Source organism: Micromonospora sp. S4605, assembly GCF_003176715.1.
Lineage (GTDB): Bacteria > Actinomycetota > Actinomycetes > Mycobacteriales > Micromonosporaceae > Micromonospora > Micromonospora echinaurantiaca.
The window spans coordinates 1-56743 of sequence record NZ_QGSW01000311.1; the positions used below are offsets into that span (position 1 = coordinate 1).

At 73.5% G+C, this 56743-nt stretch carries 54 protein-coding genes and 1 tRNA gene (1 of these 55 cut by a window edge); 31 read left to right on the top strand and 24 right to left on the bottom strand.

Annotated elements, in window-relative coordinates; all coding sequences use genetic code 11:
- On the bottom strand, positions 1–768 hold a 768-nt coding region (locus DLJ47_RS27705), incomplete at its 3' end, for a GH12 family glycosyl hydrolase domain-containing protein (RefSeq protein ID WP_109904261.1).
- A gap of 308 nt (positions 769–1076) precedes the next feature.
- Between DLJ47_RS27705 and DLJ47_RS27710 the strand changes: the two genes are divergently transcribed.
- Together DLJ47_RS27710 and ctaD are read left to right on the top strand one after the other, a co-directional pair.
- Positions 1077–2183, top strand: a complete 1107-nt coding sequence (locus DLJ47_RS27710) for an FAD-dependent monooxygenase (protein WP_109904263.1) — start codon at positions 1077–1079, stop codon at positions 2181–2183.
- 177 nt (positions 2184–2360) lie between these two features.
- On the top strand, positions 2361–4118 hold the full coding sequence (gene ctaD / locus DLJ47_RS27715) for an aa3-type cytochrome oxidase subunit I (RefSeq protein ID WP_109904265.1): 1758 nt from the start codon (positions 2361–2363) through the stop codon (positions 4116–4118).
- Positions 4119–4594: 476 nt separating this feature from the next.
- Here the strand turns inward: ctaD and DLJ47_RS27720 are convergent, their stop codons facing one another.
- From DLJ47_RS27720 to DLJ47_RS27735, 4 genes are all read right to left on the bottom strand, one after another.
- Complete coding sequence (locus DLJ47_RS27720; protein ID WP_109904267.1) at positions 4595–5827, bottom strand: MFS transporter; 1233 nt, start codon at positions 5825–5827, stop codon at positions 4595–4597.
- A gap of 65 nt (positions 5828–5892) precedes the next feature.
- A complete protein-coding gene (locus DLJ47_RS27725; RefSeq protein ID WP_109904269.1) occupies positions 5893–6474 on the bottom strand; it encodes an isochorismatase family protein in 582 nt (193 codons plus the stop codon).
- 28 nt (positions 6475–6502) lie between these two features.
- Positions 6503–7804 (bottom strand): nicotinate phosphoribosyltransferase, encoded by a 1302-nt coding sequence (locus tag DLJ47_RS27730; protein WP_109904271.1) that lies wholly within the window; start codon positions 7802–7804, stop codon positions 6503–6505.
- Positions 7805–7820: 16 nt separating this feature from the next.
- Positions 7821–10499, bottom strand: a complete 2679-nt coding sequence (locus DLJ47_RS27735) for a helix-turn-helix transcriptional regulator (protein ID WP_109904273.1) — start codon at positions 10497–10499, stop codon at positions 7821–7823.
- 201 nt (positions 10500–10700) lie between these two features.
- Here DLJ47_RS27735 and DLJ47_RS27740 point away from each other — a divergent pair, with 201 nt between their 5' ends.
- From DLJ47_RS27740 to rdgB, 9 genes are all read left to right on the top strand, one after another.
- Positions 10701–12269 (top strand): hypothetical protein, encoded by a 1569-nt coding sequence (locus DLJ47_RS27740; RefSeq protein WP_109904275.1) that lies wholly within the window; start codon positions 10701–10703, stop codon positions 12267–12269.
- 148 nt (positions 12270–12417) lie between these two features.
- Positions 12418–12708 (top strand): ATP-dependent Clp protease adapter ClpS, encoded by a 291-nt coding sequence (gene clpS, locus DLJ47_RS27745; RefSeq protein ID WP_088995710.1) that lies wholly within the window; start codon positions 12418–12420, stop codon positions 12706–12708.
- Positions 12709–12769: 61 nt separating this feature from the next.
- Positions 12770–13264, top strand: a complete 495-nt coding sequence (locus DLJ47_RS27750; protein ID WP_172899546.1) for a DUF2017 domain-containing protein — start codon at positions 12770–12772, stop codon at positions 13262–13264.
- Positions 13265–13317: 53 nt separating this feature from the next.
- The gene (locus DLJ47_RS27755; protein WP_088995708.1) at positions 13318–13806 is read left to right on the top strand and encodes a Mov34/MPN/PAD-1 family protein; all 489 of its coding nucleotides are present in this window, start codon (positions 13318–13320) and stop codon (positions 13804–13806) included.
- 71 nt (positions 13807–13877) lie between these two features.
- Positions 13878–14234: a MoaD family protein gene (locus tag DLJ47_RS27760; RefSeq protein WP_109904277.1), complete on the top strand. Its 357-nt coding sequence runs from the start codon at positions 13878–13880 to the stop codon at positions 14232–14234.
- A 10-nt stretch (positions 14235–14244) separates the two neighbouring features.
- Positions 14245–15210 carry a PLP-dependent cysteine synthase family protein gene (locus DLJ47_RS27765; RefSeq protein ID WP_109904279.1) on the top strand — a complete coding sequence of 322 codons (966 nt, stop codon included), beginning with the start codon at positions 14245–14247 and terminating at the stop codon, positions 15208–15210.
- Between the two features lie 225 nt (positions 15211–15435).
- Entirely contained in the window at positions 15436–16182 is a 747-nt protein-coding gene (locus DLJ47_RS27770) for an MBL fold metallo-hydrolase (protein ID WP_109904281.1), read from the top strand.
- A 77-nt stretch (positions 16183–16259) separates the two neighbouring features.
- Positions 16260–16985, top strand: a complete 726-nt coding sequence (rph, locus tag DLJ47_RS27775; protein ID WP_088995704.1) for a ribonuclease PH — start codon at positions 16260–16262, stop codon at positions 16983–16985.
- Complete coding sequence (gene rdgB / locus DLJ47_RS27780; protein WP_109904283.1) at positions 16982–17599, top strand: RdgB/HAM1 family non-canonical purine NTP pyrophosphatase; 618 nt, start codon at positions 16982–16984, stop codon at positions 17597–17599. The genes rph and rdgB overlap by 4 nt, the downstream gene beginning before the upstream one ends.
- 11 nt (positions 17600–17610) lie before the next feature.
- Here the strand turns inward: rdgB and DLJ47_RS27785 are convergent, their stop codons facing one another.
- The 8 genes from DLJ47_RS27785 to DLJ47_RS27820 form a co-directional block, all read right to left on the bottom strand.
- Positions 17611–18888 carry a DUF6891 domain-containing protein gene (locus DLJ47_RS27785; protein WP_109904285.1) on the bottom strand — a complete coding sequence of 426 codons (1278 nt, stop codon included), beginning with the start codon at positions 18886–18888 and terminating at the stop codon, positions 17611–17613.
- A 102-nt stretch (positions 18889–18990) separates the two neighbouring features.
- Positions 18991–20526: a histidine ammonia-lyase gene (gene hutH, locus DLJ47_RS27790; protein ID WP_109904287.1), complete on the bottom strand. Its 1536-nt coding sequence runs from the start codon at positions 20524–20526 to the stop codon at positions 18991–18993.
- Positions 20523–21728 (bottom strand): imidazolonepropionase, encoded by a 1206-nt coding sequence (gene hutI, locus DLJ47_RS27795; RefSeq protein ID WP_109904289.1) that lies wholly within the window; start codon positions 21726–21728, stop codon positions 20523–20525. The genes hutH and hutI overlap by 4 nt, the downstream gene beginning before the upstream one ends.
- Complete coding sequence (locus DLJ47_RS27800) at positions 21725–23092, bottom strand: formimidoylglutamate deiminase (protein WP_109904291.1); 1368 nt, start codon at positions 23090–23092, stop codon at positions 21725–21727. The genes hutI and DLJ47_RS27800 overlap by 4 nt, the downstream gene beginning before the upstream one ends.
- Positions 23093–23324: 232 nt before the next feature.
- Positions 23325–24533: an allantoate amidohydrolase gene (locus DLJ47_RS27805; RefSeq protein ID WP_109904293.1), complete on the bottom strand. Its 1209-nt coding sequence runs from the start codon at positions 24531–24533 to the stop codon at positions 23325–23327.
- Positions 24530–26179, bottom strand: a complete 1650-nt coding sequence (gene hutU, locus DLJ47_RS27810) for a urocanate hydratase (RefSeq protein ID WP_109904295.1) — start codon at positions 26177–26179, stop codon at positions 24530–24532. Before hutU ends, DLJ47_RS27805 begins: the two co-directional genes overlap by 4 nt.
- Positions 26180–26191: 12 nt before the next feature.
- A complete protein-coding gene (locus DLJ47_RS27815) occupies positions 26192–27019 on the bottom strand; it encodes a MurR/RpiR family transcriptional regulator (RefSeq protein ID WP_109904297.1) in 828 nt (275 codons plus the stop codon).
- Positions 27020–27149: 130 nt separating this feature from the next.
- Positions 27150–27992, bottom strand: a complete 843-nt coding sequence (locus DLJ47_RS27820) for an alpha/beta hydrolase family esterase (RefSeq protein ID WP_158289901.1) — start codon at positions 27990–27992, stop codon at positions 27150–27152.
- A gap of 230 nt (positions 27993–28222) precedes the next feature.
- On the opposite strand from DLJ47_RS27820, the gene DLJ47_RS27825 reads away from it, so the two are divergent.
- The 6 genes from DLJ47_RS27825 (at position 28223) to DLJ47_RS27850 (ending at position 36646) form a co-directional block, all read left to right on the top strand.
- Positions 28223–29425, top strand: coding sequence for a hypothetical protein (locus DLJ47_RS27825; protein WP_146228209.1), 1203 nt, complete (start codon positions 28223–28225; stop codon positions 29423–29425).
- A gap of 165 nt (positions 29426–29590) precedes the next feature.
- Positions 29591–30574, top strand: a complete 984-nt coding sequence (locus tag DLJ47_RS27830) for a glycosyltransferase family 2 protein (RefSeq protein WP_158289902.1) — start codon at positions 29591–29593, stop codon at positions 30572–30574.
- Between the two features lie 74 nt (positions 30575–30648).
- Positions 30649–33270 (top strand): O-antigen ligase family protein, encoded by a 2622-nt coding sequence (locus DLJ47_RS27835; RefSeq protein ID WP_109904305.1) that lies wholly within the window; start codon positions 30649–30651, stop codon positions 33268–33270.
- Positions 33267–34130, top strand: coding sequence for a glycosyltransferase family 2 protein (locus tag DLJ47_RS27840; RefSeq protein WP_146228210.1), 864 nt, complete (start codon positions 33267–33269; stop codon positions 34128–34130). The genes DLJ47_RS27835 and DLJ47_RS27840 overlap by 4 nt, the downstream gene beginning before the upstream one ends.
- Positions 34127–35287 (top strand): glycosyltransferase, encoded by a 1161-nt coding sequence (locus DLJ47_RS27845; protein WP_158289903.1) that lies wholly within the window; start codon positions 34127–34129, stop codon positions 35285–35287. The genes DLJ47_RS27840 and DLJ47_RS27845 overlap by 4 nt, the downstream gene beginning before the upstream one ends.
- Positions 35288–35356: 69 nt before the next feature.
- Complete coding sequence (locus tag DLJ47_RS27850) at positions 35357–36646, top strand: acyltransferase family protein (protein WP_109904311.1); 1290 nt, start codon at positions 35357–35359, stop codon at positions 36644–36646.
- Between the two features lie 69 nt (positions 36647–36715).
- Here DLJ47_RS27850 and DLJ47_RS27855 read toward each other — a convergent pair whose 3' ends face one another.
- Positions 36716–38020: an exopolysaccharide biosynthesis polyprenyl glycosylphosphotransferase gene (locus DLJ47_RS27855; protein WP_199236031.1), complete on the bottom strand. Its 1305-nt coding sequence runs from the start codon at positions 38018–38020 to the stop codon at positions 36716–36718.
- Positions 38021–38365: 345 nt separating this feature from the next.
- Complete coding sequence (locus tag DLJ47_RS27860) at positions 38366–39424, bottom strand: LCP family protein (protein ID WP_109904315.1); 1059 nt, start codon at positions 39422–39424, stop codon at positions 38366–38368.
- Positions 39425–39542: 118 nt separating this feature from the next.
- Here DLJ47_RS27860 and DLJ47_RS27865 point away from each other — a divergent pair, with 118 nt between their 5' ends.
- The 3 genes from DLJ47_RS27865 to DLJ47_RS27875 all read left to right on the top strand — a co-directional run bounded on the left by DLJ47_RS27865 (position 39543) and on the right by DLJ47_RS27875 (position 41610).
- Positions 39543–40376: a class I SAM-dependent methyltransferase gene (locus DLJ47_RS27865; RefSeq protein WP_109904317.1), complete on the top strand. Its 834-nt coding sequence runs from the start codon at positions 39543–39545 to the stop codon at positions 40374–40376.
- Positions 40377–40380: 4 nt separating this feature from the next.
- A complete protein-coding gene (locus tag DLJ47_RS27870; RefSeq protein WP_109904319.1) occupies positions 40381–41199 on the top strand; it encodes an MOSC domain-containing protein in 819 nt (272 codons plus the stop codon).
- A gap of 93 nt (positions 41200–41292) precedes the next feature.
- The gene (locus DLJ47_RS27875; RefSeq protein WP_109904321.1) at positions 41293–41610 is read left to right on the top strand and encodes a hypothetical protein; all 318 of its coding nucleotides are present in this window, start codon (positions 41293–41295) and stop codon (positions 41608–41610) included.
- Here DLJ47_RS27875 and DLJ47_RS27880 read toward each other — a convergent pair.
- The gene (locus DLJ47_RS27880) at positions 41600–42574 is read right to left on the bottom strand and encodes a helix-turn-helix transcriptional regulator (protein WP_109904357.1); all 975 of its coding nucleotides are present in this window, start codon (positions 42572–42574) and stop codon (positions 41600–41602) included. The two genes, DLJ47_RS27875 and DLJ47_RS27880, sit on opposite strands and share 11 nt — an antisense overlap.
- 61 nt (positions 42575–42635) lie before the next feature.
- On the opposite strand from DLJ47_RS27880, the gene DLJ47_RS27885 reads away from it, so the two are divergent.
- On the top strand, positions 42636–43232 hold the full coding sequence (locus tag DLJ47_RS27885; protein WP_109904323.1) for a DinB family protein: 597 nt from the start codon (positions 42636–42638) through the stop codon (positions 43230–43232).
- A gap of 72 nt (positions 43233–43304) precedes the next feature.
- On the opposite strand, the gene DLJ47_RS27890 is transcribed toward DLJ47_RS27885, so the two are convergent.
- Complete coding sequence (locus DLJ47_RS27890) at positions 43305–43841, bottom strand: GNAT family N-acetyltransferase (protein ID WP_199236028.1); 537 nt, start codon at positions 43839–43841, stop codon at positions 43305–43307.
- Between the two features lie 129 nt (positions 43842–43970).
- Positions 43971–44057: transfer RNA gene (locus tag DLJ47_RS27895), tRNA-Leu, on the bottom strand.
- 76 nt (positions 44058–44133) lie between these two features.
- Here DLJ47_RS27895 and DLJ47_RS36430 point away from each other — a divergent pair.
- On the top strand, positions 44134–44730 hold the full coding sequence (locus DLJ47_RS36430) for a hypothetical protein (RefSeq protein WP_199236029.1): 597 nt from the start codon (positions 44134–44136) through the stop codon (positions 44728–44730).
- Positions 44731–44812: 82 nt separating this feature from the next.
- Positions 44813–44971, top strand: coding sequence for a hypothetical protein (locus tag DLJ47_RS36435; RefSeq protein WP_199236030.1), 159 nt, complete (start codon positions 44813–44815; stop codon positions 44969–44971).
- A gap of 18 nt (positions 44972–44989) precedes the next feature.
- On the opposite strand, the gene bcp is transcribed toward DLJ47_RS36435, so the two are convergent.
- Positions 44990–45466, bottom strand: a complete 477-nt coding sequence (bcp, locus tag DLJ47_RS27905) for a thioredoxin-dependent thiol peroxidase (RefSeq protein ID WP_109904327.1) — start codon at positions 45464–45466, stop codon at positions 44990–44992.
- Between the two features lie 283 nt (positions 45467–45749).
- Between bcp and DLJ47_RS27910 the strand changes: the two genes are divergently transcribed.
- Genes DLJ47_RS27910 through DLJ47_RS27925 form a run of 4 tightly spaced genes read left to right on the top strand, consistent with a single transcriptional unit; the run spans position 45750 to position 48416 of the window.
- Positions 45750–46466 carry an energy-coupling factor ABC transporter permease gene (locus DLJ47_RS27910; protein WP_109904329.1) on the top strand — a complete coding sequence of 239 codons (717 nt, stop codon included), beginning with the start codon at positions 45750–45752 and terminating at the stop codon, positions 46464–46466.
- Positions 46463–46870 carry a PDGLE domain-containing protein gene (locus DLJ47_RS27915; RefSeq protein ID WP_109904331.1) on the top strand — a complete coding sequence of 136 codons (408 nt, stop codon included), beginning with the start codon at positions 46463–46465 and terminating at the stop codon, positions 46868–46870. The genes DLJ47_RS27910 and DLJ47_RS27915 overlap by 4 nt, the downstream gene beginning before the upstream one ends.
- 14 nt (positions 46871–46884) lie before the next feature.
- The gene (cbiQ, locus tag DLJ47_RS27920) at positions 46885–47655 is read left to right on the top strand and encodes a cobalt ECF transporter T component CbiQ (protein ID WP_109904333.1); all 771 of its coding nucleotides are present in this window, start codon (positions 46885–46887) and stop codon (positions 47653–47655) included.
- A complete protein-coding gene (locus DLJ47_RS27925; RefSeq protein WP_109904335.1) occupies positions 47652–48416 on the top strand; it encodes an energy-coupling factor ABC transporter ATP-binding protein in 765 nt (254 codons plus the stop codon). The genes cbiQ and DLJ47_RS27925 overlap by 4 nt, the downstream gene beginning before the upstream one ends.
- 46 nt (positions 48417–48462) lie before the next feature.
- On the opposite strand, the gene DLJ47_RS27930 is transcribed toward DLJ47_RS27925, so the two are convergent.
- The 4 genes from DLJ47_RS27930 to DLJ47_RS27945 are packed head-to-tail and all read right to left on the bottom strand — an operon-like array spanning position 48463 to position 51401.
- Complete coding sequence (locus tag DLJ47_RS27930) at positions 48463–49548, bottom strand: hypothetical protein (protein WP_233258057.1); 1086 nt, start codon at positions 49546–49548, stop codon at positions 48463–48465.
- On the bottom strand, positions 49545–50261 hold the full coding sequence (locus tag DLJ47_RS27935) for a DsbA family protein (protein ID WP_109904337.1): 717 nt from the start codon (positions 50259–50261) through the stop codon (positions 49545–49547). The genes DLJ47_RS27930 and DLJ47_RS27935 overlap by 4 nt, the downstream gene beginning before the upstream one ends.
- Positions 50254–50778 (bottom strand): MauE/DoxX family redox-associated membrane protein, encoded by a 525-nt coding sequence (locus DLJ47_RS27940; protein ID WP_109904339.1) that lies wholly within the window; start codon positions 50776–50778, stop codon positions 50254–50256. The genes DLJ47_RS27935 and DLJ47_RS27940 overlap by 8 nt, the downstream gene beginning before the upstream one ends.
- 32 nt (positions 50779–50810) lie before the next feature.
- Positions 50811–51401: a sigma factor gene (locus DLJ47_RS27945; RefSeq protein WP_109904341.1), complete on the bottom strand. Its 591-nt coding sequence runs from the start codon at positions 51399–51401 to the stop codon at positions 50811–50813.
- A 107-nt stretch (positions 51402–51508) separates the two neighbouring features.
- On the opposite strand from DLJ47_RS27945, the gene DLJ47_RS27950 reads away from it, so the two are divergent.
- The 4 genes from DLJ47_RS27950 to DLJ47_RS37965 all read left to right on the top strand — a co-directional run bounded on the left by DLJ47_RS27950 (position 51509) and on the right by DLJ47_RS37965 (position 55805).
- A complete protein-coding gene (locus tag DLJ47_RS27950; RefSeq protein WP_109904343.1) occupies positions 51509–52153 on the top strand; it encodes a zf-HC2 domain-containing protein in 645 nt (214 codons plus the stop codon).
- Positions 52154–52188: 35 nt separating this feature from the next.
- The gene (locus DLJ47_RS27955) at positions 52189–53853 is read left to right on the top strand and encodes a copper resistance CopC/CopD family protein (RefSeq protein WP_109904345.1); all 1665 of its coding nucleotides are present in this window, start codon (positions 52189–52191) and stop codon (positions 53851–53853) included.
- A 14-nt stretch (positions 53854–53867) separates the two neighbouring features.
- Positions 53868–54596, top strand: coding sequence for a YcnI family copper-binding membrane protein (locus DLJ47_RS27960; RefSeq protein ID WP_109904347.1), 729 nt, complete (start codon positions 53868–53870; stop codon positions 54594–54596).
- A gap of 141 nt (positions 54597–54737) precedes the next feature.
- Positions 54738–55805, top strand: coding sequence for a hypothetical protein (locus tag DLJ47_RS37965; protein WP_109904349.1), 1068 nt, complete (start codon positions 54738–54740; stop codon positions 55803–55805).
- Between the two features lie 151 nt (positions 55806–55956).
- On the opposite strand, the gene DLJ47_RS27970 is transcribed toward DLJ47_RS37965, so the two are convergent.
- A protein-coding gene (locus tag DLJ47_RS27970; protein WP_109904351.1) for a glycosyltransferase family 87 protein crosses the window boundary here: on the bottom strand, positions 55957–56743 show its 3' portion. It continues 512 nt past the right edge of the window; only the last 787 of its 1299 coding nucleotides appear in the window; its start codon lies beyond the right edge, outside the window; its stop codon occupies positions 55957–55959.

Here is a 56743-nt window from a genome sequence, read left to right on the forward strand (position 1 = left end):
CGGGTTGCCGCCACCGTTGACCGCTGCCGAGAACGAGGTCACCGCCAGCCCGACACCGCCCTGCCAGGGCTCGAAGCCGGCCTGGATGCTGGTCAGGTACCAGGAGTTGGTGATCGCGCCGCGGTTGCGGACGTCGTTGATGAAGTCGAGCACGCTGAAGTTCAGGCTGCTGATCGCTGACGGCGCCACGTACGAGATCACGTTGTTGGAGCCGTTGCTGCCCCGCCAGACCTCCCAGGTCCGACCGGCGAGGCTGGCGTTGCCGACCGGCGAGCCGATGGGCTGGATGGAGCCCTGCCGGTTGAGCCAGATCATGATCTCCATCTGGTTCACCCCGTCCCGCTTCGGCGTCGGGTCCAGCCAGATGTCGTACGAGGCGTTGTAGGTGGCGCCGCTGACGTAGCGGTAGCTGATGCTGCTGGTGGCGCTGCTGATCTGGCTCACCTGGATTGGCAGGTTGCTGCCGGGGGAGCAGTTCGTGTAGTGGCAGCCCAGGAAGACCGACGGGTACGCGGTCGGCGCGCCGTTGGTGGGGTTGCTGCCGTTCTGCGTGGTGATCTCGAAGCCGGTGTCGGTGACGTTGATGCACTGCTGGGCGCTGGTGCCCCAGCGGTTGTTCTGCACCACGTACCGGCCCTGGATGGTGGTCGAGCCGTACTGCTCGCAGATCTGGGTGTCGGCGGAGGCGGTGCCGCCGAGGGCAACGGCGACGATCGACCCGGCGGCGAGCAGGCCGGCCGCCGCGAGGGCCCGGAGTGGACGTTTCATGATGCTCCTTGGCATACGACGTCGAAGACGCCGGACGTGTCGGACGAAGACCCGGACGGGAGCGCTCCCACGCTTCGTCGACACATTTACACCTCTGAAACTCTGGCGCAATGGTGCTGCGGTATTGGCGGAGAAAGTGAGGTTTGTCACGCTGGCGCCGCGCGGCCGGCCGCCGGTCCGCCGGCCGACCGGGCCGGCCCGCCGACGAGTGTCACGCATGGACCGATTTGACTCTGGTGCGAGTCGGTAGCGCCGAGTAGTGTCTTGCCTCCAACGCGTGCCGAACCCCTCCGGAGGCGTACACCACCATGGGTGGCTCTCCCCTGCGCATCCTCGTCGTCGGCGCGGGCATCGCCGGTCTGGCCGTGGCCCGGGCGCTGCGGATGGCGGGCTTCCGGCCCGACGTCACCGAGAAGCTTCCCCCGGGTGAACTCGCCGACACCGGCCTCTACCTGCCGGGCAACGCCGCCCGGGCGCTACGCCGGCTCGACCTCGACGGCCCGGTCCGCCCGCTCGGGCAGGTCATCCACCGGCAGCGGTTCCTCGACGCCGCCGGGGCCCCGCTCTGCGAGGTCGACCTCGACGCGCTCTGGGCGGGCGTCGGCGAGTGCCGCGCGCTGCCTCGGGGCGAACTGCACCGGGTGCTGCTCACCGGGGCCGGCGGCGCCGTCCGGCACGGCGCCGAGGTCCGCACCATCGACCTGCTGCCCGGCGCGGTCGGCGTCACCTTCGTCGACGGCACCAGCACCGAGTACGACCTGGTGATCGGCGCGGACGGGCCGCGCTCCTCGATCCGCACCCTGGCCGCTCTCGGCGGCCCGCCGCGGCCCACCGGGCAGGTGGTCTACCGCAGCGTGGTCCGCGACGGCCCGCCGGTCGACGAGTGGACCGCGCTGCTCGGGCAGCGGGCCGGCTTCCTGCTCGTGCCGATCGGCGCCGGGCGGCTGCACTGCTACGCCGACGAGACCGGCACCGAGCCGCCGGCCGACCCGGTGGCGCGGCTGCGCGAACTCTTCGGCTCGTACGGCGGACCGGTGCCGGAGGTGCTGGACTCCCTGACGCACGTGCACGTCGGGATCACCGACGAGGTCGAGCTGGGACGCTGGTCCCGCGGCCGGGTGCTGCTGGTCGGCGACGCCGCGCACGCCACCGCGCCGACCCTGTCCCAGGGTGCCGCGATGGCCCTGGAGGACGCCGTGGTGCTCGCCGAGTCGCTGCGCGCCGCCGGCAGCGTCGAGGCCGCGCTGACCGCGTACGAGAGTCGCCGGCGCCCGCGTACCCGATGGGTGCGGGACCGGACCCGGGACCGCAACCGGACCCGGGACGTCCCGCCGGCGCTGCGCGACCCGCTGCTGCGCGGCCGCGGCGGCCGGATCTTCGGCGAGCACTACCGGCTGCTGCTCGGCCCGCTGTAGCGGATCGACGGGCCGAGCCGGGGCGCCGACCGGTGGCCGGCCGCCGGGCCGGGTGGCGGAGGGTACCCGGCCACCCCACGCGGCGCTGCCACCTGCCGGGGACTATCCTCCTTGCGGATGACGGCTCGCAGACAACAGCGCGTGCCGAGCGGGACAACCCAGAACCGGAGGCCACTCGTGACCACCGTCGCACCCAAGCCGGTCGTGACCCGGCCCTGGCCGGTCCGAGCACCGGTCAGGGGTTCGGCCATCGCGCGGCTGCTGCGTACCACGGACGCGAAGCAGATCGGGATCATGTACATGGTCACCGCGTTCGTGTTCTTCATGATCGGCGGCCTGATGGCCCTGGTCATGCGGGCCGAGTTGGCCCGGCCCGGGCTGCAGTTCCTGTCGCCCGAGCAGTACAACCAGCTGTTCACCATGCACGGCACGATCATGCTGCTGTTCTTCGCGACGCCGATCGTGTTCGCCTTCGCCAACTACATCGTGCCGATCCAGATCGGCGCGCCGGACGTCTCGTTCCCGCGGCTGAACAGCTTCGCGTACTGGCTGTACCTCTTCGGCGGCACCATGGCCACCGCCGGCTTCATCACCCCGGGTGGCGCGGCCGACTTCGGCTGGTTCGCCTACGCCCCGCTCAGCGGCGTGGAGCACTCCCCGGGCGTCGGCGCCAACATGTGGATCATGGGTCTGGCCATCTCCGGTCTGGGCACCATCCTCGGCGCTGTCAACATGATCACCACGGTGCTCACCCTGCGCGCCCCGGGCATGACGATGTTCCGGATGCCGATCTTCACCTGGAACATCCTGGTCACCAGCCTCCTGGTGATCCTGGTCTTCCCGCTGCTGGCCGCCGCGCTCTTCGCGCTCGCCGCCGACCGGCTGATGGGCGCCCACGTCTACGACCCGGCGACCGGCGGGCCGATGCTCTGGCAGCACCTGTTCTGGTTCTTCGGCCACCCCGAGGTGTACATCGTCGCGCTGCCGTTCTTCGGCATCATCAGCGAGATCATCCCGGTCTTCTCCCGGAAGCCGATCTTCGGCTACAAGGGCCTGGTCGCCGCGACCGTCGCCATCGCCGCCCTGTCGATGAGCGTCTGGGCGCACCACATGTTCGCCACCGGCCAGGTGCTGCTGCCCTTCTTCAGCTTCCTGAGCTTCCTGATCGCCGTGCCCACCGGTATGAAGTTCTTCAACTGGATCGGCACCATGTGGCGCGGCCAGATCAGTTTCGAGTCGCCGATGCTCTTCTCGATCGGCTTCCTGGTGACGTTCCTCTTCGGCGGTCTCACCGGCGTGCTGCTGGCCAGCCCGCCGCTGGACTTCCACGTCTCCGACTCGTACTTCGTGGTGGCCCACTTCCACTACGTGCTCTTCGGCACGATCGTGTTCGCCGTCTTCGCCGGCATCTACTTCTGGTTCCCGAAGATGTTCGGCCGGATGCTCGACGAGCGGCTCGCCAAGGTGCACTTCTGGCTGACCATGATCGGCTTCCACACCACCTTCCTGGTGCAGCACTGGCTGGGCAACGAGGGCATGCCGCGGCGGTACGCCGACTATCTGCCGGGCGACGGCTTCACCACGCTGAACATGATCTCGACGATCGGCGCGTTCGTCACCGGTATCTCCACGCTGCCGTTCATCTACAACTGCTGGAAGTCGTACAAGGCCGGCCCGGTCGTCGAGGTCGACGACCCCTGGGGCCACGGCAACTCCCTGGAGTGGGCGACCAGCTCGCCGCCGCCGCTGCGCAACTTCGACCGGATGCCGCGGATCCGCTCCGAGCGGCCGGCGTTCGACCAGAAGTTCCCCGAGCTGGCCGCCGGCCAGAGCCTGGCCGGCCCGCCCGAGGGCGGTGCCAAGCCGCTGACCAGCGAGTCGGACGGCGGCGCCAGCTACCGGGAAGACGTCGCCAGCGACATCGACCGCAACTGACGCTCAGCTCCACGTACGACGGGCGCCGCCCCCCACCCGGGGACGGCGCCCGTCGCCGTTGCGGAGACGTCCCCCGGCGGCCTCGGCCTCCGCGCCGGCGCACGGCGTCGGGCCGGCCACCCCACTGCTCGACGTGCGGTATGTCGGCCGGCCACGCGACGTGCCGCGATGGGCGCGCATGATCAGCCGCCCGTCGCCAGGGCGAGGTCGCGCGGGGGACCCTCGCGAGCGACCTCGCATCCCGAACAGGCCGTGGAAGGCCCGCCTGCCCGTCAACCGGCTGACGCCGCCGCGCCCGGCGACGCCGACGCCCGCGGAGAGCCGCGTGCGACGGCTCGCTCTCCTGGCCGCCGCAGAGAACGGGTGCGATGACCCGCTCCCGCCGGCTGCCGGAGGCAACGGGTACCCTCGCTCCGGCCGCGGCCCGCTCCGGAAACCGGGGCGCCGCCGGCCCCGGTTCTGGTCGGACGGTCCGGTCAGGCGCTGGCGGTGGCGAGTTCGGCGTCGGGTGCGTCCGGCACGGACGGCGCCGGCGGGGTCGCGGCGCGGCGGCGGCGCAGCTCGATCGGGAGCACGACCAGCGCCACCAGCACACCGATCGCGCCGGTGACGGCGAAGCCCCACCACGGCGCCCGCGCGTCGATGACCGCGCCGGCCAGCGGGGCCCCGACCGCGATGCCGACGGTGACCGCCGAGCCGTGCAGGCCCATCGCCTCGCCCCGGACGGCCGCCGGCGCGAGCCGGCTCACCGCGTCCGAGGTGGCCGCGATGGTGGGCGCGCAGAGCAGGCCGGCCGGGATCAGCGCCAAACCGAGCAGCCACCAGTGCGAGCCGCCCAGCCCGATCGGGATGGTGAACAGGCTGAGCGCGGCCATCAGCGCCAGCGGGGAGACGGAGCGGCTGGCCGCGCCGTACGCGAAGCCGCCGACCAGCGAGGCGACCGCCCACATGGCCAGCACCGCCCCCGTCCAGCCGACCTCGCCGCTCTCCCGGAGCACCGCGATCACCGCCACGTCAGTGCCGCCCAGCACCAGCGTGCCCGCCGTGCTCACCGCGAGGACGGCGAGCAGCCGCGGGGTGAGCCACTCCCGCCGGGGAACGCGCACCCGCGGCCCGACGGCCTCGCTGGCCGCCCGGATCGGCGGGTTCTGCAGCCAGAGCCCGATGCCGGCCGCGACGATCCCGGCGCCCACGAGGTAGAGAGTGGTGCGGGCGGAGATCGCAGCGACCGCCGCGGTGGCCAGGGCCGGGCCGACCATGAACGACAGCTCGACGGACATCGAGTCCAGCGCGTAGGCCGGGCGACGCCGATCCGGCGGGACCAGTGCGGCGATGGACTGCCGGATCACCGAGAAGATCGGCAGGGCCAGCGCCCCGGCCACGAAGGCGGCCGGCAGCAGCAGCGGGTACGACAGCAGCGGCGCGGTGGACCAGAAGACCGCCTCGGCGACCCCGGTCAGCACCAGCACCGGCCGCAGGCCGCGGCGGTCCACCAGCCGGCCGAGCAGCGGGCCGCCGATCGCCGCGCCCACGGTGATCGCCGCGCCGACCAGGCCCGCCGCACCGTAGCCTCGGCCGAGGTCCTGCACGACGTAGAAGGTCAGTGTGATCCCGGTCGCGGTGAGCGGGACGCGCGCGAGCACCGCCACCAGCAGCAGCGACCGGAGACCGGGCAGGGCGAGTGCCTCCCGGTAAGGCTTCAGGTTCACGACGGTCCGTACCTCCGCCGGACATCCTCGACCGGGGGTACGACACTCGCCAACCGATTACCGCCTCATGCGGCCCTGATCACAGGCTTGCCGCGCAGGTTGACGCCGGCACCGTCCATGGACCGCAGCGCCACGTCCGTGGTGTCCGGGGCGACCCCGGCGGTCAGGTCCAGCAGCACGGTGGTGTGGAAGCCCTCCTCGGCGGCGTCCAGCGCGGTGGCCCGGACGCAGTGGTCGGTGGCGATCCCGACCAGTTCCACCGTGTCGACCCCGTGCCGGCGCAGCCAGTCGACCAGGCACTCGCCGGAGTCGGTGTGCCCCTCGAAGCCCGAGTACGCGGCCGCGTGCTCGCCCTTGTGGAAGATCGCCTCGACCCGGTCGGTGGCCAGGTCGGGGTGGAACTCCGAGCCCGGGGTGCCCACCACGCAGTGCCGGGGCCAGGAGTCCACGAAGTCCGGCGGATCGCCGAAGTGCGCGCCCGGGTCGACGTGGTAGTCCTTGGTCGCCACCACGTGGTCCCAGCGGTCCGGCTCGGCGGCGAGCAGCCGGGTGATGCCGGCCGCCACGCCGGCCCCGCCCCCGACTGCCAACGACCCGCCCTCACAGAAGTCGTTCTGCACGTCGACGATGATCAGCGCCTTGCCCACCGGGTGCTCCTCTCTCGGTTCGGTCCGCCTACGACTTGCCGGCTCGGTTCGCGGGGACGACGGTGACCGGCACGGCCGGGTCGCCCGCGGAGAGCTTCAGCCCCTCCCAGGGGATGGAGATCAGGCACTGCCGCAGGTGCTCCCGCGACTCGTCCAGGGTCGGCAGTTCGACCGGCTCGCCCCCGGTGAGCAACGGCCGTTGCAGCAGCCGGTCGTTCGGCTGCCGCTCCGGTTCGCCCTGCGGGACGATGACCTCCTCGGTGGCGGTGCCGGTCGGCTTGTGCCGGCGTACGGCCACCTTCCGGCCGCCGATGGTGGCCTTCTGCTCCGAGCGCTTCACCACCGCCCGTCCGTCGACCTCGACCAGCTTGTAGACCAGGCCGGCGGTCGGCGCGCCGGAACCGGTCACCACCGAGGTGCCGGCGCCGTACATGTCGACCGGCTCGGCGGCGAGCGCGGCGATCGAGTACTCGTCCAGGTCGCCGGAGACGATGATCTTCGTCTCGGTGGCGCCGAGCGAGTCCAGCAGCTCGCGGGACTGCTGCGCGATCACAGCCAGGTCGCCGGAGTCGATCCGGATCGCCCGCAGCTCCGGCCCGGCCACCGCTATCGCGTTGCGGATGCCCTGGGTGATGTCGTACGTGTCGACCAGCAGCGTGGTGTCCTTGCCCAGCGTGGCGACCTGCGAGGCGAACGCCGCCCGCTCGTCGTCGTGCAGCAGGGTGAACGCGTGCGCCGCGGTGCCCGCGGTCGGGATGCCGTACCGCTGGCCGGCGGCCAGGTTGGAGGTGAACCGGAAGCCGGCCAGGTACGCCGCGCGGGCCGCGGCGACCGCCGCCTCCTCGTGCGCCCGGCGGGAGCCCATCTCGATCAGGGTGCGCCCGCGGGCCGCGGTGACCATCCGGGCGGCCGCGGCCGCCACCGCGCAGTCGTGGTTGAGCACGGAGAGCATCAGCGTCTCCAGCACCACGCACTCGGCGAAGCCGCCGGAGACGGTGAGGATCGGCGAGCCGGGGAAGAAGAGCTCGCCCTCGGCGTAGCCGTGGACGTCGCCGGTGAAGCGGTAGTCCCGCAGCCAGGCGGCGGCCTGCTCGTCGACCACCCCGGTCCGGCGCAGGAAGTCGACCTCGTCGGCGTCGAAGCGGAAGTCACGGATCAGCTCGACCAGCCGGCCGGTGCCGGCGACCACGCCGTAGCGGCGGCCGGTGGGCAGCCGCCGGGTGAACACCTCGAAGACGCACCGGCGGTCGGCGGTGCCGTCGCGCAGCGCGGCGCTGATCATCGTCAGCTCGTAGTGGTCGGTCAGCAGCGCGGGGCGAAGGGTGCTCACCGCCCCAGCCTAGAGTTCACTCCGGTGCGCCGTCCTCGTGGCCCGGGATCGCCCGCAGCGCGGCGTGCAGTTCGGCGCGGCCGGTCACGCCGAGCTTGCTGTAGATCCGCTGGAGGTGGTTCTCCACCGTGCGCGCCGAAAGGAAGAGCCGTTCGGCGATGGCCCGGCTGCTCACCCCCGCCGCCGCCAGCCGGGCCACCTGCCACTCCCGCTCGGACAGCGACGGCATGCCGGCCTGCAACGCCGGGGTGCGGACCAGATCGCAGCGGCCGAGCAGGGCGGCGAGCCGTTCCCGGGCGGCCGCCGCGGCCGGGGACCGTTGCTCGCGCAGCCGGCGCAGCGCGGTGGCGGTCGCCTCGGCGGCGTAGACGGTCAGCTCCAGCGCGGCGAATCCGTCGGCGACGGCCAGCAGTTCGTCGGCGGAGCCGCCCGCGGCGGCCCGGGCGTGCCGGGCCAGCAGCGGCGGCAGCATCCCGTCGACCCGTTCGGAGAGTTCGGCCAGCCGCTGGGCGACGGTACGCCGGCTGCCGTCGGAGCAGGTCGGGCCGACCTGGGCGTCGGCCTGGTCGAGCCGGACCAGGTCGTGCAGCACGTGCACCTCGTGGCCGGCGAACCCGTCGGTGCGCAGCCGCTCGGCCAGCGAGGTCAGCTGCTTGACCGCCCCGGAGGAGTCGCCGCCGGCGGCCAGCACCGCGCCGCGGGCCTGCTCCAGCCACGGGTAGAGCACCGCCATGCCGGGCGCCTGGGTGCGGTCGGCCTCGGCCATCGCCTCGGCCGCCTGCGCCGCGTCGCCCCGCAGCGCCGCCGCCTGGGCCCGCTCGGCCTGCGCCAACCCGGCGTAGACCCGGCTGGTGGCCAGCACCGCGCAGGCGCCGAGGCTGGTCCGCAGCGCCTCGTCGCTGCGCCCGCGCAGCCGGGCCGCGTACGCCTGGAGGATGGCCAGGTAGCCGGTGCCGAGCCGGAAGTCGCCCGCGCCGGCCAGGTCGGCGAACTCGTCAGCCACGATCGCGTCGATCCCGGCCAGGTCGCCGGCGAGCGCCAACCGGGTGCCGCGGGCCAGTTCCAGGGCGAGTTGCAGGTACGGCATGTCGTCCCGCCACCGGGCCGCCTCGGCCTGCACCTGGTTGATCGCGGTGGCGCTGCGGCGCAGCTGGCCCTGCGCGGCCTGGAGGTAGGCGATCGTGCTGCGGGCCAGTTCCCGAGCCGCGACGCTGGCCGCCGGCCGGTCCAGCACGGTCTGCCCGAGCCGCAGCGCGATGGCGGTGTCCAGCCGGTGCAGCCGCATGATGGCCTCGAAGGCCAGCACCCGGGCCTGGTCGGCGGAGTCCTGCAGGGCCGCGCCGCGGGCCGAGATCTCCTCCACCGTGGACTCCCGGCTCAGCCCCCAGTAGCTGACCATGCCGCGCACGGTCAGCCAGCGGCTGAGCCGCCGGTCGCCCTCGATGTCGGCGGAGACCGCGTCGAGCACCGCGATCGCCTCGTCCGGCCGGTCGGCGAACATCAGGATGGTGGCCAGCAGCTCCGCGGCGTCGAACCCGCCCCCGGCGTCCAGCGCCGCGCGGGCCAGCCGGGTCGCCAGCGGTACGTCGTACCGGGCGAACGCCTGCCCGGCCGCGTCGAGCAGCATGGCCGGGTCCTGCGCGGTGCCCGAGTCGAGCCGCCAGACGGCCACCCGGAGCAGGTCGTCGCGGCGGCGCTTGCCGACCTGCTCCAGCAGCTCGGCCAGCCGGGCCTGCAACCGTCGGGTCCGGCTGACCGGGCACTGCCGGCGCATGACCTCGCCGTAGAGCGGGTGGGCCAGCCGGACGTTGAGCCGCCGGTCGTGCTGGACCATGGTGATCAGGCCGCGCTCCTCGGCGGTCTCCACGTCGGCCGGGTCGACGGCCTGGTTGAGCAGGTGCAGGCCGAGCGGCTCGCCGAAGGCGACCAGCTCCACCACCGCCCGCACGCCCGGGGTGAGCTGGCCGATCCGGGTGTCGATCAGGTCGGTCAGGCTGGGCGCCAGCTCGAACCGGCCGGTCCACTTCCAGATCCCGTACGTGCGGGTCAGCTCCCCGCTGCCGGCGGCGGCGTGCACCAGCTCGCGCAGCAGCAGCGGGTTGCCGGCGGAGAGCCGGCCCAACCGGTCGGCGGAGGCGGCGTCGACCGGACCCTCCAGGATGGCGGCGAGCAGCCCGGCGGTGTCGGCCGGCGCCATCGGGCTCAGCTCGGCGTGGTCGACCAGGTCGTCGGTCCAGAGTGCCCGGATGGGCAGCGGGATCTGCTCGCCGTTGCGCAGGGTGCCGATCACGATCGCGTTCTCGGCCCGGGCGACCAGGTGCACCAGCGCGGCCGAGGGTGGGTCCAGCAGGTGGGCGTCGTCGATCGCGAGCACGATCCGGCGGCCGGCGGCCTGCTGTTGCAGCACGTCCACCGCCCAGCGCAGGATGCCGGCCGGGGAGAGGCCCTGCGGCTGTTCGGCCGGGAGCACCTGGACCAGCCCGCCGAACGGCAGCGCGGCCGTGGTGGCGCTGGCCGCGATGGACCAGATCGCGTACCCGTCGCGGGGGAGGGCGGCCACCCCCTCCCGCAGCAGCCGGCTCTTGCCGATGCCCGCGCTGCCGCTGAAGAAGATCCCGCGTCCCTCCGTGCCGGTCACCGCCGACAACAGACGGTTGAGCTCATCTGTTCGGCCGACGAAACTCCACCGACTCATCCGGGCAGCATATCGACCGGATTCCGTCCGCGTGCAGATCGTCACGCACCGAAGTTGAGTAATCTCGTGATTACCGCTGAGTATCCGAAGTGTTCGGCTGGGGGGTCAAAACGCCCGTACGCTTCCGGCATCCGGGGGTGCGAACCGGATTTTCCACGCGGCCGGCCGCAACCGGCCGCCTGCCTTGGAGGCCGTCTACCGATGAAGTCGGGTCCTCTTCCTGGTGTCGACATGCCCGATGACACGGCCGGGCCTGCCGACGCGCCACGGTGTGGGCCGTTGCCCACCCGGGTCGGGGTGACCGAGCCGGGGCCGCAGGAACCGCTGGCCGTGGTCGCGGCCGGCCCGGCCGGCGCCGGCCGGCCGGAGGTGCTCGCCGGCCTGCTGCGGGTGCACCGGGCGATGCTCGCCGTGCCCGCCGGCAGTTGGCTGGTGGTGCGGCATGCCCGGGTGTCGACCCGGGCGGCGTACGTGCCCGGCTACCGGCAGCCGCACTCCTACGGCGCCGACCCGCTCGCCGCCGGTCCGGCGCTGGCCCGGCCACCGCGTCGGGTGGAGCTGAGCCTGCCGGATCCGTTGCTGCGGCACTTCAACGTGGTCGACACGCCCGACACCGGGGCCCTCGGCGTGGCCGGCGGTCCACTGCTGCTCGACGCGATCGGCCGTGCCGGCGCGCTGCTCTTCGTGATCGCCGCCGACCAGGCGTTCACCGCCGCGGAGCTCAACCTGCTCGCCGAGGTCGCCCGGGCCGAGGTCGAGGTCTTCTTCGCGGTCACCCCGGGCGCCACCGGCTGGGCCCCGGTGCCCGACGGCGCGGCGACGACGGAGGACGCGGGGGCGTCCGTCCCGCCGGCCGACACCGGGGCCGCCCCTCACGGTCCCGGCGCCGAGACGGTCGACCCGGTCGCGGTCACCGTCGCGGCGCACCGCGCGGCGTTGCTGTCCGCGGTGCCGCGGCTGGCGGACGCCCGCTGGTTCCCGGTCGGCGACGACGACGGCGCCGACCTGCGCCGGGCCCTGGTCGGCTGGGCCGCCGACGAGGGGCTGCGGCGGGCCAGCGCCGAACCGCCGGTGCTGCCCGGCGCGCACGGCCGGGTGCCGGTGCTCGCCGAGCCGGGTGACTGGTCCGAAGGGCTGGACCGGCGGGCCCGCTCGTGCGCCCGGCGGATCCGTCAGCACCTCGCGCTGGAGTTGGCGAACACCCACCTGCGGGTGGTGCAGGAGATCGTCTTCGGGGTCGGCTGCGCCGGCCTGCCACAGTTGCTCGACCGCGAGATGGAAGCGCTCTCGCTGCTCGCCACCGCCCAGTGCGACCAGGCCGTGCGGGGCGTCGTCGAGGAGTGCGCCGGGCTGGTCTTCGGCGCGCCACTGCCCGAGGGGGTACGCCGGCGGATCCTGGCAGCGGTGCGGTGGGGCCTCGCCGACCATCCCGCCGGGCAGGACCTCGACCGGGTGCTGCTGGTCACCAGCACGGCCGGGGTGGCCGGGCTGACCGGAGCGGCGGCGGTCGACGCGCTCGCCGGCTATCCCGGCGCGCCCCGGGCCGAGGTGCTGCCGCCGGTGGCGGTCGCCCTCTCCGGCGGCTGCTGGCAGCACTGGCGCAGCCCCGGCAACGACGACGCCAACGCCGCCCGCGCCTGGGCCCAGCGGGCGCTGCGCGAGATCGAGCTGGAGCTGTCCCGGGAGGTCTCCCGGCGGTTCGAGGTGGTCCGCCTCTCGCTTTCCGCGGTGCTGGCCGATGCGGTCGACCACGGCATCCTGCTCGCCTGACGGCGGCCCCGCAGCCCCGGCCGGCCGCCCCAGCGGGGGTGCCGCCGCGCTCACCCGACGCGTGGTGCGGGCGGCCGCTCACGGTGATCCGCACCGGCCCGGCGTTCCGGTTCCTCGGTTCGCCGACAGCGGTGGCACGATGGGGGGCATGACGGCTCCGCAGGTTGCACCGGTCGAGACGCCGGACACCGAAGAGGTGCCGGCTGCCGACCGGCCGTGGGTGACGATCGTGTGGGACGACCCGGTCAACCTGATGACGTACGTGACGTGGGTGTTCCAGAAGCTCTTCGGCTACAGCCGGGAGAAGGCCGAGCGGCTCATGCTCGACGTGCACCACAAGGGGCGGGCGGTGGTCTCCAGCGGCGCCCGCGAGCGGATGGAGCACGACGCGTCGCAGCTGCACGCGTACGGGCTCTGGGCGACGGTGGACCGCTCGTGAACGCGAGGAGTGAGCCGGGTCTGCGAGCCCCGCAGTCGCGAACGGGGATGGTCCTGTGAGCATGTTCCGCCGCCAGAGCGGCCGCTACGTCGCCACCTTCGCCGCCGACGAGGTGCGGGTGCTCCGCAAGGTGGCCTCCGAGGTGGTCGGCCTGCTCACCGACGGCTTCGACCACTCCGACCCGGTGGTCTGCCGGCTCTTCCCCGAGGTCTACCCGGACGACCCGGGCGGCACCGCCGAGTTCCGCCGGTACACCGAGGGCGACCTGAAGACCGCCAAGATCGACCAGGCCGGGGCGATCCTGGCCGCGCTGCCCGGCGAGGCCGGCGGCGAGGTCCGGCTCGACGCCGAGGCGGCCGAGGCGTGGCTGCGCGCGCTCAACGACGCCCGGCTGGCGATGGGTGTACGGCTGGAGATCAAGGACGGCACCGACCTCGGCGAGGAGCTCGACGACGCGGTCGCCGAGGATCCGACCTCCAGCCGGGTGTTCCAACTGTCGGTCTACGCGTACCTCGGATATCTCCAGGAGTCGCTGCTCAACGCCTTGATCGACTAGGCGTGACCGGCACCACCTTAAGCTGCCGCCCGGCACGAGTTAGGCTGGGACGCGTGCTGAGCATCGACCGGTCGATCGTCGACGCGATCGTCGCCCACGCTCGTCGGGATCACCCCGACGAGGCGTGCGGCGTGGTCGCCGGTCCCGCCGGCAGCGACACCCCCACCCGGCACATCCCGATGGACAATGCCGCCCGCTCGATGACCTTCTACGAGTTCGACTCGATGGAGCAGTTGCGGGTGTGGCGGGAGATGGACGACCGGGACGAGGAGCCCGTAGTCATCTACCACTCGCACACCGCCACGGAGGCCTACCCGTCCCGGACGGACGTCTCCTTCGCCGGTGAGCCGGGCGCGCACTACCTGCTCGTCTCCACCCGGGAGCCCGACACCGAGGAGATCCGCTCGTTCCGGATCGTCGACGGCGTGGTGACCGAGGAGCCGGTGCGCATCCTCGACGCGGGGGTGGACCCGCATGCCGTGCAGTCCTACATGTTCGGGCAGAGCCCGGCGACGGTCGACTACGAGTGTTCCGGCCGCTGACCCCCGGCGCCGTAACACCCGTTCCACGTCCCGTCACCGTCCGGCACACCCGTAAGAGGAGCACGACAATCATGGCCATCGAGGTTCGCATCCCCACCATCCTGCGCAGCTACACCGGCGGCGCGAAGGTCGTCGAGGGCACCGGCGACACCCTGGGCGACCTGCTCGCCGACCTGGACTCCCGGCACGCCGGGCTGCGCGGCCGGCTGGTCACCGAGGCCGGCGCGCTGCACCGGTTCGTCAACGTCTACGTCAACGACGAGGACGTCCGGTTCCTCGGCGCGCTCGACGCCAAGCTCTCCGACGGTGACAGCGTCACCATCCTGCCGGCCGTGGCCGGTGGCGCGTTCGGCTTCGCGGCCGCCGCCGCGATCGCCCAGCACGCGCTCGCCACGCGGGCCGGCGGCCGCACCCCGACCGCCCGCTGAGGCGGCCGCCATGGCGCGGTACGACAGCCTGCTCGACGCCTGTGGCGGCACGCCCCTGGTCGGGTTGCCGCGGCTCTCGCCGACGGTGCCCGCCGGGGCGCCGCCGGTACGCCTCTGGGCCAAGCTGGAGGACCGGAACCCGACCGGGAGCATCAAGGACCGGGCGGCGCTGTTCATGGTCCGCGCCGCGGAGGAGGCGGGCCGGCTCCGGCCCGGCGACACCATCCTCGAACCGACCAGCGGCAACACCGGCATCTCGCTGGCCATGGTGGCGAAGCTGCGCGGCTACCGGCTGGTCTGCGTGATGCCGGAGAACGTCTCGACCGAGCGGGTGCAGCTGCTCCGGATGTACGGCGCGGAGATCATCTTCTCGCCGGCCGCCGGCGGCTCCAACCAGGCGGTCGCCACCGCGAAGCAGATCGCCGTCGAGCACCCCGACTGGGTGATGCTCTACCAGTACGGCAACGAGGCGAACGCCCGGGCGCACTACGAGACGACCGGGCCGGAGCTGCTGCACGACCTGCCCACCATCACCCACTTCGTGGCCGGCCTGGGCACCACCGGCACGCTCATGGGCACCGGGCGCTACCTGCGCGAGAAGGTCGACGGCATCCAGGTCGTCGCCGCCGAGCCGCGCTACGGCGAACTGGTCTACGGTCTGCGCAACATCGACGAGGGCTACGTGCCGGAGCTGTACGAGGCGAGCGTGCTGTCCCGCCGCTTCTCGGTGGGCACCCGGGACGCGGTGCTGCGCACCCGGCAACTGGTGGAGGTGGAGGGCATCTTCGCCGGCTTCTCCACCGGCGCCATCCTGCACGCCGCCCTGGCGGTGGCGCACGAGGCGGTCCGCGACGGCCGGCGCGCGGACGTGGCGTTCGTGGTCGCCGACGGCGGCTGGAAGTACCTCTCCACCGGCGCCTACGGCGGCACGCTGGCCGACGCCGAGGACGCTCTGGAGGGGCAACTCTGGGCCTGATCCGGGCGTGTTCGGAGCGGGGCCATCGGCGGGAACGCCGGTGGCCCCGGCGTGTCCCGGCCGCCGGTCGGAGCGGGTGTCACGTTGGTGACAACTTCCAGCGGATCATTCTTGCCCCTGGGCGCGCCAGCGTAGGCTGCGCAGCGTGGCGTACGCGTCGGTAGAGATCATCGACGGAGCTTGGGCCGGCGCGAGCACTACGCACCGTGACAGTGAGACAACCTCATGCGACTGACGGTGCTGGGCAGCGCCGGGAGCTTCCCCGGGCCCGAGTCCCCCTGCTCCGCGTACCTGGTCGAGGCCGAAGGCTTCCGGCTCCTGGTCGACTTCGGGTCGGGGTCGCTGTCCACCCTCCAGCGCTACGCCGGGCTGAAGGCCCCGGACGCCGTCCTGCTGAGCCACCTGCACTGCGACCACATCCTCGACGCCGCGTCGTACGTGGTGGTCCGCCGGTACGCCCCGGACGGCCCGTACCCGCCGCTGCCGGTGTACGCCCCGGCCGGCGCGCCGGACCGGCTCTCGGCCATCTACGGCCAGGACGACGGCACGGTCGAGGACGTCTACCAGTTCTACGCGCTGGAGCCGGGCACGTTCCCGATCGGCCCGTTCAGCGTCACCGTCGACCGGGTCAACCACCCCGTCGAGACGTACGGCGTCCGGCTGGAGCACGGCGGCCGGGTGCTCTGCTACTCGTCCGACACCGCGCCCTGCGACGCGCTGCTGCGGCTGGCCCAGGACGCCGACGTCTTCCTCTGCGAGGCCAGCTACCTCGACGGCGTGGACAACCCGCCGGACCTGCACCTGACCGGCCGGGAGGCCGGCGAGGCGGCGACCAAGGCGGGCGTGGGCCGGCTGCTGCTGACCCACCTGGTGGCCGCCTGGGGCAGCGAGGCGCACACCGTCGCCTCGGCCGCCGCCGCGTACGCCGGCCCGCTCGAGGTGGTCCGCCCCGGCGCCAGCTACGACATCTGACGCCCGCGGCCGGCGGGCGCCGGTCGGTTCGGGACACCCCGGGACGGTTCGATCACCGCATTGCATAGGGTGCAGGCATGGCGCGACCTGACGGGCGGCGGCCCGACCAACTCCGACCGGTGACGCTGACCCGGGGCTGGAGCACCCACCCGGAGGGCTCGGTCCTGGTGGAGTTCGGCGACACCCGGGTGCTCTGCACCGCCAGCGTCACCGAGGGGGTGCCCCGCTGGCGCAAGGGCTCCGGGCTCGGCTGGGTCACCGCCGAGTACGCGATGCTGCCCCGGGCCACCAACACCCGCTCCGACCGGGAGAGCGTCAAGGGCCGCGTCGGTGGGCGTACCCACGAGATCTCCCGGCTGATCGGCCGCAGCCTGCGGGCGTCCATCGACCTCAAGGCGCTCGGCGAGAACTCGATAGTGCTCGACTGCGACGTGCTCCAGGCCGACGGCGGCACCCGGACCGCCGCGATCACCGGCGCGTACGTGGCCCTGCACGACGCGGTGACCTGGCTGGCCGAGCGCAAGGCGCTGGCCGGCAAGCCGGAGAAGGTGATGCACCGCTCGGTGGCCGCGATCAGTGTCGGCGTGATCTCCGGCGAGCCGCGGCTGGACCTCAACTACGCCGAGGACGTGGCCGCCGAGGTCGACATGAACGTGGTCTGCACCGGTGCCGGCGAGTTCGTCGAGGTGCAGGGCACCGGGGAGGCGGGCGTGTTCGCCCGCGAGCAACTCGACGCCCTGCTCGACCTGGCTGTGGCGGGGTGCGTGGAACTGGCCGAGGCTCAGCGGAAGGCGCTGTCATGAACAAGGTCCTGCTCGCCACCCGTAACCGCAAGAAGCTCATCGAGCTGCAGCGGATCCTGGACGCCGCGCTCGGCGCGCACCGGATCGCGCTGCTCGGGCTGGACGACGTCGAGGAGTACCCGGAACTGCCGGAGACCGGCCTCACCTTCGCCGAGAACGCCCTGATCAAGGCGCGGGAGGGCTGCCGGCGTACCGGCCTGCCGACCATCGCCGACGACTCCGGGCTGGCGGTCGACGCGCTCAACGGGATGCCCGGGGTGTTCAGCGCCCGCTGGGCCGGCCGGCACGGCGACGACCAGGCCAATCTCCAGCTGGTGCTGGACCAGATCGGCGACCTGCCGGACGAGCACCGCGGCGCGTCCTTCGTCTGCGCGGTGGCGCTGGTCCTGCCGGGCGGCAAGGAGCACCTGGTCGACGGCCGGCAGCCCGGCCGGCTGCTGCGGTCGCCGCGGGGCGACGGTGGCTTCGGCTACGACCCGATCTTCCTTGGCGACGGGCAGGACCGGACCAACGCCGAGCTGACGCCGGAGGAGAAGGACGCGGTCAGCCACCGCGGCAAGGCCCTGCGCGAGCTGGCCAAGCTCGCCGCCAAGGTCCTTCCGCCGACCACCTGACCGCCAATCGCTCAGCGGTGCCGCAGCGTGGTCAGGTCACCCAGCTCCGGCACCGCGACCCGGTCCTCCACGGCCAGCACGGTGAGTATCCGCTCCACCTCGGTCAGGGTTGCGTACCGCCCGACGGACACGGCCGCGTCGGCGTCCAGTTCCTCCACCCAGAGGCCACCGGGCTGCCAGGTGGTCTGGACGCAGCCGCCCGAGCGGCCGACGCAGGTGATGAAGTCGTAGCTCAGCGGGCGCATGGCCCGCACCAGGGCCAGCACCTCCGCCAGGTCCATCGGTACGTCCCGGTCGGAGCCGCCGGTGTGCTCGGCGGATACCTCGAGGAAGCCGACCGGGGCGGGAGCCGACACGCCGCCCGCCGGCAGGCCGCGCAGCCGCCGTACCAGCTCCATGCCGTCGTACCGGCCGACGGTCAGCTCCGGCACGCCCGGGTCGGCGTACGCCCCGACCAGGGTGTCGCCCTCGCGCCGGACCGTCACGGACCGGCCCTCGCAGGTGAGGCGCACCGGGACGGCGGCGGGCAGCCACGGCAGGTGCAGGGCGGTGAGGCGGCCCGCGGGCGTCGGCCCGTCCCCGGCGGCGTGCGCCCCGGTCCACCCGCCGAGCAGCTCCACGTCGACATCGATGTCGTCGTCCACCATGGCCGGTACGGCGGCGAGCCGTCCCACCCGGCGACGCCGCCACACCATCGGCACGTGGATACGGTTGCCCGTCTCGCCGTCCCATCGCACGGTGAGGCCCTCCGCCCGCAGGGCCGCCGCCACCTCCTCACCGACGGCGGCTGACGGCGGCTGCTCGAACAGCCCGTACGCGATGTGCACGCCCTCCCCGTCGACGCCGCGTTCGGCGTCCTGCCGGTGGTAGAAGGCGTAGCCGCGCGGCACGATCGACCGCGGCACGTCCGCGCCGATCTCGCTGAGGCCGCAGTTCTGACAGCAGGCGAAGTCCTCCCGGGCGACGATGCCGGCGGCGGTCAGCGCCCGGAAGGCGGCGGTCAGCCGGTCGCTGTCGGTCAGCTCCGGCCAGCTCTCCTGCGCGGCGAGGTGTGCGCTCAGCTCCTCGCCCACCACCGGCCAGGCCAGCTCGGCGACCCGGGCCGGATCGGCCTCGCCGTCCAGATGCTCCACCGTCTCGGCGACGAGGGCCGCCGCCGGCAGCTCGGCCAGCGCCACCTGGCGGCGGACGAAGGCCCGGATCTGGTCGTCGAGCGCGCGCCCTTCGACGTCCGGTGCGTGAGGGGTGGCGTGGGCATCAGCCGTCGGCACGGCGTCGTCGTCGGTCACGGTGGCGAACGCTAGCAACGGCCACCGACAGCGCCCCACCGGCTCGGGCCGGTGGGGCGGACGTCGTCGGACCGGCCCGCCGCGGCTGAGCCCGGTACCCGATCAGCCGAGCGCGCCGATCTCGCGTTCGATGGCGGCCCGCAGCTCCGGGCCGGTGAGCGCGGCTCGGGCCGCCTCCATGAGCGGGGCGAGGAAGACGTCCGGCCCCGGCTCGCCGGCGATCCCGCCGAGCGCCTCGACCGCGGCCCGGCCGGCCGGTGACGGGGTCAGCGGCGCGCGCAGCTGGAGCCCGCGTACGGCGGCCAGCAGCTCCACCGCGAGCACGCTGGTCAGGTTGTCCAGCACGGTGCGCAGCTTCTTGGTCGCCGCCCAGCCCATCGAGACGTGGTCCTCCTGCATCCCGCTGGTCGGCAGCGAGTCCACCGAGGCGGGCGCGGCCAGCCGGCGGTTCTCCGCGACGATGCCGGCCGCGGTGTACTGGGCGATCATCAGCCCGGAGTTGACCCCGGCGTCGGGGGAGAGGAACGCCGGCAGCTCCCGGGACCGGGTGACGTCCAGCAGCCGGTCCACCCGCCGTTCGGCGATCGCGCCCACCTCGCTGGCGGCGATGGCCAGGAAGTCCGCCGCGAAGCCGAGCGGGGCGCCGTGGAAGTTGCCGGTCGACTCGACCCGGCCGTCCGGCAGCACCACCGGGTTGTCCACCACCGACACCAGCTCCCGCCCGGCCACCGTGCGGACGAACTCCAGGGTGTCCCGGGCCGCCCCGGCCACCTGCGGCGCGCACCGCATCGAGTACGCGTCCTGCACGGCGTGCGCCAGGTCGTCGCGGTGCGAGTCCATCACCCGGGAGTCCTGCAGCAGCCGGTGGATGTTCGCCGCCGAGGCGGCCTGACCCGGGTGCGGCCGGATGCTGTGCAGCTCGGGCAGGAACGGCCGCTCCGAGCCGAGCATCGCCTCGATCGCCAGCGCGGCGGTCACGTCCGCCATGGTGAACAGGTGCGCGGCGTCGTGGATCGCCAGCAGCAGCATGCCGAGCATGCCGTCGGTGCCGTTGATCAGCGCCAGGCCCTCCTTGGCGGCCAGCTCGACCGGCTTGAGCCCGGCCCGGCGCAGCGCGTCGGCCGCGTCGACCCGCTCGCCGGCCGGGCCGAGCACCCAGCCCTCGCCGAGCAGCACCAGCGCGCAGTGCGCCAGCGGCGCCAGGTCGCCCGAGGCGCCGAGCGAGCCGTGCTCCGGCACCCACGGGGTGATGTCGTGGTTGAGCAGGTCGACCAGGGCCTCGGCGACCAGCGGGCGGACCCCGGAGCGGCCCAGCGCGAGCGAGCGGACCCGTAGCAGCATCATCGCCCGGACCACCTCGCGCGGCATCGGCGCGCCCACCCCGGCGGCGTGCGAGCGGATCAGCGCGTGCTGCAGCTCGGCCCGCCGCTCCGGCGCGACGAAGGTGTTCGCGAGCGCCCCGAACCCGGTGGAGACCCCGTAGACGGGACGGCCGGCGGCCTCGATGCCGTCCACGATCGCCCGGCTGGTGGCCATCGCCTCCACCGCGGCCGGGTCGAGGACCACCTTCGCGGCGCCGCGGGCCACCGCCAGCACGTCGGCGGCGGAGATTCCGGTGGACTGAATGGTGACGCTCATTGGGGCACTCCGTTGTGCAGGACCTGACGGATCAGTGGGACACCGGGCCGGTAGGCCAGGTGCAGGTGGGACGGGGCGTCCAGGACGACCAGGTCGGCCCGGGCGCCGGGGCGCAGCACCCCGACGTCGTCGCGGCGCAGCGCCCGCGCGCCGCCGGCGGTCGCGGCCCAGACCGCCTCCGCCGGGGTCATCCGCATCTCGCGGACGGCGAGCGCCACGCAGAACGGCATCGAGGAGGTGTACGACGAGCCGGGGTTGCAGTCGGTGGCCAGCGCCACGGTGACCCCGGCGTCGAGCAGCCGGCGGGCGTCCGGATAGGGCGAGCGGGTGGAGAACTCGGCGCCGGGCAGCAGGGTGGCCACCGTGGTGGTGTGCGGCCCGTCGCCGTCGCCGGGGTCGACCCGGGTCGAGGCGAGCGCGTCGACGTCGGCGTCGGTCAGGTGGGTGCAGTGGTCGACGCTGGCCGCGCCGAGCTCCACCCCGAGGCGTACCCCCGGGCCGGGGCCGAGTTGGTTGGCGTGCACCCGCACCCCGAGACCGGCGGCCTGCCCGCAGGTCAGGATGGCCCGGGTGTGGTCGGCGTCGAACGCGCCCCGCTCGCAGAAGACGTCCACCCAGCGGGCGTACGGGGCGGCGGCGGCCAGCATCGGCCCGCACACCAGCCCGACGTAGTCGTCCGGCCGGTCGGCGTACTCGGCGGGCACCACGTGCGCGCCGAGGAAGGTGGTCTCGTCGGTGACCTCGGCGGCGATCCGCAGCGAGCGGGCCTCGTCGGTGACGGTGAGGCCGTACCCGCTCTTGACCTCGATGGTGGTGGTGCCCTGCCGCAGCGCCTCGCCGCGCAGCCGGCGGGCGGTGCCGCGCAGCTCGTCGTCGGCGGCGGCCCGGGTGGCGGCCACCGTGGTGCGGATCCCGCCCCCGGTGTACGGCTGCCCGCTCATCCGGGCTGCGAACTCGGCCGCCCGGTCGCCGGCGAAGACCAGGTGGGCGTGGCTGTCCACGAAGCCGGGCAGCACCGCCGCCCCGCCGACGTCGATCCGCCGGTCGGCGGCTGGCGCGTCCCGGGCCGGGCCGATCCAGACCACCTCGCCCGCCTCGACCAGCACCGCCGCCCGGCGGCGCAGGCCCAGCGGGCCGCCCTCGCCGTGGCCGGGCACGTTGGTGACCAACTCACCGATGTTGTCGACCAGCAGGCTGCTCACGGCGCCACCTCGGTCACCGCCGTCACGGCGCGGCTCAGCTCGGCCGGCACGTCGACGGTCAGGTGCCGCCCGTCGCGTACCACCGGTCGCCCGTCGACCAGCACGTGCGTGACGTCCGCCGCGCCGGCCGCGAAGAACACCCCGACCGGGGGTACGCCGGCGGTGCGGGCGCTGTCCAGCCGGACCGTCACCAGGTCGGCCCGAGCCCCGACGGCGATCCGCCCGGCGTCCGTCCAGCCCAGCGCGGCGTGCCCGTCCGCGGTCGCCGCCGTCATCAGCTCCGCGGCCGCGAAGTGCCCCCGCCGGCGGGTACGCAGCCGCTCGTCCAGCTCCACCGCGCGGGCCTCCTCGAAGAGGTCGACCACCGCGTGGCTGTCGCTGCCCAGGCTCAGCGGCACACCGGCGTCGGCCATCCGCCGCGCCGGGCCGATGCCGTCGGCCAGGTCGCGTTCGGTGGTGGGGCAGAGGCAGACCCCGGTGCGGTGCTCCCCGAGCAGCCCCAGGTCACCGCTGGTCAGGTGGGTGGCGTGCACCGCGGTGGTGGCCGGGCCGAGCACGCCGTGCTCGGCCAGCAGCCGGGTCGGGGTGCAGCCGTGCAGCGCCCGGCAGGCATCGTTCTCGGCCGGCTGCTCCGACAGGTGCACGTGCAGCGGCGCGTCCCGCTCCCGCGCCCACCGGGCCACCGTGCTCAACTGCTCGGCGGGGACGGCCCGTACCGAGTGCACCGCGGCGCCGACCCGGGCGTGCCCGCCGGCCGGCGTGAACGCCGCCGCCCGCTCGGCCCAGCGCACCGCGTCGCCGTCGCCGAAACGCCGCTGCGGGCCGGTGAGCGGCCGGCCGTCGACGCCGGCGGTCAGATAGCAGGTGTCCAGCACGGTGATCCGCACGCCGGCCTGGGCGGCGGCCGCCACCAACGCCTCGCCCATCGCGTTCGGGTCGGCGTACGGCGTGCCGTCCGGGCCGTGGTGCAGGTAGTGGAACTCGCCCACGCAGGTGATCCCGGCCAGCGCCATCTCGGCGTACGCGGCCCGGGCCAGCGCCAGGTACGACTCCGGGTCCAGCCGGGTGGCGACCGCGTACATCTGGTCGCGCCAGCTCCAGAAGTCGCCCCGGCCGCCCTGGGTGCGCCCGCGCAGCGCCCGGTGGAACGCGTGCGAGTGCGCGTTGGCCAGCCCGGGCAGGGTCAGGCCGGGCAGCCGGACGGCGTCGCCGAGCACCTCGACGCCCGCGGGCTGCCTGCTCCCGACGGTCAGCGGCATCACGGCGGTGATCCGGCCGCCGTCCGTCTCGATGAGCACGTCGGCGGTGGGCTCGGCGTGCTCGGGCAGCCAGGCGTACTCGGCGAGCCAGTGGGTCGCGGTCACCTCGTTCGCCTCCTGTCGAGCTGCCCCGTCTGTGAGACCGACGGGTCCGGCGCCCCGCCGGTCCGCCTAGGTGCGCGGCGGTGCCGTTGCACGGACGTGCCCGTAGAGCCCAACGAGGCAGCCGCCCCGGCCCGCCGCCCCGTCCATGAGGGCAGCTCGACAGCGTCTGGACAGTGGCAGGTGCCGAGGTGGCGCCGCACCCGTGCGGGCTGCCCGACCGGGCGCTTCGCCCTCACCCGCATGCCAGCTCCTGGAGCACCCGGGCCAGCGCCCGCACCCCGGCGGCGCAGTCGGCGTCGGTGGCCCACTCCGACGGGGAGTGCGAGATCCCGGTCGGGTTGCGCACGAAGAGCATCGCCGTCGGCAGGTAGCCGGCGAGCACGCCCGCGTCGTGGCCGGCCCCGGTGGGCAGCACCGGCGCGTCGAGCAGCCGGGCGAGCCGATCGGCCAGCCCACCGTCGAAGGCCACCAGCGGGGTCGCCGACTCCTCGGCCAGCGTCACCTCGGTGCCGTCCCGGTGCGCCCGCTCGACCGCCTTGCCGTGCACCGCGGCCACCAGGCCGGCGAGCGTCTCCGGCTCGGCCGCCCGGGCGTCCAGCCACCCGGTCACCCGGGACGGGATCGCGTTGGTGGCGTTCGGCTCCACGGTCACCCGGCCCATGGTGGCGTGCGCCCCGCGCAGCCGCGCCTCCTTGTTCGCCGCGAGCACGGTGAACGCGTAGGTGAGCATCGGGTCGCGGCGGTCGGCCATCCGGGTCGTACCGGCGTGGTTGCCCTCGCCGAGGAAGTCGAAGCGCCAGCGGCCGTGCGGCCAGATGGCGCTGCCCACCGCGACCGGCGCACCGGTCTCGACCAGCGCCCGCCCCTGCTCGACGTGCAGCTCGACGAAGGCCGAGAAGCGGTTCAGCAGCTCGGGCCGGGCGCCCGCCGGCCGGGCGCCCAACGCCTCGGCGAAGCTCACCCCGGCGGCGTCGCGCAGCCCGGCCGCGCGCTCCAGCGCCAACTCGCCGGTGAGCAGCCGGGAGCCCAGGCAGGGTACGCCGAACCGGGCGCCCTCCTCCTCGACGAACGCGGCGACCACCAGCGGTCGGACCGGCGCCACGCCGGCCGCCCGCAGCGCGTCCACGGCGAGGAACGCGCTGACGATGCCGAGCGGCCCGTCGTACGCCCCGCCGTGCGGCACCGAGTCGAAATGGCTGCCGGTCAGCACCGCGTCGCCCGCCTCCGGGTCACCCCACCAGGCGAACAGGTTGCCGTTGCCGTCGTCGGTGACCGGCATGTCCCGGCGGCCGGCCTGGTCGCGGAACCAGGCGCGCAGGTGCAGTTCCGGCTCGGTCAGCGCGTAGCGCAGGTAGCCGCCGGTGCGCCCGTCCCGACCGACCGGCGCGATCTCGTTCCACAGCGCGCGGAACCGGCCGACCAGGTCGTCGGACACGCTCATCCCTCCGCCATCGGGACGCGCACGCCGGTGCGGGCGGCGACCTCGCGGGCGTCGTCGTAGCCCGCGTCGACGTGCCGGATGACGCCCATCGCCGGGTCGTTGGTGAGCACCCGCTCGATCTTCTGCCCGGCGAGCGCGCTGCCGTCGGCGACGCAGACCTGCCCGGCGTGGATGGACCGGCCGATGCCCACCCCGCCGCCGTGGTGGATGGACACCCAGGACGCCCCGCTGGCGGTGTTGACCAGCGCGTTGAGCAGCGGCCAGTCGGCGATCGCGTCGGAGCCGTCGGCCATCGCCTCGGTCTCCCGGTAGGGGCTGGCCACGCTGCCGCAGTCCAGGTGGTCCCGGCCGATCACCACCGGCGCGGAAAGCTCGCCGGCGGCGACCATCTCGTTGAACCGCACCCCGGCCTTGTCCCGCTCGCCGTAGCCGAGCCAGCAGATCCGGGCCGGCAGGCCCTGGAAGGCGACCCGCTCGCCGGCCATCCGGATCCACCGGGCCAGCGACTCGTTCTCCGGGAACAGGTCGAGGATGGCCCGGTCGGTGGCGGCGATGTCGGCCGGGTCGCCGGAGAGCGCCGCCCACCGGAACGGGCCCTTGCCCTCGCAGAACAGCGGCCGGATGTACGCCGGCACGAAGCCGGGGAAGTCAAAGGCCCGCTCGTAGCCGCCGAGCTTCGCCTCGCCCCGGATCGAGTTGCCGTAGTCGAAGACCTCGGCGCCGGCGTCGGCGAAGCCGACCATCGCCGCCACGTGCCGGGCCATCGACGCCCGGGCCCGGTCGGTGAACTCGGCCGGCTTCGCCGCCGCGTAGTCCCGGGCGTCGGCCAGCTCGACCCCCACCGGCAGGTACGACAGCGGGTCGTGCGCGCTGGTCTGGTCGGTGACGATGTCGATCTCGACGCCCTTGACCAGCAGCTCGGGGAAGACCACGGCGGCGTTGCCGACCACGCCGACGCTCAGCGCCCGGCGCTCCCGCTTCGCGGCCAGCACCCGCGCCACCGCGTCGTCCAGGTCGTCGGCGATCTCGTCGAGGTAGCGGTCGTGCATCCGCCGGTCCAGCCGGCTGCGGTCCACGTCGACGATCAGGCAGGCGCCGCCGTTCATGGTGACGGCCAGCGGCTGGGCGCCACCCATGCCGCCGCAGCCGGCGGTGAGCGTCAGCGTGCCGGCCAGCGTCCCGCCGAACCGCTTGGCGGCCACCGCGGCGAACGTCTCGTAGGTGCCCTGGAGGATGCCCTGGGTGCCGATGTAGATCCACGAACCGGCGGTCATCTGCCCGTACATGGTCAGGCCGAGCTGTTCGAGGCGGCGGAACTCCGGCCAGGTGGCCCAGTCGCCCACCAGGTTCGAGTTGGCCAGCAGCACCCGGGGCGCCCACTCGTGGGTGCGCATGACCCCCACCGGCCGGCCGGACTGCACCAGCATGGTCTCGTCGTCGCGCAGGTCGGTCAGGGTACGGACCAGCGCGTGGAAGGACGGCCAGTCCCGGGCGGCCTTCCCGGTGCCGCCGTAGACCACCAGGTCGTCGGGGCGCTCGGCCACCTCGGGGTCGAGGTTGTTCATCAGCATCCGCAGCGCCGCCTCCTGCGGCCAGCCACGGGCGGTACGCTCGGCGCCACGTGCGGCGCGGACAACCTGGGACATCTCGGTCTCCTCTCAGCCGAGGAACAACTGACGGCGGGCGGCGGACGCCTCGAACGCCTCCAGCCGGCGCTGGGTCTCGGCCGGTGCGGCGTCGCAGATCGCCTGGAGCAGCACCATGGCCAGCGTCATCGGGGCGGTGTGCAGGTCGAACACGAGTTGCGCGCCGACCGCGGCGGGCAGCACCACGTCGGCGTGCTCGGCGGCCGGGCTGACCGGCGAGTCGGTGATCGCCACCACGCGCAGGCCGGCGGCCCGGGCCTCGCGCAGCGCGTCCAGGGTCTCCCGGGGGTAGCGGGGGAGCACGAAGGCGAGCAGGGCGGACGCCCCGGCCTCGGCGGCCTGTTCCAGGCGGTCGGTGAGCAGGCTGCCGCCGTCGTCGAGCACCCGCACGTCGGGGTGCACCTTGGCGGCGAAGTAGGCGAAGTACGCGGCCAGCGGCGCGGCGGCCCGCAGGCCGAGCACCGGCAGCGGGCGGCTGGCGGCCAGCAGCCGGCCGCTCTCGGCGACCGGCCCCCGGTCGGTGAGCTGCCCGGCCAGCCGGTCCAGGTTGCCGATCTCGGCGCGTACCGCCTGCTGGAGTTCGTTGCCGGCGCCGTCCGGCCCGGCGGTGGTGGCGGCGGTCAGCTCGCGCAGCCGACGGCGCAGCGCCGGGTAGCCGTCGTGGCCGAGCGCGACCGCGAACCGGGTGACCGACGGCTGGCTGACCCCGGCCAGCTCGGCCACCTCGGCGGCCGACAGGTAGGCCGCGGCCGGGGCGTGCTGCACCAGGCAGTGCGCGATCCGGCGCTGGGTGGGAGTGAGCCGGACCCCGTGGAACAGGTCCAGCACGGCTTCATTCACGAGCTGAGACTATGCATGAAATTATTCAGACACAAGGTGGTCCCCGCCGGTGGGCGGCACCGTGACGTGCCCCGACACGAGGAACAGCGGCGGACCAGCGCGCACGCCCGCTGCGACCGGGGGGCGTGGGTCAGGGTCGGGGCGGCCCCGCGTAGAGGAAGTCGATGACGGCCGGGCCGAAGTTCGTGCTGAACGTGGGCGTGTGGCCACCGCCGCGGATGTCCCACAGGACGACCCGGGTGGCGTCGCGGCAGCCGACGGAGTAGATCGTCACTCCGGTCTCCGCCCCGGGCAGCCGGGGTTCGAGGTCCAGCGGCGGGGCGGAGGTGTCGGCCTGCGGGGAGCAGCCGTTGATGCGCCGCCAGGTGGCGAGCGTGGTGTCGACCGACGGGTACGGGTGGCCGCCGTTCACACCGCCGTCGAACCTGATGGTCGGGTCGGCGGTGCCGTGGATCTGCAGGACACTGACCGCCCGCTGGGGTGTACACAGTGACGTGTCGTTGTCGACGGCGCCGGCGAGCGAGACGATCGCGGTGATCCGCACCGAGCGTTCACAGGCCATCCGGTAGGCCATGAAGCCACCGTTGGAGTGGCCGACCAGGTAGACCCGTGCGGGGTCGACCGAGTACGTCGACTCCACGGTGTCGAGGAGCCCTTCGAGGTACGCCACGTCGTCCCCCCCACTGTCGTGGAAGTCACAGCAGGCCTCGGTCGCGTTCCAGAATCTCTTGCCGTCCCGGTCGACGGTGCCGTCCGGGATCGCGTAGAGAAAACCGCGGCGGTCGGACTCGGGGGTGAGGTCGAAGTACCGCTCCTGCTGGGTGGCGCTGGACCCGTAGCCGTGCAGCAGCACGACGAGGGGGAACTTCCTGGCGGGGTCGTACCCGGCCGGCACGTGCAGCTGGAACGGCCGGCCGTCCCGGTCGATGGTCCCGGTGGTGCCCGGCGTCACCGGGTTGTGCCAAGCGGCCACCGGACCCAGTGCGGCGTCGCCATCGCCGGACGACCCGCAGCCTGCCAGGAGCGGAACCATGAATGCGGCAGCGAGCCAGCGTCTCAACCCCACAGGAAGCAATCTTGCCGTGCGGTCTCAACGTTGACCAAGCGGGCGGTTACCGGTCGGTGCCCGGTCGCTAGTATCCACTCGGTGACCTCCGAAGAGGGTGGGTAATGCAGCCAGGCACTCCGTTCCAATTCCTCCAGATGCTGGGGTCGTGTCAAGTAGGCAAGGTCTGGTCGGCCGTCGATGCCCAGGGCCGGGCCGTGACGGTCGCCGTCCTGGACGCGCCCGTCGCCGCCGACCAGCGCTGGAGGGAGGCCTTCGCCTCCACCGCGAACGCCCTCAAGGGGCGGGACGGCCGCCCGAACTTCCTGCACGCCGACTTCTCCGCCCCGGAGCCGTGGGTCACCTACGCGGCCGACAGTGGCACCAGAGCCGAGCAGATCTTCGTCGCCCTCGACCTGGAGTACCACCCGACCTCGGCAGCGGCGCCGGTGCAGCACGGTGCAACGCCCGCCGACGGCGGGCAGCAGCACTCGACGGCACCTGTCGAGGAGACTCCGGAGGACCACGGACCCACCTCGGGCGCGGAGTGGCCGGTGTCGACGCCACCCTCTCCCGTATCGGTTCCACCGTCGTCCGAGCCGCATTCCCCGTCGCAGTGGCAGACGGCGGACACGACGAGCTATCCCGCACTGAGGTCGGTCGCGCCGACGCGGCCCCGACGCACCGGCCTGTGGGTCGGCGTCGCGGTCGCGGTGGTCGTGGCGCTCGGCGCGGGTGTCGGCTTCTTCGCCTGGCAGTCCGGCGACCGGACGCCCGCGGCCGGGTCGAGCCCGTCCCCCAGCGCGACCGTGCCCAGCAGCCCTGAGCCGGTCGCCTTCCCCACGGGCGCACCGCGCAACCCCGGTGTCGAACCGCCGAAGCCGGGATCCTGGCCCGCTGAGCCGCAGTTCGCCGACACCGACCGGGTCAGGGCGGAGAGTCCGGCCGGCCTGGGCTTCACGTTCAAGGTGCCCGAGTCGTGGGCCTGCGACGCGCGGCAGCGCGGCCCCGGGTTCGCCAGGTATCTCTGCGGCATCTCGCGTCCCGGTGTCCCGGAGGTCGGCGGGGAGGTCATCGTCCGGAACTGCCCGAAGCCCTGTGGCGAAGAGGTGCAGGCCGCGTACCGCAAGGCCGAGGAGGCGTGGGGCCTGCAGTGGGTCCAGGCCGGGAACGTGACCTTCGCCGAGACCTCGCAGATCAACGGGAAGGACCGATACGGACTGGTGGTGATCGGTTGGTGGCGGAGCACCCCCGACGGCGTGATCGACCGCCAGGTCGTCATCCGCATGACCGCGACCGGGGCGCAGGTCAGTGAGGTGCGCAAGGTGGCCAACGGCATCCGGGCGACGCTGTCCCTGTAAGGCGTGCCGGCGGCGATCCCGCCGGCGGAAGGGGTGCGGTCCGGGGGCATCGCCCGAGGCCAGCGCTCTGTAACATGTGGTGCCCGCGTACGGTCGGCAGCGAGCTGAGCGCGTTGCGGTTCCGTCGTAGCGAAACTGGTTTGGAAGGGTCGGGTGGATCCCACAGTGCCGACGCGATCCGCGACGTGGCGTCCCGCCGTCAGCGTCGTCATCCCCTCGGTCGGCAAGCCGGGACTTCGCCGAGCCGTCGAATCCGTGCTCGGGCAGACGCATCCGGTCACCGAGGTCCACGTGGTGCTCAACTCCGAGGCCGATGCGGACGTTCCCGACGATCCACGCGTTCGGCTGATGCGCTACCTCGAGCGCCGGAACGGGAACGCCGCCCGCATGGCCGGTGTCCGGAGGTGCGCCGGAGACCTGGTCGCATTCCTCGACGATGACGACCTCTGGCATCCGACGAAGATCGAGCGCCAGGTCCGGGACATCGCCGAGGCCGGCCTCGCCGGGTCGTCGACGTGGATCTCGTCCACCAGGGTGGTGGTCGACTTCGAACACGGTTCCGAGACCTGGCCCCGTGCGCCCTACGACCCCAGCCGCAGCCTGGAGAACAACCTGTTGCGGCGGCACCGGGTCCAACGCGGGCAGGCGTTCCTCCCGTCCTCCACGCTCCTCTTCCCGCGGTCGCTTCCGATGACCGTGCCCCTGGACGAAGAGCTGAGTCTGCACCAGGACCTGACCTGGCTCCTGCAACTCTCCCGCAACGTGCCCGGGCTGGTGGTCCGGCAGCTGAACGACGCGCTGACCAGGTACGACGCGATCGGCGATGGGATTTCGCGCTCGATCTCGCTGGCCCGCGAGCTCAACTGGGCGCGCGAGTACCTCAGCTCGTCGACCCCGCGCGACCGGGGCGACTACTACCTGGGGTCGGTCATGACGTATGCCCGCCGCCAGGGCACGATGCGCGGGATGGCGGGGGTCTTCTCGGAAGGACTGCGGGTCGGGCGACCGGGCGCAGCCGCCGTGGGCTACGCGTGCGGGGCCATGGCTGCCGGGCTCGTGAAGGCCGTGGCGGCCGGCGTGCGGCAGCCACGGCGACGCCGTACGGGGCCCGACGAGGGCGCGGAAGTACGCCAGTGGGCCGGACGGTAGCGGAAAAGACCGGTTCGTCGGCCTCAGCCATCGCTCGCACCGGATGGCCGGTAGCCCTGAGTGCGGCTGTCTCGGTGACCTGCCTCGCCCTGCTACCCAAGACCTTCGGTCAGGGCGACGTGCCGTGGCACGTCGGCATCGCCATCCCGGTCTTCGCGCCATCGAGCTGGCTGATCGCACTCGTCGTCGCCTCCCTCGTGCTGCTGGCGACGACGTGGCGGCGGTTGCGCTGGGTGGCGGTCCTGGCCACCGGGATCGGTGCGCTGGCCTTGTGCATCGGCATCGGCATGGTGGTTCGCGGCGGCGCCTCCACCCGCGAACTGGTCGGAGCGGTGCAGTATCTGTCCGCGCCGCTCGCCTTCGCGGTGGGATGTCTGTTCGCCATGCACCGGTCCGCCGTTCCGGCGCTCAGACTGACCTCCGCCGGGGTCATCGCGGCCCAGTTCGGTTGCGCGGTTCTCCAGCGGCTCGGTGTACCGCTCAACCCCATGGGGACCGTGGAAGCGGCCCGCTTCCTCGGTGACCGGACCAACGGGACGTTGAACCACCCGGTCAACCTCGCGAAGGCCATCGTGCTGGTGCTCGCCCTCTACTACCTGACGACCGGGCCGGACAGCCGCCTCGGCCTCGGCCGGCTTCAGCTTCCCGCGATCGTCGGGCGGTACGGAGTGCCCGCCGCCGCGCTCGCGACGACCGCACTGACCGGCAGCCGGACCGGACTGCTGGCGGTCCTGATGCTGATCGTGATGGGCGAGTTGATGCTGCGCAGGCGGGGCATGGCGGAGGTCGGTACCGGCCGCGGCCGCCGGCAGACGGTCATCGGGCTCGTACTGCTCGGCATCGGCGTGCTGGCGGCGGCCCCCGTGTTCATCCTCCGGATGATCGCCGACCCGGCCGGCGGCGCCAGGGCACAGCTCCTGTCCAGCGCACTGCAGTTCCTGGCCAGCAAACCGTGGTGGGGCGTCGGCCCCAACAACTACGTGGAGGTCGTCGGCCGGATCGATCCGATCGTGGCGCAAGGGGTTCCGGTGCACAACGGCATCCTGCTCGCCGCTGTCGAACTGGGCATACCGGGCGCGGTCGTCCTCTTCACGCCGGCTTCGGCGTTGGCCGTGCTGTCTGTGTGGAAGGGCGTCTTCCGGCCGACCCTCCTGCCGGCGTTCTGTCTCACCTTCACGGTGGCCTACTTCGGGATCGTGGCGACCACGTACGGCGTCGTGGCCGAGTCCATGCTTCCGCTGTGGTTCCTCGTCCTGGGAGTGGCGACCGTGTGGCTGGTGGAGGACCACCAGCACCAGGACCGACGGCGCGGTGCCCGGGGCGGCGACGCCCCGACGCCCGACGGCCACGGGAGCGCGAACCGGGCAGGCGGGGCCTCCGATGGTGGGCCGGAAATGCCGCGCGGCCCGGCCGCCTCGGGCGATCCGGCGGGTTCCTCCCGGCGGCCGAACGTGCGTGGGGTGATGGGCGGAGCCTCGGCTCTGGCCGCCTCCCGCATCGCCGGCAGCGGGCTGCAGGCCGTCGCGATGGTGCTCCTGGCACGGTACGTGGACCCGCAGGGCTTCGGTGCCTTCGGCGGGTACTTCGGCGCGGTGGCCTTCCTGGCCGTCGTGGCGGACGCGGGCGTCTCGACCGCCCTCCTGCGGTGGCGGGCACTCGGGCACGACACCGCCGTCAGCGCGGGCCTGCGCCTGAACGTCCTCACCACGATCGGTGGCCTGGTCGTCGCGGCGGCGATCGGCCTCGGCCTCACCGCCGGCACCATGGCGCCGTGGATCACCGTGCTCCTCGCGGCCGGCTGGATGCTGGACAAGAACGTCGAGACGATGCTGTCGCTGGCGATCGCCGACGGCCGGATGGGGCACGCGGTCGTGTCGATCCTGGGCCGGAAGGCCGTGCAGGTCGCGATCTTCGTGGCCGCCGTCAACCTCGGCGGCGAACCCTTCGCCTCGCTCGCGTACGGCTTGCTGGTCGCGTCGGTGCTGGGGCAGGTCCACGTGCGTCTGGTGGTCCGGGTCGCCGGCTCGGCCGCCGCCGCCGACGTGTGGCGAGCGGTGCTGGACTCGCGGGCGTACCTGGTCAGCAACGTCTCAGCGCAGGCGCGGGTCCTGGACGCGACGGTCGTCTCGCTGGTCGCGCCGGGTGCCGGCGCGGGACTGTACGCCGCCGCGTCCCGCATCTTCTCACCGTTCGTGTCGATCCCGTCCGCGCTCAGCACCGTGCTGGTGCCGCATTCGGCGACCGCTCAGGCCAGCGACGCACGGCGGCTCTTCTGGCGGATGAACCTCGCAGTGGTACTCCTGGTCGGCGCGATCAGCGCCGCCGGGATGGCCGCCGCGCCATGGCTGGCGGAACTGTTGTTCGGCGAGGTCTACGCGAAGGCCGGCGTGGTCATCGCCGTGATGCTCGCCGGGGTGCCCTCGTTCTGCGCGAGTTCGCCCTGCGGTGCCGTGCTGCAGGGCGTGGGCCGCGGAGCGCTGGTGGCGAAGATCGGCGTGGTGAGCGCCGTCGCGCTTCTCGTCACGGTGGCCGGCGGCGCGGCGCTGTTCGGTGCGGTCGGCGCGGCCGCGGCGGTGTCCCTGACCTATCTCTTCAAGCACGCGTCGCTGCTCGTCGTGGGTGATGCCGTGCTGCGGAGCGACCAGGCGATGCCGGTCGTGCCGCAGCCGGCCGGGCACTCGAGGTCGGCGGCGTGACCGATGACTCCCAGGATCGCGAGCGAAGTGTGAAGACAGTAGCTGTCGTCGTTGCCCACAACTCTGCCCGAGACCTGCCCATGAGCCTGGGCAGCCTACGTGAACTACCCGTCGCCGACATCGTGGTGGTGGACAACGCGTCCTCCGACGACAGTGTCGAACTGGCGGCACGGTACACCCCGCACGTCATCCGCTCGTCCAACGTGGGGTTCGGTAAGGCGATCAACGCGGCGGTGGAGCAGTTTCCCAACGCCGAGGCGTACCTGTTGCTGAACCCGGACGCCGCGCTCACGCCCGAGTCGTACGCGGAACTCGTGCGGGCGCTTCAGGACGACGCGAAGATCGGAGTCGTCGCACCGCAGATGCGGTACGCGGACGGCGAGCCGGGCATCTCGGCGGGCCCGGACGTGAGTCTGGCCAAGGAATGGCTCGCCGCGTTGCGCGTCGACCACATGGTTCCGGACCGCGTGAAGCGGGGACTCGCCAGGTCGCAGCGGCTCCGTAGCCGGCTTCCCATGCTGGACTACCTCGACAAGGGTGGGCCGGCGGCGGCGGCGGACGTCGCCTGGGTGTCTGGCTTCTGCATGCTGGTCCGGGCCACCGCATTCCGCGAGATCAACGGATTCGACCCCTCCTTCTTCCTCTACTTCGAGGATGTCGACCTCTGCAGGCGGCTGCGCGACGCCGGGTGGCGCGTCGTGTCGGTCGGGACCGCATGGGCCATGCACCGGGAGAGTACGAGCACCAGTGCGGTCGGCAAGAACCGGCTGTACCGCTCGGGCCTGGTTGCATACTGCGACAAGTACGGCACCGCGATGGACAAGTTCTCGGCCCGCGCCCTCAGGAGACTTCCGCTATGAAGATTCTTTTCGTCGCTCCCTGGATCCCCTCGAAGATCCGCCCGCGGAGTCTGGCCCTGCTCGAGATTCTCGCCCGGGACCACCAGATCCATTTCCTCGGCCTGACCAGCTCGGACGAGGAGGTGCGGCAGGCCCAGGAACTGCCCGTGGAGTCCACCGTGCTGGTGCCGCGTAACCGGATCACGTCGATGCTCCGTTGTGCCACGGCGCTGCCGACCGGCACGTCACTCCAGCAGGCCTACGCCGACGTGCCCGAGCTGACGGCCGCGCTCGCCAGCGAGATCCGGCAGTGGCAGCCGGACGTCGTGCACCTCAACGTCTTCCGGACGGTGCACCTGGTGGAGCGGTGCGCGCCGGTGCCGGTGATCGTGGACCTCGACGAGTTCCGCAGCGAGTACTACAGCCAGCTCGCCCAGACCGCCGGCCCGAAGTGGAAGCTGGTGGGCAGGATCGAGGCGCCCCGCATGCAGGCGCGGGAGGACGCCCTGGTGGCCCACCAGGTGCCGCTGATGGTGTCGGCGCCCTTCGAGCCGGGCGAGGAGCGGCCGAACACGTACGTCGTGCGAAGCCCGTACGACCACCCGGAGGACGCGACCCCGCGGGCGGCGGAGCCGCGGGTGCTCTTCGTCGGGAGGCTGACCTACGAGGCGAACGTCAACGGGCTGTTGTGGTTCCTCAGGAACTGCTGGTCCGAGGTGAAGAGGCGGGTCCCGAACGCCGTACTCGACATCGTCGGGACCAACCCTCCCGCCTCCGTCCAGGCCTTCCGTGGCAATGGTGTCGAGATCCACGCCAACGTCCCCGACGTCGCCCCCTACTACTCGCCGGCCTCGGCGGCCATCGTCCCGGTCTGGCGCGGTACGGGTGTGCAGATGAAGCTGATCCAGGCCCTGGCGGCGGGTGTTCCCACGGTGACCACGCCGGAGGTTGCCCGCAGGGCGGGGGTACGGCACGATCACGAGGTCGTGGTGGGAGCGGACGCGCAGGCCTGGGTGGACGAGTTGACGAGTGTGCTCACCGACCCGGCCAGGGGCCAGCGGCTCGCTGCCGCCGGCAAGCGGTGGGCACTGGACTTCCACAGCTCGAACGCGGTGCGTGAGCAGCTCGCCAAGGCGTACGCAGCCGTGTGGCCGCACCCTGAGCAGTTTCGTCGGTAGCTTGCCGCGTCGCCCCGTCGTCGGCGCTCGTCGCGGACCACCGGGCCGCTCGACCTAGTGAGGAAGGCCATGGAGTCTCACGGTGCCGTCCGGCGTGGCGGGCACGACCGCCTCGTCGTGCTCGACGGTCTGCGCCTGCTCTCCGCGCTGATGGTCGTCGTGTACCACCTCCTGCACGGGGAGGGCGTGCGCGACGACGCCTGGCGGGCGTCGACCGGTGAACTCTTCCCCGGGCTGGCCGGCGCGGCGGCGTACGGCTGGCTCGGGGTGGAGATGTTCTTCCTCATCAGCGGCTTCGTCATCTGCATGAGCAGCTGGGGCCGCACCGTGGGGGAGTTCGCGGTCGCCCGGGTGGTGCGGCTCTACCCCGCGTACTGGTTCGCTGTGGTGGCGACCACCACGGTCCTCGTCCTGTTTCCGGTCTTCGCCACGCACCGGGACTGGACCCACGTCCTGGTCAACATGACCATGCTGCAGTCGCTCATGGGTGTCCCCGACGTCGAGCAGGCCTACTGGACGCTCTCCGTGGAGCTGCTGTTCTACGTGTTGTTCGCCCTCGTGGTGGTGGCGCGTGGGGTGACCGTCCGGCGCGTGGTGGCGTTCTGTGCGCTGTGGACGCTGGCGTCACTGGCCGCCCCGTGGGCGAACAACGCCGCCGTCTCCATGTTCCTCGGGCGCGGCTACGCCCAGTACTTCATCGCCGGAATCGCCTTCTACCTGATGTACCGGTTCGGGGCGAACGCCCTGCTGTGGGGCATCGTCGGCGGTTCGTGGATCATCGCCATCTCCCGCCTGTGGGGCGAGATCGACACGTACGACACGAGCAGTTTCCTGCCCGCGGCCGGCTGCGTCACGGTCTTCTTCGTCGTCATGGCGGTCATCGCGAACGGTAAGGCCGACCGCGTCCGGTGGCGATGGCTCACCACCGCCGGCGCCCTCACCTACCCGCTGTACCTGCTGCACGCGCAGATCGGCCTGACCGTCATCGCCGCGGCCCGGCCGTACCTTCCCGCGTGGGCGTTGCTGGGGGCGACGATCGCCGGGCTGTTGCTGCTCGCGTACCTCGTGCACCGGCTGGTCGAACGCCCGGCCGCGAAGCGGTTGCGGCGGGCGTTGCTCCGTTCGCTCGACAGCATTCGCGCGGCCGATGCCGCGCTCGCCGGACCTGCCGCGCGCGTGCCCACGCCGCGGGCGGCCGAGCCTGCGCCCGTGGCCGTGGCCGTGGCCGAGCCCGCGCCCGTGACGGCGCCTGCGCCCGCGACCGAGCCTGCTCTCGTGACCGCCGGCGAGCCGCGTGACGGCGAGGTTGCCGACCGGGGCCGGGAAGGGCTCTACCGATCGTCGGCGGCGCGAATGTGAGATCCCGGAGCACCGATCCTCGGCCCTCGCCGAGGGTCGGTGCCCGTGCGCCGCCGGCGGACCGCCGGGTCAACGACCCCCGGCGCGGAACACCTCGGTCACGGTGCGCAGCACCACCTTGACATCCAGCCAGAGCGACCAGTTCTCGATGTAGTAGTTGTCGAACCGCGCCCGGTCGGAGATCGGGGTGTCGCCCCGCAGGCCGCTGACCTGCGCTAGCCCGGTGAGCCCGACGGGCACCCGGTGGCGAGCCGCGTAGGTCGGGTACTCGGCGGAGAACTTTTCGACGAAGTACGGCCGCTCGGGCCGCGGGCCGACCACGCTCATGTCGCCGCGCAGGATGTTCCACAGCTGGGGCAGCTCGTCCAGCGAGGTGCGACGCATGAACCGGCCGATCGGACCGACCCGCTTGTCGTTCGCGATCGACCAGTTCGTCTGGGACTCCTGTTCGTTCACCGGCCGCATCGACCGGAACTTGATGACCTTGAACGGCTTTCCGTACCGGCCGATCCGCTCCTGGTAGAAGAAGATGCCAGGGCCGCCGTCGATGAACGTCGCGATGGCGCAGAGCAGCAGCAGCGGGCTCAGCACGATCAGCGCGACCGCGGCGAACAGCACGTCGGAGGCCCGCTTGATGGCCCACCGCGGGCCGGAGAGGGAGATGTCGCCGATCTTGATGATCGGGATGGCTCCGATGTGGTCCGGGTACCCGCCGTGCGAGCGGGAGCCCCACAGTCGCGGCACCGCCCAGAGGTCGCAGGAGGAGCTGCGCGGTTGTAGCAGGGTCTCCATGAGCGCGGACTCGGGGCAGTCCGGGTCGGCGATGACCAGGACGTCGCAGTCCACCAGCCGGATCAGGTGTTCGAGGTCGTCCAGGGTGCCACTCATCGGCAGCACCCCGGTGCCCTGGCGCGACGGGACGTCGACGCACCCGACGAACCGCAGACCGTACTGGGGGTAGCGGCGCAGCAGCCGGGCGAGCTCGAGCCCGATGGGCCCGCTGCCGATGATGATGGCGTTGTGCTCCACCCACCGGCGCTTGCGGACGAGCTTGGTGAGCGACCTGCTGACCGTCCGGCCGAGGATCACCAGCACCGCCGACAGCGCCACGCCCCGCATGAACCCGCCGACGTACTCCACCGAGGAGTGCCGCTCCGCCGCGATGATGGCCACGACCGCGGCCGAGGCCAGCAGTCGCCCGCAGAGGCTCGGCAGCTCGTCGAGGATGCTCACGTGCCGGCGCGCCCGGTAGAGCCCGCCGGCCGCGAAGATGGCCACGGTGAGCACGGCGTTGGCCAGCGTCCCACGCCAGTAGTTCTGAGACAGCACCAGCGGCGCGACCAGCGCGGCGACGTCGATGGGGAGCGTCATCATCCAGGCGCGTAGCCAGCTCGTCCCGGACGCCGCCCGGGACTTGGCGTACGGCAGGACCGCTGTCGTGTCCAGGCCGGAGCGCAGATCGGCCTCCCGGTCGTCGGTCTGCGGACCGGCCGGCACCAGGGAATCCTGGCCAACAAAGGCGTTGTGTAGCGGCGTGGCCGTTCGTTGCGCCACATCGCCGAGGTGCGGCGTGGGTGCGGCAGGGCGCGTCGCCGGCTGACTTGACATGGTTGACCCTTCCCCCGTGAAGCCCCTGGTCACGTGTCACGACTCAAAGGGCGACCGCAGGATACGACCGGTCCGGCCCTGCCACCACAGCCGACAGGCCAGTCCATCGTCCTACTTTGCGGCGGACAGGATCTCGGGCACCGCGTCGCGACGGACCGCGTCGTAGAAGGGCCCGACCTTCTCCGTGTTGGCGAACACGACGCTCTCGGTGCCGACCCGACCGGTGCCCTTCGTCGGGCTGGTCAGGAAGGTGAGGTTGCCGCCACGCAGCCCGCGCAGGTCCGTTGCCATGCTGATCAACGACATCTTCTCGTCCACGGAGACGGCGCTGGAGGTGGCCTTGACGAACGAGTTGAGCCGGGCCGGGTTCGTGACGATGCCCCCGGAGACCGCCTTGTCCAGGATCGCCTTGATCACCTGCTGCTGGTGCCGGATGCGGGCGAAGTCGCCGTCGGCGAACTGCTGGCGCTGCCGCGAGTAGTCCAGCGCCGCCTCACCGTCCATCCGCTGTACGCCCTTCTGGAAGGTGCGCTTCGGGGGGTGGATCGAGGTGAACGTCTTCTCCACGTCGACCTCGATGCCGCCCAACGCGTCGATGATCTCCTTGAACCCGGCGAAGTCGATCATCATGACGTGGTCCATCCGAACGCCGGTGAACTTCTCCACGGTCTGCACCATCAGCGGTACCCCGCCCCAGGCGTAGGCCGCATTGATCTTGGCATCCCGCCCGCCGTGGCTACCGTCCTTCGACCGCGGTACCGGCACCCAGGTGTCCCGGGGGATGGAGATGAGCTGCGCGCTCGACCGGTCCTTCGGCAGGTGCGCGACGATGATGGTGTCGGTCCGCGAGCCGGTGGTGTTCTCCGGGTCGCGCGAGTCGCTGCCCAGAATCATGATGTTCAAGGCGCCCTTGGCGACCGCCTGTGGCCGCTCCGCCTCCGGTACGCCACTGAAGGCGTCGACCCGGTCGATGTCCGACTCGACCGAACGGAGGTAGAGTCCGCCGGCGATCGCCGTTCCGCCGCCGAGCAGCGCCAGCACCAGGAAGGTGATCAGCGCGACCTTGCGCCACCGGCGCCGCCGCGGCCGCGGCTGCTCGGTCTGTTCCGGCGCTGGCTGCTCGTCGAAGAACCGGGTCTCGGGCTCCGCGTACTCCTGGCGATGGCGCATGGCGCGATGCTACTGATTCCGGTTCCGGCTCGCGTACCCACCGTTCGTGCCGATGAGCCCGGCCCGTGAATGAAAACTTTCACACCCACCGTTTCCCTCGGGCTGGTACAACGCTCCGGTGGACGCAACGAAGCTCCGACGGGCCATCGCCCGCACCCCGCTCGCCCCGGTGGCCGCCTTCCCCAAGCGGCTGGCCCGGGTCGCCCGCCACGACGCCAAGGTGCTGCGCACCTCGGCGCGCTGGCTGCTCACGTCGCGCGAACATCACAACTACACCTACGACCTGACCAAGCTGAGCCGGCACCACCTCGCCTGGTTCGTCAGCGTGGTCTGCGACATCCCGGTCAAGCAGGTCCGCGCGTACCTCGACGAGATCGAGTCCGACGACACCCTGCGCCAGCACATCCAGCAGGCCACCGCCGGCGCCGCCCGTCGCGGCCTCGCCGACAAGCAGGTCCGCTACGCCCGCCGGATCGGCTGGTACGCCATCGTCCGGGCCACCCGGCCGGAGCACGTGGTGGAGACCGGTGTCGACAAGGGACTCGGCAGTTGCGTGCTCGCCGCCGCGCTGCTGCGCAACGCCGCCGACGGACACCCCGGCCGGGTCACCTCGCTGGACATCAACCCCGAGGCCGGCTACCTGGCCCGCACCGCCCCCTGGTCCGAGGTGGTCGACCTGGTGATCGGCGACTCGATCGCCTCCATCGCCGCGCTGGACCGGCCGGTGGACCTCTTCCTGCACGACAGCGACCACAGCCGCGCCCACGAGCGGCGCGAGTTCGAGGCCGTGGAGAGCAAACTGGCGCCGAACGCGCTGCTGCTCACCGACAACGTCACCGCCACCAACGTCCTCGCCGAGCACGCCGAACGCACCGGCCGCCGGTTCCTCGCCTACCGGGAGACCCCGGCCAACCACTGGTACCCGGGCGACGGCATCGGCGTGGCATGGTGACCGGATGCGGCTGAGCGGGATCCACACGTACCCGGTCAAGGGTTGTCACCGGCGCGACCACGACGACGCGCGGGTGCAACCGTGGGGCCTGGCCGGCGACCGACGCTGGATGGTGGTCGACGCCGCCGGCGTCGGCGTCACCCAGCGGGAGAGCACCCGCCTGGTCGCCCTGCGCGCCACCGTCCGCGACGGCGGCCTGCTGCTGCGCGCGCCGGACCGGCCCGATCTGGACGTGCCCGAGCCGGCCGGCGGCGCACCGGTCGCGGTGCGGACCTTCCGCAACCGGAAGCTGCCGGTCCCGGCGCTGCCCGCCGGGCCGGCGGCCGACGGCTGGCTCAGCGGGCTGCTCGGCCAGCCGGTCCGGCTGGTCTGGCTGGCCGAACCGACCCGGCACATCCCCGCCGGCGACCGCGAGTACGACACCGGCGACCAGGTCAGCTTCGCCGACGCCTACCCGCTGCTGCTGGCCAGCACCGCCTCGCTCGCCGCGCTCAACGACTGGCTCGCCGAGGCCGGCGAGGAGGCCGTGCCGATGAGCCGGTTCCGGCCGAACCTGGTGGTCGACGGCGCCCCGGCCTGGGCCGAGGACGGCTGGGCCGGGCGGCCGCTGCGGATCGGCGGGGTCCACTTCCGCGCCGCCGGGCACTGCGACCGCTGCGTGGTCACCACCACCGACCAGGAGACCGGGATACGCGGGAAGGAACCGCTGCGCACCCTCGCCCGGCACCGCAAGGTCGAGCAGAAGCTGCTGTTCGGACTCCACCTCGTGCCCGCGACGACCGGCACCGTGGCCGTCGGCGACCCGGTACGCGTCGACGGCTGACCGGCCGTCGCGGCATCGCCGTTCAGGGGCTTGCCGGCGGCGCCCGCGCGGATCGATGATGGCCGAAACGGTCACACCGACGAAGGAGTCGACATGGCGGTGATCCACCAACCTCGGGTGGCGTGGGACGCGGCCCGGGTGCTCGTCTGGGCGGTGACCGACGACGCCGTCCTCGACCGGCTCGGCGCCGGACTCGGCGACCTGCTCGGACCCGGCTACGAACAGTCCCTGCGGGACACCCGGGACCGGCTGCGCTGGAACACCGACGGCGACCGGCTGCTGGTCGAGGCCGGACTGTGGCGGGTGCGGCTGGAGGACGCGCTGCGTACCCGCCCGGAGGCCGCCGAGCCGGTCCGGCAGCTGACCGAGAGCTGCGCCCGGCTGCTGCGCGACCGGCGGGTCACGGGCTAGCTGTCGCGCCACCCCCGGCCATCGCCGCGAGGCGGCGCGCGAGCAGGGCAGCGGCCTCCCGCAGCTCCGGCGGCTCCAACACCTCCGCCTCGTAGCCCAGCCGGGCCACCTGCGCGGCGAGCCAGTCCAGGTTCTCCCCGCCGACGACGAGCACGCACCACCCGTCGCGATCGTCCTCGACGCGCCCCACCTGCGGCGGCACCAGCTCCCGCACCCGGTCGGGCCCGGCGTGCAGCCGCACCCGGGCGAGATACCGGTACGGCGCCTCGGTGACCGACCGCTGCACGTAGGCGACCGGATCCGGATGCTCCCGCGCCCGGAAGCGCCACGTCGTCGCCATCACCTCGCGCATCCGGTCCAGCCGGAAGGTGCGCCAGTCGTCGCGGTCGACGTCCCGGGCCATCAGGTACCAGCGGCGGCCGGTGGTCACCATCCGCACCGGCTCGACCGTGCGCTCGCCCTCCCCGCCGTCGCGGCCGGCGTACCGGAACCGCACCCGCACGGCGTCCCGGCAGGCCCGGGCGAGCGTCACCAGCAGCTCCCCGTCGATCTCGACCCCGGGGCCGACAAGGGTCTCGGTGGCGCCGTGCACCGCCCGCACCTCGGCGCGCAACCGGGCCGGCATCACCTGGTCGAGCTTCGCCAGCGCCCGCAATGCCGCCTCGCCCGCCCCGGCGACCGTGCCACCGGACGCCAACCGCAGGGAAACCGCCGTGGCGATGGCCTCCTCGTCGTCGAGGAGCAGCGGCGGCAGCCGGGTACCCGCGCCGAGCTGGTAGCCACCGCCGACGCCCGCCGTCGCGTGCACGGGGTAGCCGAGAGTGCGCAGCCGCTGCACGTCGCGGCGCACCGAACGGTCGGTGACGCCCAGCTCGGCGGCGAGCTCGCCAGCTGTCCAGGACGGCCGTCGCTGCAGCAGGGCCAGCAACCGCAGCACCCGCTCGGTCGTCCCCTCGACGGTCACGCGCACATCGTTGCACAGCTCACGGAACGTTCCTGTCCGCTATCCGCGGGACGCTCGGTCCATGACCGACCAGACCTGGAACCCGCTGCTCCGAGACCAACTCGCCTGGCACTGGACCAGGCAGCTGCGCGACCGCCTCGACGGGCTCACCGACGACGAGTACCTCTGGGAGCCGGTGCCCGGCTGCTGGAGCGTGCGCCCCCGCGGCACCGGCGACGCTCCGATGCGGGCCGGATCGGGCCCGATGACCATCGACTTCGCGATGCCGCAGCCCGAGCCGCCGCCGTTCACGACGATCGCCTGGCGACTCGGGCACGTGATCGTCGGCGTGCTCGCGGTGCGCAACGCCGCGCACTTCGGTCGCGCCCCCACCGACTACCAGTCGTTCGAGTACGCCGCGACCGCCACCGAGGCGCTGGCCCAGCTCGACGCGGAGTACGCCACGTGGCAGGCCGGGGTCGAGTCCCTCGGCGAGGCCGGCCTCGCCCGCCCGTGCGGGGAGGCGGAGGGGCCGTACGCCGAGCAACCGCTGGCGGCCCTGGTGTTGCACATCAACCGCGAGCTGATCCACCACCTGGCCGAGGTGTGCCTGCTCCGCGACCTCCACCTGCACACTCGCCGGCAGACCCGACAGGACGAGGGTCGAGCCGGCGCGTGACGCTCAGCCGACCGTCGACCGTGCCGACCCCGGCCGGGCCGGCGGCGGACCAGCCGCTCGGTGCCGGGCTGGTCAGACGGCGCCGCGGCGGTCGACGAGGTCCAGCCACATGAGGATCTCGTCGCGGTCGTCGCCGGGCGCGACGCGCAGCGCGCCGGGCAGCCGCCCGATCTCCCGGTAGCCGAGGCCGCGGTAGAACCGGTCCAGGCCGAGACCGTCGCGCAGCGTCACGTGCAGCGCCTCCCATCCCAGCTCGCGGCCGATCCGCTCGGCCTCGCGCATCAGCGCGGCGCCGTACCCGTGGCCCTGGGTGTCCGGGTGCACCATCACCCGCTTCAGCACGCACCAGTGCGCCTTCAGGTCGAACCGGTTGTCGCTGAAGATCAGCACGGCGGCCAGCCGCTCGCCCACGTAGCCGACCAGCAGCCGGTCCGGGCCGTCCACGATGCCGGCGAACGTCGGGTCCGCGGTGGCGCGGACCTCGGCCGCCGTCACCGGCGCTACGAAACCGACGGCGCCGCCGGCGTTGCTGACGTCGACCCAGAGCGCGACGATCCGCTCGCGCAGCTCGGGGGTCAGCTCGGGGTCGAGGACGAAACGCAGACTCACGCCCGCCATCCTGGCCCGGCCGGTGCTTCGGCAGCCCGCGATCGTGACGCTTCCGACAGCACCGGCTCACGACGTGACCGGCAGAGATGTCCCGATTGAGACAGCCCTGCCGGCTCGCGACCACATCGTTGGTGCGGGAGAGGGGACTTGAACCCCTACGCCCTCACGGACACAGGTTCCTAAGACCTGCGCGTCTGCCGATTCCGCCACTCCCGCCTGCGTCCGAGAGTCTAGAGCGTCTGGCCGCGACGGTGTTGAGGCCTTCCTCCCGCAGGATGTTCGAGATTGTTCCGTGACTGACATGGCATCCGCCTGGCAGCTCGCGAAGCAGACGCGCCAGTGGCTTCGGCCCGAGTTCCGGATGCGCGAGCGCTTGGCTGAGCACCAGTTCCCGCCTCACGGGTGGTGGGTGGACAGCGGGTCGTGGCGCGACCAGGCCGGCCTCTCGCAAGCGTTCACGCACCTGATACAGGTGGGCGCGGGAACAACCGAGGTCGCGGGCCGCTTCCGTGATGGTCAGCTCTTTCGCGTCCACCCGATCGAAGAGCTCGACAAGCTGCTGCTCTCGAAGGTGCGCCTGGGAATCGGAACGGATTCGCCGCTGCCCGGCCGATCGAGGTGCGGCCTTGGCCTCTCGACTCCCAGCCTGCAACCGTCGGTTCCGCCCGGCGTAGGTCCCGGTCTGGCAGTGGCAGTTCGGGCAGAGGATGCGCAGGTTGGGCGGGCGGTTGTCGAGGAAGTCGCCGTTGACGTGGTCGACATGCAGGACGAGTGGCCGGCCCCGCCATCTCGGCCCGATGCCGCACTCTTCGCACTCCTCGGGCACGCCGATGGTGCCGAGGGCCCACCTCAGCCGGCTGCCAGGTATGCGCCGGGATCCCTCCGGTAGCCGCACCAGCAGCTGCGCGGAGGTCGTCCGCCGCTCGCGCCGCCCGGCGCCGTTGAGCGCGCCCGTGAAGTGGGAGGTGTCGATGCCGAAGCGTTTCAGCTGGCGGCTGATGTGCGCGTGCGAGCCGCCGCTGACCCGCACTCCGAGCAGCCGCATCACCTCGGTCACGCTGCGCGCGACGGCCGCCGCGGCGGCGAGCGCCTCGGGGGTGTACTTGTACCGGACCACGTACGCACCGTAGTGGCCCGGTACGACAGCCTCAGTCCAGCCCGAGGTCCCGGCGCAGCTTGGCGACGTGCCCGGTGGCCTTGACGTTGTAGAGCGCGCGCTCGATCTTTCCGTCGGCGTCGATGACGAAGGTCGAGCGGATCACCCCGGTGACGGTGCGGCCGTACATCTGCTTCTCGCCGTAGGCGCCGTACGCGCTGAGCACGCTCTTGTCGGTGTCGGAGACCAGCGGGAAGGTGATCGCGTCGCGCTCGCGGAACTTCGCCAGCTTCTCCGGCTTGTCGGGCGAGATGCCGACCACCTCGTAGCCGGCCGCCTGGAGCGAGGCGAGCGAGTCGCGGAAGTCGCAGGCCTGCTTGGTGCAGCCGGGCGTCATCGCCGCCGGGTAGGCGTACAGCACGACCTTGCGGCCGCGCAGGTCGGCCAGGGAGAGGGTGTCCCCGGTGTCGGTGGGGAGGCTGAACTCCGGCGCGGGGTCGCCGGCAGAGAGTCGCTCGGGCGCGGTCATGGCTGAGACCCTACCGCCGCCCGGGCCGGCCAGCCGGTGGCGCCGTGCCGCCGACCGGCCCGGTGTCGCGCGGCAGCCACCCCGGGTCGCCGGCTGGCGAGCGGGGCCGGGGCGGAGCGAGTGTGTCGCCGCCTTCCCGGCGAGTCGGGCCGAGGACGAGCGTCGGCGCCCGGGCGGTCGTGATCAGGACCATGGCTTGTTGCAAGACATTGGCAACAGCGATGTGCGGGAAATAGGCTGAGCCTGCCGGCGTGGAGAGCCCCGCCGTCGCGTGGGAGGTCGCGTGGAAACCCTGGCGATGCACATCTCGAACGGGATCATCGACGGTCCCGTCGCCGCAGTGTTCGCGGCGGTGGCGCTGGTCGCGATGACGTTCTGCGTCCAGCGTGGCCGCGCCGACCTGGACGACCGGCTCGCCCCGATGGCCGGCCTGGTCGCCGCCTTCATCTTCGCCGTGCAGATGCTCAACTTCCCGATCTTCACCGCCGGGGTCAGCGGCCACCTGCTCGGTGGGGCGCTCGCCGCGATGCTGGTCGGCCCGTGGGTCGGCGCGCTCTGCGTGGCGGTGGTGCTGGTCGTGCAGGCGCTCGTCTTCGGCGACGGCGGGGTGGCCATGCTCGGGCTCAACATCACCAACATGGCGGTGATCGGCACCGCCGCGGCGTACCTGCTGATCGCGCTGCTGCTGCGGGTGCTGCCGCGCACCCCGGCCGGCCTCGGCGTGACCGCGTTCGTCTCCGCCCTGGTCAGCGTGGTGATCGCGGCGATGGGCTTCGTCGGCCAGTACTGGCTCGGCGGCACCACCGACCTGGGCGGCAACCTGGGCGGCCTGGCCGGCACGATGGCCGGCGCGCACCTGCTGATCGGCATCGGCGAGGGTCTGATCACCGCGACCACGGTGGTCACCGTCGCCAAGGTGCGGCCCGACCTCGTCTACGCGCTGCGCGCCCTGAAGCCGGCCACGGCGGCGCCCGTTCCGGCCGTCGGAGGTGTCCGGTGAGGAAGCGTTCCTGGGGGTTCGTCGTCGGTGGGCTGCTGGTGGCCCTGCTGCTGGCCGGGGTGGTGAGCAACTTCGCCTCGTCGCACCCGGACGGGCTGGACTCGTCCCTGCGTGAGGGTTGCACGTTCGACGCCGACGACAACATCACCGGCGGCAACTGCCCCGCGCAGGCGGAGCGGGAGCACGAGATCGGCGGCCCGCTGGCCGACTACGGCGTCTCGGGCCTCGACAACGAGTTCCTCTCCACCGGGCTGTCCGGGGTGGTCGGCGTGCTGCTCACCTTCGCCGTGGCCGGCGGTGCGTTCTGGCTGGTCCGCCGCCGGGGTTCGGCCGCCAACGAAGGTGAGAACACCGCCGACGGCGAGGCCGCTGCCGGGCGGCAGCGCGCCGGCACCGCCGGCTGAGCGGCGGTACGACGATGGGCGCTGGACACGCGCACGTGCTGTACCGGGAGTCCGGCTCACCGGTGCACCGGCTCCCGCCCGAGGTCAAGATCGTGGCGATGGTGGTCTTCACCCTGGCCGTGGTGGCCACCCCGCGCACCGCGTTCTGGGCGTTCGGCGCGTACGCCCTGCTGGTGGCGGCGGTGGCGACGCTGGCCCGGGTGGGCCCCGGCTGGCTGCTCAGCCGGGCGCTGATCGAGCTGCCGTTCGTGCTGTTCGCGGTCGCGCTGCCGTTCCTCGGGGCTGGCGACCGGGTCGAGCTGCTCGGCCTGCGGCTGTCCGAGGACGGCCTGTACGGGGCGTGGAACATCCTCGCCAAGGGCACCCTGGGTGTGCTCGCCTCGCTGCTGCTGGCCGCGACCACCACCACCCGGGACCTGATCGTCGGCCTGGACCGGCTGCACTGCCCGCAGATCCTCACCCAGATCGCCACGTTCATGCTGCGCTACCTGGACGTGCTGGTCGGCGAGGCCCGCCGGATGCGGGTGGCGCGGGTCTCCCGGGGCGACGACCCGCGCTTCCTCTGGCAGCTGCGCGGCTTCGCTGCCGGCGTCGGGGCGCTCTTCCTGCGCGCGTTCGAGCGGGGCGAGCGGGTCTACCTGGCGATGCTGTCGCGCGGCTACTCGGGGCGGATGCCGGCGGTGTGGCAGGGCGCGGGCGCGGCGACGGCCGGGCAGTGGCTGGTCGCGGCCACCGTGCCGGTCCTGGCGGCCGCCGTCGCCGCCACCGCCGTCGTGCTGACATGATCGGTGTCGTGCAGCCGACACCTCCCAGCCTGGACGTCCGTGGCGTGCGGTACGTGTACCCGGACGGGCACGTGGCGCTGCACGGGGTCGACCTGACCGTGCCGCGCGGCGAGCGGGTGGCGCTGCTCGGGCCGAACGGCGCCGGCAAGACCACGCTGGTGCTGCACCTCAACGGCATCCTGACGCCCGCCGAGGGCAGCGTGCGCGTCGGCGGGCTGGCGGTGAGCCAGGACCGGGCCACCCTCGCCGAGGTGCGCCGCCGGGTGGGGATCGTCTTCCAGGACCCGGACGACCAGCTCTTCCTGCCGACCGTGGCGGAGGACGTGGCGTTCGGCCCGGCCAACCTCGGGCTGCGTGGCGCGGAGCTGGCCGCCCGGGTGGACGAGGCCCTCGCCGCGGTCGGGATGAGCGAACACCGGGACCGGGCCCCGCACCACCTGTCCTTCGGCCAGCGTCGCCGGGTCGCGGTGGCCACCGTGCTCGCCATGCACCCGGAGATCCTGGTGCTCGACGAGCCCTCGTCGAACCTCGACCCGGCCGCCCGGCGGGAACTGGCCGAGATCCTCCGCGGCCTGCCGGTGACCCTGCTGATGGTCACCCACGACCTGCCGTACGCGCTGGAGCTGTGCGAGCGGTCGGTGATCCTGGACGCCGGCCGGATCGTGGCCGACGCCCCCACCGCCGACCTGCTGGCCGACCCGGAGCTGCTCGCCCGGCACCGGCTGGAGCTGCCGTACGGCTTCACCCCCGCCCCGCGCTGACCCGTCGCCGGCCGGCCGGGCCAGCGAAGGAGACAGGCCGGGACGGTCAGCGGGGAGTGGCGGCGGTCGGGGTGCGCTGGCGGGAGGCGGCGTGCAGGCGGAGGGCGCCGGCCGCGGTGGCGCCGGCGCCGGCGACGAGGACCAGGGCGACCAGGAGCCGGGCCGTGGTGCCCGACCACGGCACGGGGGCGACGGCGCGGGCGAAGACCGCCGCGTTGGCCACCCCGGCGAAGAGCGCCAGGCAGGCTCCGGCCAGCGCCAGCGCGAACTCGGCGGCCGGCCGGCGGGCCAGCGCGTAGACCCCGGCGGCGATCGCGCCGAGCCCGGTGAGCAACGCCCACACCTGCCCGGCGAGCAGGCCGGTGAGCAGCCCGCCGACGCCCCGGGCCCCGGCGTCGACCTCGCGGCCCACGGTGAACACCACGGCGGCCAGCCCGCCGGCGGCCAGCAGCGCGCCGAGCCCGGCCAGCGCCCGCCCGCCGGCAGCGGACCGGGCCGGGAGCAGTCCGAGCGCGCCCACCGCGAGCAGCCCGACGACGGCCCCCGCCCACCAGGGGTACCCGTCCGGCGGCGGCACCCAGTCGAGCGTGCCGCGGATCTCCGCCGGCTCGCCGCCGGCGCGCAGCGGCACCACCCAGTCCCGCACCCGGTGCTCCCGGTCGGGGGCGGCCCGCACCAGCGGCGGCGGCGCCGACTCGCGCCACAGCGCCCGCTGGTCGTGCCAGCGCACCGTCGCCGAGTCGTCGACCCGCCGCCAGTCCGGCGCGGCGGCCGGGTCGGCCTCGGCCGGCAGCTTCGTGTCGCCGGCGATGGTCCGGTTCAGGTACGTCGCCGGGGAGCGCAGGTTCTCGTACACCCCGTCCGGGCCGACCCGCAGGTAGGGCTCGCCGGAGTAGCCGAGCACCTCCACCGCGGCGTCGCCGGTGTTGGTCAGCTGCAGCCGGGCGCCCGCCTCCACCACCCGTACGCTCAGCCCCGGCCGGGCCGGGGTGACCGACGTGATCGCGGTGCGGTAGTCGGTCCCGTCCGGGGCGTCCGCGCCGTGCGCGGCGGCCGGCGCGGCGGTGCCGAGCGTGGCGGTGAGCGCCCCGGCGAGCACCAGCCCGGCGCGGGTCAGCAGGACACGGATCACTTCCCGGCCGCCTCCACGGCCGCCCTGATCCCCTCCGGGCTGCGGTCGGCGACCGGCTTGCCGTCGACCAGGATGGTCGGGGTGCCGGTGACGTTGGCCTTGCTGGCCTCCTCGGTGACGTGCTCGGTCCACGGCTCGTACGTGCCGTCCCGCACGCAGGAGCCGAAGTCGTCCCGGTCCAGCCCGACGCCCGCCCCGATGTCGATCAACTCGTCGTCGCTGAGGCCGGCGCCGCCCTCCGGCGGCTGCCGCTCGAAGAGCACGTCGGTGAACTCCTTGAACTTGCCGCCCGCCGCAGCGCAGCCGGAGGCGGCCGACGACCGGGTGGAGTAGTCGGTGGTGGAGAAGCGGTTCAGGTAGGCCACCGGGTGGAAGACCACCTTGGCCTTGCCCGCGCTGACCAACTGGTCGATCGTGTCGCCGCTGACCTGCTGGAACTGCTTGCAGGCCGGGCAGAGGTAGTCCTCGTAGAGGTCGATGGTGATCGGTCCGCTGCCGAGCACGACCCCGGTGCCGGACTCGTTGGCGCCGGGCGGCGCGGTGAACTCGTCGGCCTGCTGGCTGGAGTAGACGCTCCAGCCGATCAGGCCGGCGACGACCAGCACCAGCACGGCGCCGATCGACACCCAGAGCGTCCGCTTGCGCCGCCGCTCCCGGGCGAGCTGTTCGCGGACCACCCGGGCCGAACCCTTCTGCGCCTTGCGACTACTCATCCTCGTCCTCCACGGGTGCGTCGCCCGTCAGCCAGCCGTCGACCGAGACGGGCGTGCGGGGCCAGATCAGCAGGAATCCGGCGAGTGCCAGGAATCCCAGGTCCCGGAGGATCTCCGGGAGGTAGCTCGGTGCCTGGCCCGGGGCGAGTTGCCCGCCGCTGCCGAAGCAGCCGCAGTCGATCGCCAGGCCCCGGCTCCAGGCCGAGGCGATGCCGGCGATGAAGACCACCAGCAGCGCCACGGAGACCCCGGCGGCGAGCCGGGTGGCCAACCCGAGCAGCAGCAGTACGCCCAGCGCCAGCTCCACGAACGGCAGCGCGGCACCGACCACTGTCGCCACGTCGTACGGCAGGACCTGGTAGGCGTGCACGGCGCGGCCGGAGGCGGCCAGATCGTCGATCTTGGAACCGCCGGCGAGCAGCCAGACGGCGGCCAGGCCCAGCCGTGCGGCGATGCCGAGCCAGGGCCGGAGGGCGGGCCAGCGGGCGGCCCGGATGCTCGGTGCGGTCACGGTCATTGGTCGTTCCGGCTCCGGTGGAAGTTCCCGGATCACCCGGCGAGGGCGTCGCCGACCGCCTCGACCAGGTCGGCGCGGGCCCGGGCGACCCGGGAGCGGATGGTGCCCACCGGCACCCCCTCCACCACGGCGGCCTCGGCGTACGACAGGCCGAGCAACTGGGTGAGCACGAACGCGGCGCGCCGCTCGGCGGGCAGCCGACGGACCAGGTCGGCGGCGCCGAGGTGGCCGGCCGGGTCCGGGTGCGGCCGGTCGGTCCAGGCGTGGCTGGCCAGCCGTTCGTCGAGCCGCCGCCGACGCACCACGGCACGCAGGTGGTCGGCGCAGGTGCGGCGGGCGATGCCGAGCAGCCAGGTGCGGGCGCTGGAGCGACCCTCGAACGACGGCAGCGCCCGGAACGCCCGCAGGTACGTCTCCTGGGTGAGGTCGTCCGCGCTGTCCGGGTCGACCAGGGCGGCGGCGAACCGCCACACCTCGGCCTGGGTGAGCCGGACGAACGCGGCCTGGGCCACCGGCTCACCGTCGCGGGCGGAGAGCGCCCAGCCGGTCGCCGACTCCCGCCCGGCGGCACCGGCCGGGTCGGCCGGACCGGCGGCGGTGGCGTCGCGCGGGGCGGGGATCACGACAGACCAGGTTACGCGGCGCCGTGCCGGGCGGGAGGGTCGTTCGGCCCTTCCATGGCCTGCGCCACGCCGGGAACTTTTCCCGGTCCCGGGCCGACTACCCGCTCATGACATGCGACGACGTACGCGCGGCGCTGTCGGCGCGGCTGGACGGCGAGGATCCGGGGACGGCGCCGGCGGCGCTGGACAGGCACACCGCGGGCTGCCCGGGCTGCCGGGACTGGCTCGCCCGGGCCGAGCGGGTGACCCGGCTGGTCCGGGTGCAGGCGGTGGCCGTACCGGATCTGACCGCCTCGGTGCTGGCGGCGGTCGCCGCCGACCCACTGGCCGCCGGGCGGACGGCGGCGGCAGCGGCGCGGGCCCGCCGGCAGTTGCTGCGGGTGGCGGTCGCGGTGGCCGCGGTCGCCCAGCTGGCCATCGCGCTGCCGATCCTGCTCGCCGGGCTCGGGGTGTCGGTGGATTCGCACACCAGCCGGGAGATGGCGTCGTTCGACGTGGCGCTCGCGGTCGGCTTCGCGCTGGCCGCCTGGCGGCCCGAGCGGGCCCGCGCGTTCCTGCCGGTGGCCCTGGTGCTGGCGGTCTGCCTGGCCGGCACCAGCGCGGTGGACATCGCCAACTCCACCACGGCCCTGGTGCACGAGGTCGGCCACCTGGCCGCCGTGGTCCAGGCGGGCCTGCTCTGGGCGCTCGGCCGGGTCAGCGGCGAGCCGGACCGGCCGTTGTCGGCGGCGGTCGCGGCGGGGCGCGGGTGACGCCGGGTCGCCGCGGCGCGCCATCGTCGGCGAGCATGATCGGCATGACTGCCGCCATCCGCCGCTGGTCCGCCCGGTTGACCGCCACCGCCGGCCTGCTGGTCACCGTCGTCGCCCTGCTGATCGCCCCGGCCGGCCCCGCCAGCGCCCACGCGGTGCTGGTGAGCAGCAGCCCGGTCTCCTCCTCGGTGGTGCCGAGCGCGCCGGCCGAGGTGGTGCTGACGTTCAGCGAGTCGGTACGCAAGGTGCCCGGCAAGATCCGGGTGATCGCCCCGGACGGCGAGCGCGCCGACCGGGGTGAGCCGACGTTCGAGGGCTCGGTGGTGACCATCCCGGTGGACCCGGCCGGCGGGCGGGGCACCTACCTGGTCAGCTTCCGGGTGATCTCCGCCGACAGCCACCCGGTCTCCGGGGCGTTCACCTACTCGGTCGGCGCGCCGTCGGCGCCCCCGGTCGACACGGGCGACGACAGCCGCGCCGACCCGGTGGTCGGCCTCGCGGTCAAGGTCGCCAAGTACCTCGGCTACGTCGGGCTGCTGCTGCTCGTCGGCCCGGCGCTGGTGCTCGCCGCGCTCTGGCCGCGGCGGCTGCCCCGGCGCGGGCCGACCCGGCTGGCCTGGGCCGGCCTCGGCCTGGTGACGCTCTCCACCGTGGCCACCCTGCTGCTCCAGGTGCCGTACACCGCCGGCGGTGGGCTCTTCGACGTGACCGGGGAGGGGCTGAGCGCGGTGCTGGGCAGCGCCTTCGGCGCCGCGCACCTGGTCCGGCTGGGGCTGCTGGCCGCGGCGGCGTTCCTGCTCCGCCCGCTGCTGGCCGGGCCGGTCGGCCGGGCCGACCTGGTCATCCTGGGCGTGCTCGGCGGGGCCGCGCTGCTGACCTGGCCGGTGGCCGGGCACCCGGCGGCCTCGCCGGCGCCGGCGGTCTCGGTGGTCGTCGACGCGGTGCACCTGGGCAGCATGGCGGTCTGGCTGGGCGGGCTGGTGATGCTCGCCGGCTTCCTGCTGCCCCGGGCCGACGAGCGGGAACTGGGCGCGATCCTGCCGATCTGGTCGCGCTGGGCGGCGCTCGCGGTCTCCGCGCTGCTGCTCGCCGGCACCGTCCAGGCGTTGATCGAGGTGGCCACCCCGAGCGCCCTGGTGGACACCACGTACGGCCGGCTGGTGCTGGCCAAGATCGCGCTGTTCTCGCTGGTGATCGGCGTGGCCGCGTACTCCCGCCAGCTGGTGCGCCGGCGTACCGGGGTCCAGCGGCCGGGACAGGTGCGCCGGGCGGTCTGGGTGGAGCTGGCCGTCACCGCCGTGGTGCTCGGCGTGACCGCGACCCTGGTGCAGACCACCCCGGCCCGCACCGCCGCCACCGACGTGGCCGGCTCCGAGGCCGGCTACTTCTCCACCACCGTGTCCAGCTCCCTCTACTCGCTGCAGATCGAGATCGACCCGGCCGAGCGGGGCAACAACACCGTGCACTTCTACGCGTACACGCCGGACAACCGGCCGCAGCCGGTGGTCGAGTGGAAGGCCACCGCCGCGCTGCCGTCGGCCGGGATCGAACCGATCGAGGTTCCGCTGCTGCCGTTGACCGACAACCACGCCACCGGCGAGATGAACCTGCCGGCGGCGGGGGAGTGGCAGCTGCGCGTCACCGCCCGTACGTCCGACATCGACCAGGCCACGGTGACCGCCACCGTGCCGATCCGTTAGAGAGGTCCTCGTTCATGACCCGTCACCGGCGTTCCCTCACTGCCGCCGCCGCGCTGGCGCTCGGCGCCGTCGCCACCGCGGTGTTCGGCTTCGCGGCGCCCGCGTCGGCCCACGTCACGGTCAACCCGAAGGACGCGACGCAGGGCGGGTACGCCCGGATCGCGTTCCGGGTGCCGAACGAGAGCGACACCGCGTCGACCACCAAGGTGGAGGTGGTGCTGCCGGAGAACGCCCCGGTCGGCTCGGTGTCGACCATGCCGGTGCCCGGCTGGACGGTGACGGTGGAGAAGCGCAAGGTCGACCCGCCGGTGGAGGTGCACGGCAGCCAGCTCAGCGAGGTGGTGTCGAAGCTGACCTGGACGGCCGCCGGGAACGCGGGGGTCAAGCCCGGCGAGTTCCAGGAGTTCCCGGTCTCGCTGGGCCCGCTGCCGCAGGTGGACCGGATGGTCTTCAAGACGCTGCAGACCTACTCCGACGGCAACGTGCAGCGCTGGATCGAGGAGCCGACGCCCGGCGCCGAGGAGCCGGAGAGCCCGGCGCCGGTGCTCACCCTCGCCGCGGCCGGCGCGTCGGCCAGCCCCACCGCCGCAGCCCCGGCGGACGACGACGATGCCGACGAGGTCGAGGCCGAGGGCGTGGGCCTGGCGACCGGCCTCGCCATCGCCGGACTGGTCGCCGGCGTGGCGGGCCTGCTGCTCGGTGGGCTGGCGTTCGCGCGTAGCCGCCGGGAGCCGAAGGCCTGAGTCACGAATCGACGCCTCGGCCCGCCGGTTATCCGGCGGGCCGACGTCTTTTCCGGATCCTCGACCGTGGATATCCGCTGATCAAGAGGCCGACGTCGGTAAGGTCGGCCGGGTACTCGGCTACGGAGGGGGACGGAGCGGATGCGGGTCGTGCGGGCGCTGCTCGGAACGGTGCTGTTGATCCTCGGGATTCCGGCGCTGTTGGCCGGTGGCGCGCTCTGGATGCTGGCTCGGCACGCCGACCCCGGCGGTGCGTTCACCGCCCGGTTCGAGACGGTGCAGACCGCCGGACACGCGGTGGTGATCCGGGACGTGGACGCGCTGCTCCGCGCGGAGGCGCCGTTCGCGCGGGTCGGGTCGACGCTCCGGCTGCAGGCGCGTACCGCCGACGGGCCGGCCTTCATCGGCCTGGCTCCCACCGACGAGGTGCGGCGCTGGCTCGACCCGGTGCCGCACGCCACGGTCCGCCGGGTGGCGCTGTCCCGGGGTCCGCTGCCGGTCCGGCTGGACCGCGCCGGACCGGCCACCGACTCGGCACCCGCCGGCATCCCGCCCGCGGCCGGTGTCGCGCCCACCGTCGGTGCCGCGCCGGCGCCGGTCGGCCGGCCCTTCTGGGTACGCGAGGGGATCGGCGCCCTGGAGTGGAGCCCGCAGGAGTTGGCCGACCGGCGGTTGAGCCTGGTGGTGATGCATCCTGACGGGCGGCCCGACCTGACGCTGCGGCTGCGGGCCGAACTGCGGTCCGGCTGGACCGCTCCGGCCACGGCGGGCCTGCTGGCCGGCGGGGTGCTGCTGGTGACGCTGGCGCTGCTGCTCCTGCTGCGGCCGGTCCGGCCCCGGGAGGTGGTCTTCGTGGTCGAGCCGGACCAGGTGCCGGTGTTGGCCGGGCGTCTCGGGGTGAGTTCGTTGAGCGGCCTGGGTGCGCAGCCGACCCGGGACACCGACCGGTCCCTGGTCGGCGGGCGGCAACTGGCGGCGGTCGGCGCTGCCGGGGCCACCCGGCCGGCGATCGGGCCGGTGCCCGCCCGCCGGCCGTCCACCCTGGCCGACCTGGCCGGGCCCGGCACGGCGGAGGCCCCGCGCCCGCGCGGGGTGACCCTGACGCTGGCCTGGCCGCCGAACGGGCCGGTGGAGACGGTCCGGCCGGTCGAGGTGGCCGACCGGACCCGCCCCGCCGCCCCGGCGGACCGGCCCAACACCGCGGACTGAGCACCGGCGCCCCGCCGGCGTCCGGTGGGGCTCGGATGGCAACGGCGAGCGGCCCTCCGCGCTGCCGACGCGGAGGGCCGCCCTCACCGGGGGATCGGTGCTACCCAAGAGCCGTCTGAGGTAGTTGTGACCAGATTAGCGGTGAACGGTACTACTCGGGAAGTCCGTCCATTTGATGCGACTTCTCCCGGCCCGGCGCCGGCTTCCGCCCGGGCGCCTCGGCCCGCACCGGCAGCGTGACCAGCAGCAGCAGGCTGAGCAGCACGTACGTGTTGCGGACCAGGAACTCCACGGGCGAGTCGGTACGCGCGGGGGCGACCCCCCAGTCGTAGAAGGTGACCACCCCGTACACGATGAGGGCGGTGGTGCCCACCGCCAGCCCGGCCAGCCGGCGGCGGCGTCGCCCGCCGGCCACGGTGGACGGATCGGCGCGCCACGCGGCGTCCGCCAGGACCACCACCGCGGGGATGAACCAGTAGATGTGGTGCGTCCAGGTGATCGGGCTGACCAGCGCCCCGACCAGGCCGGTCAGGGCCAGCCCGGCGAGCGCGTCCCCGGCGCGGGCCGCCCGCACCGCCCGCCACAGCCCGTACCCGGCGACGACCGCGACCAGCAGCAGCCAGCCCAGCCGGGACGGCTGCTCCGGCGCGGTGATCCGGCTGAGCAGCCCGAACAGCGACTGGTTGCCGGTGTAGTCGGTGCGGCCGACGCGGTCGGTGGCCCACAGCTCGTGGGTCCAGAACCGCCACGAGTCCCGTGGCGCCAGGGCCGCGGCGAGCAGGGTCGCCGCGGCGGCGGTGACACTCGCCACGATCGCCGCCCGCCACCGCCGGGTGGCCAGCAGGTAGACGATGAAGATGCCGGGGAAGAGCTTGAGCGCCGTCGCCAGGCCGACCCCCACCCCCGCCCACTTCCGCCGCTGCGGTACGGCGAACAGC

Excerpts from the sequence above, each read along its gene's own strand:
- DLJ47_RS27760 (WP_109904277.1), top strand. The coding sequence starts at position 13,878 with ATGGCCATCGAGGTTCGCATCCCCACCATCCTGCGCAGCTACACCGGC.
- DLJ47_RS27935 (WP_109904337.1), bottom strand. The coding sequence starts at position 50,261 with ATGAGTAGTCGCAAGGCGCAGAAGGGTTCGGCCCGGGTGGTCCGCGAA.
- DLJ47_RS27825 (WP_146228209.1), top strand. The coding sequence starts at position 28,223 with ATGCTGGGGTCGTGTCAAGTAGGCAAGGTCTGGTCGGCCGTCGATGCC.
- DLJ47_RS27740 (WP_109904275.1), top strand. The coding sequence starts at position 10,701 with ATGAAGTCGGGTCCTCTTCCTGGTGTCGACATGCCCGATGACACGGCC.
- DLJ47_RS27940 (WP_109904339.1), bottom strand. The coding sequence starts at position 50,778 with ATGACCGTGACCGCACCGAGCATCCGGGCCGCCCGCTGGCCCGCCCTC.
- hutU (WP_109904295.1), bottom strand. The coding sequence starts at position 26,179 with ATGTCCCAGGTTGTCCGCGCCGCACGTGGCGCCGAGCGTACCGCCCGT.
- DLJ47_RS27735 (WP_109904273.1), bottom strand. The coding sequence starts at position 10,499 with ATGAGTCGGTGGAGTTTCGTCGGCCGAACAGATGAGCTCAACCGTCTG.
- DLJ47_RS27845 (WP_158289903.1), top strand. The coding sequence starts at position 34,127 with ATGAAGATTCTTTTCGTCGCTCCCTGGATCCCCTCGAAGATCCGCCCG.
- DLJ47_RS27710 (WP_109904263.1), top strand. The coding sequence starts at position 1,077 with ATGGGTGGCTCTCCCCTGCGCATCCTCGTCGTCGGCGCGGGCATCGCC.
- DLJ47_RS27885 (WP_109904323.1), top strand. The coding sequence starts at position 42,636 with ATGACCGACCAGACCTGGAACCCGCTGCTCCGAGACCAACTCGCCTGG.
- hutH (WP_109904287.1), bottom strand. The coding sequence starts at position 20,526 with ATGAGCGTCACCATTCAGTCCACCGGAATCTCCGCCGCCGACGTGCTG.
- DLJ47_RS27850 (WP_109904311.1), top strand. The coding sequence starts at position 35,357 with ATGGAGTCTCACGGTGCCGTCCGGCGTGGCGGGCACGACCGCCTCGTC.
- DLJ47_RS37965 (WP_109904349.1), top strand. The coding sequence starts at position 54,738 with ATGCGGGTCGTGCGGGCGCTGCTCGGAACGGTGCTGTTGATCCTCGGG.
- cbiQ (WP_109904333.1), top strand. The coding sequence starts at position 46,885 with ATGGGCGCTGGACACGCGCACGTGCTGTACCGGGAGTCCGGCTCACCG.
- DLJ47_RS27925 (WP_109904335.1), top strand. The coding sequence starts at position 47,652 with ATGATCGGTGTCGTGCAGCCGACACCTCCCAGCCTGGACGTCCGTGGC.
- rdgB (WP_109904283.1), top strand. The coding sequence starts at position 16,982 with ATGAACAAGGTCCTGCTCGCCACCCGTAACCGCAAGAAGCTCATCGAG.
- rph (WP_088995704.1), top strand. The coding sequence starts at position 16,260 with ATGGCGCGACCTGACGGGCGGCGGCCCGACCAACTCCGACCGGTGACG.
- bcp (WP_109904327.1), bottom strand. The coding sequence starts at position 45,466 with ATGACCGCGCCCGAGCGACTCTCTGCCGGCGACCCCGCGCCGGAGTTC.
- DLJ47_RS27960 (WP_109904347.1), top strand. The coding sequence starts at position 53,868 with ATGACCCGTCACCGGCGTTCCCTCACTGCCGCCGCCGCGCTGGCGCTC.
- DLJ47_RS27875 (WP_109904321.1), top strand. The coding sequence starts at position 41,293 with ATGGCGGTGATCCACCAACCTCGGGTGGCGTGGGACGCGGCCCGGGTG.
- DLJ47_RS27805 (WP_109904293.1), bottom strand. The coding sequence starts at position 24,533 with ATGAGCGTGTCCGACGACCTGGTCGGCCGGTTCCGCGCGCTGTGGAAC.
- DLJ47_RS27955 (WP_109904345.1), top strand. The coding sequence starts at position 52,189 with ATGATCGGCATGACTGCCGCCATCCGCCGCTGGTCCGCCCGGTTGACC.
- DLJ47_RS36435 (WP_199236030.1), top strand. The coding sequence starts at position 44,813 with ATGCCGAAGCGTTTCAGCTGGCGGCTGATGTGCGCGTGCGAGCCGCCG.
- DLJ47_RS27770 (WP_109904281.1), top strand. The coding sequence starts at position 15,436 with ATGCGACTGACGGTGCTGGGCAGCGCCGGGAGCTTCCCCGGGCCCGAG.
- DLJ47_RS27765 (WP_109904279.1), top strand. The coding sequence starts at position 14,245 with ATGGCGCGGTACGACAGCCTGCTCGACGCCTGTGGCGGCACGCCCCTG.
- DLJ47_RS27950 (WP_109904343.1), top strand. The coding sequence starts at position 51,509 with ATGACATGCGACGACGTACGCGCGGCGCTGTCGGCGCGGCTGGACGGC.
- DLJ47_RS27855 (WP_199236031.1), bottom strand. The coding sequence starts at position 38,020 with ATGATGACGCTCCCCATCGACGTCGCCGCGCTGGTCGCGCCGCTGGTG.
- DLJ47_RS27870 (WP_109904319.1), top strand. The coding sequence starts at position 40,381 with ATGCGGCTGAGCGGGATCCACACGTACCCGGTCAAGGGTTGTCACCGG.
- DLJ47_RS27750 (WP_172899546.1), top strand. The coding sequence starts at position 12,770 with ATGTTCCGCCGCCAGAGCGGCCGCTACGTCGCCACCTTCGCCGCCGAC.
- clpS (WP_088995710.1), top strand. The coding sequence starts at position 12,418 with ATGACGGCTCCGCAGGTTGCACCGGTCGAGACGCCGGACACCGAAGAG.
- DLJ47_RS27860 (WP_109904315.1), bottom strand. The coding sequence starts at position 39,424 with ATGCGCCATCGCCAGGAGTACGCGGAGCCCGAGACCCGGTTCTTCGAC.